This window comes from Enterobacter sp. PL_is379 (genome assembly GCF_055817355.1).
The window spans coordinates 56138-112362 of sequence record NZ_JBVPGT010000019.1 but is presented as its reverse complement, the minus strand read 5'-3'; the positions used below and the strand labels follow the sequence as shown (position 1 = coordinate 112362).

Sequence of the window (56225 nt, the reverse complement as noted above, 5' to 3'; positions counted from 1 at the left end):
TGATCACCCTCTGGCTGTGTAACTCGAAGCGGCTGAAGCGAGAATAAAAAAATGGCGGCCCGGAGGCCGCCTAACAACAGTCACAAGTTGGGTCAATACAATACGTCTAAAGTTGAGGGTTGCAGTGGCATAACAAAATGAAACTTAACCTTTCACACCGCCCGCCGTCAGGCCGTTGACCAGCCAGCGCTGCGCCAGCAGGAACACCACGGTAATCGGGATGGCGGAAAGTACGGCCGCCGCGGCAAAGTCACCCCACAGGTAGTTTTGCGGGTTGAGGTATTGCTGCATACCGACGGCCAGGGTGTAGCTGTTCACATCACGCAGTAACAGTGAGGCAACCGGTACTTCGGTGATGGCGGCGATAAACGACAGGATAAACACCACCGCCAGGATAGGCACCGACAGCGGCAGCAGTACCAGGCGGAACGCCTGCCACGGGGTTGCCCCATCCAGCGCCGCCGCTTCTTCCAGCGAGCCGTCGATGGTTTCGAAATAGCCTTTAATGGTCCATACATGCAGTGCGATACCGCCAAGATAGGCGAAGATAACGCCGCCATGGGTGTTCAGTCCGATAAACGGTACGTACTGGCCCAGACGGTCAAACAGGGCATACAACGCCACCAGCGACAGCACGGCCGGGAACATCTGGAAAATCAGCATCCCTTTCAGCAGCGTCGCTTTGCCCGGGAAACGCATACGAGCAAAGGCGTAAGCGCAGGTGGTGGACAGCGCCACGATACCGATCGCGGTAATACCTGCGATTTTCACCGAGTTCCACAGCCACAGCAGCACCGGGAACGGCGGCGGCGTGACGCGGCCATCCGCGTGCTCTACGCTGAAGCCCAGCGCGAGCTTCCAGTGCTCCCAGGAGATTTCGTCCGGGATCAGGCTCCCGGTAGCGAAGTTACCCGAACGCAGGGAGATGGCGATAACCATCAGCAGCGGGAACATGATCGCCGCGATGAAAATCAGCAGGCCTAAGTGCGTCGCCAGGAGGCGCAGCTTCTGAGATTTGGGTTGTACCATTGCCATGATCGATGCCCTCCTTAGTCAAATTTCATACGTGTGGCTTTCAGGTTCACAATCGCCAGTGCGCCTACCAGCAGGAAGATCAGGGTGGCAATCGCCGCCGCCAGACCGAAGTCCTGACCGCCGCCGCCTTCGAAGGCGATACGGTAGGTGTAGCTCACGAGCAGGTCGGTATAACCTGCCGGCGTCGTGGTGCCAAGGCGATCCGGACCACCGTTGGTCAACAGCTGAATCAGCACGAAGTTGTTAAAGTTAAAGGCGAAGCTGGCAATCATCAGCGGGGTGAGCGGCTTGATGAGCAGCGGCAGCGTAATCTTAAAGAAGTTCTGGAACGGGCCCGCGCCGTCCATCGCCGAGGCTTCGTACAGATCGTCCGGGATAGCCTTCAGCAGGCCCATGCACAGGATCATCATGTACGGATAGCCCAGCCAGGTATTGACGATGATGATCATCGAGCGGGCGGTGGTTGGGTCGCTGAACCAGGCCGGTTTGATGCCAAACAGCGCGCTCAGCATCATGTTGATTTCACCGAAGCTCTGGTTAAACAGCCCTTTGAAAATCAGAATCGAGATAAACGACGGCACGGCATACGGCAGAATCAGCAGCACGCGGTAGATCGCTTTGCCCTTTAGGGATTCCCACTGTACAAGACAGGCCAGCACCATACCCACGGCAACGGTCAGGATCACGGTCAGTACGGAGAAGACCACCGTCCAGACGAAGATGGCGAAGAACGGTTTCTGAATGCCTTCGTCGGTAAACACGCGGGTAAAGTTGTCCCAGCCGATGGTGACGGTGTAGCCCGGGCTGAGTTTGTCATCACCCCATTTGCCGTCGGCAGTAATGGACTGATAGAAACCAATGTCGTTGTTTGGACGATATTTTACGCCGCTCTGGTTATTGGTCAGCGTGCCGTCATCCGCCAGAGTATAGAGCGGCTGCGTGCCGGAGAACTGGCGCAGCGAGCTCATCGTCACTTTGCTTTCGTCTGGCAGCACGGCGGTGAGCTGGGTCAGCGCCTGACGGTTCTGGGTAATGACGCGCAGGTTGGCACGTTCACCTTCCGGCAGGGCCTGTGCCTCTTTTAAGGCCAGCTTCTGCTCGCCGCCAAATTTGAACGCGTCGGAGACATAGTATTTGCTGCTTGCTTCGTCAGTAAGCGCTAACTTCCACTCGTTTCCGGCAGGATACAGGCCGAAGTTGAAGGTTTTACCCGCCTGATATGAGCGGTCCAGAAGCACCTGCTGCGCGCGTTCCTGTGCAAGCTGGTTGGTGCTGCTGTAGTTGGTGAACGCGATGGCGATGGTGCAAATCAGCGGGAACAGGACAAACAGCCCCATCCCGGCCACGCCCGGGTAGACATAGCGCCAGGCATAGGCTTTACGATTAGCGAAAATATACAGGCCAGCAGAGCTTAAAATCAGCGTCATGATGGCGAACAGATATTCCCCTTGTACGTACATTAAAACAACAAGGTAACCCACCAGCAGGCACAGCAGACCGATCGCTGACCACTTCAGCGCGTCGCTTTGCCACCAGCGTTTCTTTTTAATGACATCCATGGGGTTCTTCCTCTACAACGGTGGAATCTTATCGTCAGGTGGCGCTGCGCTTACCTGACCTACGGATCGTGCCGTAGTCGTAGGGCGGGTAAGCGCACGCGCCACCCGCCGTTTTTCTGCTTACTTAGTAATACGACCCTGAGCATCTTTCAGCGCGGCATCGACAGTCTGACGACCGCTTGCAGCGTTGATAACCGCGGTACGGGTGGCGTACCAGAATGCGGCCATCTGTGGGATGTTCGGCATGATTTCGCCTTTCTGGGCGTTATCCATGGTGGCCGCGATACGTGGGTCTTTCGCCAGATGATCCTGGAAGGATTTCAGCGCGACGGCGCCCAGCGGTTTGTCCTTGTTCACTTTATCCAGACCCTGATCGGTCAGCAGGTAGTTTTCCAGGAACTCTTTCGCCAGCTCTTTGTTCGGGCTGGCAGCGTTGATGCCTGCGCTCAGCACGCCAACGAACGGTTTAGACGGCTTGCCTTTGAAGGTTGGCAGCAGCGTCACGCCGTAGTTGATTTTGCTCTTATCGATGTTGGTCCAGGCCCACGGACCGTTGATGGTCATCGCGGTTTCGCCTTTGTTGAACGCCGCTTCCGCGATGGAGTAGTCGGTATCCGCGTTCATGTGTTTGTTCTTGATCAGATCCACCAGGAAGGTCAGACCCGCTTTCGCGCCTGCGTTGTCCACGCCCACGTCTTTCACGTCATACTTGCCGTTTTCAAACTTGAACGCGTAACCGCCGTCGGCAGCAATCAGCGGCCAGGTGAAGTACGGCTCTTGCAGGTTGAACATCAGGGCGGATTTACCTTTCGCCTTCAGCTCTTTATCCAGTTTCGGGATCTCTTCCCAGGTCTTCGGCGGGTTAGGGACCAGGTCTTTGTTGTAAATCAGAGACAGGGCTTCAACCGCGATTGGGTAAGCGATCAGCTTGCCGTTATAGCGAACGGCGTCCCAGGTGAACGGGAACAGTTTGTCCTGGAAGGCTTTGTCTGGCGTCACTTCAGCCAGCAGGCCAGACTGCGCGTAACCCCCGAAACGGTCATGCGCCCAGAAGATGATGTCCGGGCCGTCGCCGGTTGCCGCAACCTGCGGGAATTTCTCTTCCAGTTTGTCCGGGTGCTCTACGGTCACTTTGATGCCGGTATCTTTCTCGAATTTTTTGCCCACTTCGGCCAGGCCGTTATAGCCCTTGTCGCCGTTAATCCAGATAACCAGTTTGCCTTCTTCAATTTTGGCGAGCGCCGGTGCGGAAATCATCATTGCTGCGAGGGCGGACAATGCGAAAACGCGTGCGCCAGTCTTGATATTCATAGCTGCCATCCTTTTTGGTGATGTCTCGTGGTATGACTTCAGTGGTTCAACGTGTCTCAGTCTCCTTATTTGACATCCTCTTTCCATCCTCCCAACCCCTACGCCCCACCCCCGGTTTGTGTGATCTCCGTTGCATAAATTTAAGTTATGAGTGCTGGCGCACATAAAAACCCACCGAATTTTGCAGGCGGCTTCACGAATTTTGCCTCAGCCCTCCCGCAGCGGTCGCAGAGCCTGCTCCCTCATCCTCCCGCCTCCTCCCCCATAAAAAAGGCGGGGGGTGGAGGATTCGGGAAAGTAATGGATACCCCATAGTGAACTTATCTTGAATGTTTCTGTCGGTGACAGGTTGTAACGAAGGGAGAAGGGCATGGCGAGCGTACAGCTGCGTAATGTAACGAAAGCCTGGGGTGACGTTGTGGTGTCGAAAGACATCAATCTGGACATCAACGAAGGCGAATTCGTGGTGTTTGTTGGCCCATCAGGCTGTGGTAAATCTACTCTGCTGCGTATGATTGCCGGTCTTGAAACCATCACCAGCGGCGACCTGCTGATCGGTGATACCCGAATGAACGACATCCCACCTGCCGAACGTGGCGTCGGTATGGTGTTCCAGTCTTATGCTCTCTATCCCCATCTTTCCGTTGCCGAGAACATGTCCTTTGGCCTGAAGCTGGCCGGCGCGAAGAAAGAGGTTATTAACCAGCGCGTGACGCAGGTGGCGGAAGTGTTACAGCTGGCGCACCTGCTGGAGCGTAAGCCGAAAGCGCTCTCCGGTGGCCAGCGTCAGCGTGTGGCGATTGGCCGTACCCTGGTGGCCGAACCGCGCGTGTTCCTGCTTGATGAACCTCTCTCTAACCTGGATGCCGCCCTGCGCGTCCAGATGCGTATCGAAATCTCCCGTCTGCACAAGCGTCTTGGCCGCACGATGATTTACGTCACCCACGATCAGGTCGAAGCGATGACCCTCGCCGACAAAATCGTGGTGCTGGATGCCGGTCGCGTGGCGCAGGTGGGCAAACCGCTGGAGCTGTATCACTACCCGGCAGACCGCTTTGTTGCGGGCTTTATTGGCTCGCCAAAGATGAACTTCCTGCCCGTCAAAGTGACCGCGACCGCGATTGAACAGGTACAGGTGGAGCTGCCAAACCGCCAGCAGGTCTGGCTGCCGGTCGACAGCGCCAACGTACAGGTCGGGGCAAACATGTCCCTCGGTATTCGTCCTGAGCACCTGCTGCCGAGCCACATCGCCGATGTGACCCTGGAAGGTGACGTTCAGGTCGTCGAACAGCTTGGTCACGAAACACAGATTCATATCCAGATCCCCGCCATCCGTCAGAACCTGGTCTACCGCCAGAACGACGTGGTGTTGGTAGAAGAGGGTGCCAGATTCGCTATCGGCTTGCCGCCAGAGCGTTGCCATCTGTTCCGTGAGGATGGCACTGCATGTCGTCGGTTGCACAAAGAGCCAGGCGTTTAAGCAATCCCAAAAGAAGACACGAAACCGACAGGTGAAGTGTTCAAAGAAAAGCAATGATCTCAGGAGATAGAATGATGATTACTCTGCGCAAACAAGTCCCTCTGGCAATCGCCGTTGCGGCAGGCATCCTGTCTGCCCAGGCAGGCGCCGTGGACTTTAAAGGTTATGCTCGTTCCGGCATTGGCTGGACCGGGAGTGGCGGTGCTCAGCAGTGCTTCCAGGCAACGGGTGCTCAAAGTAAATACCGTCTTGGTAACGAATGTGAAACCTATGCGGAATTGAAACTGGGTCAGGAAGTGTGGAAAGAAGGCGATAAGAGCTTCTATTTCGACACCAACGTCGCGTATTCCGTTGCGCAGCAGAATGACTGGGAAGCCACTGATCCGGCGTTCCGTGAAGCCAACGTGCAGGGTAAAAACCTGATTGAATGGCTGCCAGGTTCCACCATCTGGGCCGGTAAGCGCTTCTATCAGCGTCATGACGTTCACATGATCGACTTCTACTACTGGGATATTTCAGGTCCTGGTGCGGGTATCGAAAACATCGACCTGGGCTTCGGTAAGCTCTCTCTGGCAGCCAGCCGCTCTACTGAAGCTGGCGGTTCTTCAACCTTCGCCAGCAACAGCGTCCGTGACTACACCACCGACACAGCGAACGACGTGTTTGACGTGCGTTTAGCTCAGATGGAAGTCAACCCAGGCGGTACGCTGGAACTGGGTGTTGACTACGGTCACACCAACGTTAACGATAACTACTATCTGCAGCCAAAAGCATCGAAAGATGGTTGGATGTTCACCGCAGAACATACCCAGAGCATGCTGAAAGGCTATAACAAATTTGTTGTTCAGTATGCAACGGACTCCATGACCTCTCAGGGTAAAGGTCTGAACCAGGGTGCGAGCATTGGTCTTGGTAAGGACGATACCGACGGCAAACTCTACGGTTATGGCATCAACAACAACGGTAGCCTGCTGCGTATCCTCGACCACGGTGCAATTTCCCTGGCCGACAACTGGGATCTGATGTACGTCGGTATGTATCAGGATATCGACTGGGATAACAACAACGGCACCAAATGGTGGACCGTCGGCGTGCGTCCTATGTACAAATGGACGCCAATCATGAGTACCCTGCTGGAAGTGGGCTACGACAACGTCAAATCTCAGAAAACTGACGAAACCAACAACCAGTACAAAATCACACTGGCTCAACAGTGGCAGGCTGGCGACAGCATCTGGTCTCGTCCGGCAATCCGTGTCTTCGCAACCTACGCCAAGTGGGATGAGAAGTGGGGTTACGACACCTCCGGTAGCCCGATCTCTACAAGCTCCAACTACAACTCCAACTTCGGTATGCAGACTGCAGGCCTCGGCCGCGGTGACACTGATGAGTGGAGCTTCGGTGCCCAGATGGAAATCTGGTGGTAATTCGCAAGACCTGACGTAATGACCTGAAAGAGGGGCGCAAGCCCCTCTCTCCTTAGGGTACTGCGCGCTATTGCCTGGCCACCGCAGTCCTCACTGCTATCAGAGGTAATAACAATGAAAATGAAGAAAAGTCTCGTCGCGCTGTGCCTCTCTGCGGGGCTGCTGGCCAGTGTGCCGGCGCTGACATTCGCGGAAGTAAATTTTGTTCCTCAGAATACGACCACGGCGCCTTCAGTTCCGACGGCGGCGCTGCAGCAACTGACCTGGACACCGGTTGATCAATCCAAAACGCAATCCACCCAGCTTTCCACTGGTGGGCAGCAGCTGAATGTGCCCGGTATCACGGGGCCCGTAGCGGCTTATAGCGTCCCGGCCAATATCGGTGAGCTAACGTTAACGCTAACCAGCGAAGTGAATAAACAGACCAGCGTATTTGCGCCGAATGTGCTGATCCTCGATCAAAACATGACGCCATCTGCGTTCTTCCCGAGCGAGTATTTTACCTACCAGGAACCCGGCGTAATGAGTGCTGATCGCCTGCAAGGCGTGATGCGTCTGACCCCGGCTCTGGGTCAGCAAAAAATCTACGTGCTGGTATTTACTACCGATAAAGATTTGCAACAAACAACCACCTTAGTTGACCCTGCAAAAGCGTATGCGAAAGGTACCGGCAACGCGGTACCGGATATTCCTGATCCTATTGCCCGCCACGCAACGGATGGTCTGGTGAAGTTAAAAGTCTCCACCAATAGCGCTTCCAGCGTACTGGTTGGCCCACTGTTTGGCTCGTCTGGCCCGGGTCCGGTAACCGTTGGTAACACGGCCGCACCAGCCTATGCTGCGCCTGTCGCTGCTGCTCCAGTAACCGCGCCAGCCTCTGCCCCGACTCCAGCGAAACCATCCAAACCGGTACTGAACGACACCGAAGAGTACTTCAACAATGCCATTAAGCAGGCGGTGAAGCGCGGCGATGTCGATAAAGCGCTGAAACTGCTTGATGAAGCCGAACGTTTAGGTTCAACCACTGCCCGTTCCACCTTTATCAGCAGTGTAAAAGGCAAGGGGTAACCGTTTCCCCGCAGTGCTGATTTGTTAGTCGTTTGGTGCGCCTGAATGGGCGCACTTTTTTTCGTCTCCGCCAGGCTGTTGCACTCTTGTTGCGATCGTGATCGTTAAATAACGTTTGGCCCCCCTCAATCCGTGTTTCTGCGATACAATGCCATTACGTTATGTATCGGAGAGTCTGGCATGTCACACCCTGCGCTAACGCAACTGCGTGCGCTGCGCTATTTCGACCAAATACCTGCGCTTGAACCGCAGCAACTGGACTGGTTGCTGCTGGAAGATTCCATGACGAAACGTTTTGAGCAGCAGGGTAAAACGGTTACGGTGACCCTGATTCAGGAAGGGTTTGTCTCTGGCGATGAGATTGCCAGCGAGCTGCCGCTGCTGCCGCAAGAGCCACGTTACTGGCTGCGTGAAATTTTACTTTGTGCTGACGGTGAGCCGTGGCTTGCCGGGCGGACGGTGGTGCCCGAGTCCACCCTTTCCGGGCCCGAGCTGGCGCTGCAACGTCTGGGGAAAACGCCGCTGGGGCGTTACCTTTTCACCTCGTCTGAGCTTACCCGGGATTTTATTGAGATTGGTCGTGATGCCGAACTCTGGGGGCGTCGTTCCCGCCTTCGCCTGAGCGGTAAACCGTTAATTCTGACGGAGCTTTTTTTACCGGCATCACCGTTGTACTAAGAGGAAGAAAAAATGGAGTGGAGCCTGACGCAGAATAAGCTGCTGGCGTATCACCGCTTAATGCGTACCGATAAACCCATTGGCGCGTTACTGTTGCTGTGGCCGACCCTCTGGGCGCTGTGGCTCGCCACGCCTGGCGTGCCGCCGCTGTGGATCCTTGGCGTGTTCGTAGCCGGCGTCTGGCTGATGCGCGCGGCGGGCTGCGTGGTGAATGACTATGCCGATCGTAAATTCGACGGCCATGTAAAGCGTACTGCCGGTCGTCCGTTACCCAGCGGGCAGGTTACCGGGAAAGAAGCCCGCGTGCTGTTTATTGTTCTGGTGCTGCTCTCTTTCCTGCTGGTGTTAACCCTCAACACCATGACCATTCTGCTTTCCGTTGCGGCGCTGGCCCTGGCCTGGGTGTATCCGTTTATGAAGCGCTACACCCATCTGCCGCAGGTGGTGCTGGGGGCGGCGTTTGGCTGGTCGATTCCGATGGCGTTTGCGGCGGTTAGTGAGTCCTTACCGCTCAGCTGCTGGCTGATGTTCCTGGCGAATATTCTCTGGGCCGTGGCGTATGACACCCAGTACGCGATGGTTGACCGCGACGATGACCTGAAAATTGGCATCAAATCAACCGCCATCCTCTTTGGCCGTCAGGACAAGCTGATTATCGGTATCCTGCAGGTTGCGGTACTGGCGCTGATGGTGGCGATTGGTCGTCTGAACGGGCTGAACTGGGAGTTCTACTGGTCCGTGCTGGTGGCGGGACTGCTGTTTGCGTACCAGCAAAAGCTGATTGCGAAGCGCGAACGCGACGCCTGCTTCAAGGCGTTTATGAACAATAACTACGTCGGTCTGGTGCTGTTTTTAGGCCTGGCGATGAGCTACTTCATATAAAAAAAGCCGGGTGGCGGCTTCGCCTTACCCGGCCTACGATTTAGCAGGATATGTAGGCCCGGTAAGCGTCAGCGCCACCGGGCGTTTTTTTACCGGCGACGCAACAACCTGAGCGCGTTCGCCGTCACCAGCACCGTTGCCCCGGTATCCGCCAGTACCGCCAGCCACAGCCCGGTCATGCCAAGCAGCGTGGTCACCAGGAAAATCCCCTTCAACCCCAGCGCGATACCGATGTTCTGACGGATATTGGCCCGTGTCGCACGCGCCAGGCTAATCATCTGCGCCAGCCCGGTCAGGCGGTTGTGGGTCAGCGCCGCGTCAGCCGTTTCCAGCGCCACGTCGGTCCCGCTGCCCATCGCAATACCAATGGTGGACGCTTTCATCGCCGGAGCATCGTTAATCCCGTCACCGACCATCGCCAGCGGTGCGCGAGCGTTCAGCTCCGTTACCGCGCTGACCTTATCCGCAGGCAACAATCCGGCTTTAAACGCCAGCCCCAGCTCACCCGCAATTGCTGCCGCCGCGCGAGGGTTATCGCCGGTGAGAATCACGCCCTTCACGCCCAGCTGATGTAGCGCCACCACAGCTTCTTTTGCGTCATCGCGGAGGGTGTCGCGCAGCGCCAGCATCCCTTTTGCGACGCCGACCTGCAGGACGGTCACGACGGTTTGTCCGGCCTGTTCTAACGCCTCCACCTCTGGAGTAGAAGACTTGCCAGCCGCGACAATCAGTACCTTTTTACCGTCAACGGTGGCCTCAATCCCTGACCCGACCAGCGCCCGCTGGGCGGTTGCCGGAGGGATGTTCAGCCCGCGCGACTGCGCTTCACGCACAATCGCCTGCGCCAGCGGGTGAGTGGAACCCTGTTCAACGGCGGCGGCCAGGGTCAGCAGTTCATCTTCACTGATGTCCTGCGGATATACGCCGGTCACCTGCGGTTTGCCGACGGTCAGCGTACCGGTTTTATCGAACGCGATTTGCTGAACCTGGCTCAGCTGCTCCAGCGCCGCGCCGCCCTTAATCAGCGCCCCGCGACGTGCCGCCGCCGCCAGCCCGGAGGTAATGGCCGCCGGGGTGGAAATCACCAGCGCGCACGGACAGCCGATCAGCAATAGCGTCAGCCCTTTATAAATCCAGTCCTCCCACGGCGCGCCAAAGAACAGCGGTGGGACGACGGTAACCAGCAGAGCCACCAGCATAATGGCGGGCGTGTAGATCCGGCTGAAGCGGTCAATAAAGCGTTCGACCGGCGCGCGGCGCTCTTCGGCCTCTTCAATCAGCTTCAGGATACGGTCGATGGCGCTGTCGCCCGGCTCGGAAAGCACGGTGAGCTGTACCAGACGGTCGACGCTGGTGGCACCCGCAGGCACTTTTTCACCCGCCTCACGTTCAACCGGAATGGACTCGCCGGTCAGGGCGCTTTCATCGAAGCTCGCGGTGGCGGTAAGCAGCGCGCCGTCTGCAGGCAAGCGTCCGCCTGCCGCGACTTCAATCACGTCGCCCGGACGAAGGGTCGTGATGGCGACCGTTTCACGCGTGCCGTTTACCACGCGCGTGGCGGTTTCCGGCTTCAGCGCCATCAGCGCGCTGACCCCTTTACGCGCCCGGCTCGCTGCCCAGCCCTCAAGACGTTCGCCAATTAAGAACAGCAGCAGCACCATCGCCGCTTCTGCCGTTGCGCCAATAAACAGCGCCCCGATAGCCGCCACGCTCATCAGCGTTTCGATGGCAAACCAGCTGCCGCTTTTCATCAGGCGCAGCGCCTGACGGGCAATCGGGAACAGCCCGACCAGCGTGGTGGCGATAAACGCCAGGTTGCCGAACGGGTGGTTGAACTGTTCCAGCCCCCAGCTCAGGGCCATCATGATGATGAGGGTAATGAGCGGCAGGTTTTCTTGCAGGGAAGAGGCTTTTTCAGCGGGCGCCGTTTCGCTACGAAGGGTATAGCCCGCCTTGCTGACGGCGGCTTCCACCTGTTTGCTGACGTCTTTATCGGCGCTAACCAGCAGCTTTTCAGTGGCGAACAGTACCTGAACGTGACTCACGCCCGGCACTTGTTTGACGGCGTTTTCCACTTTGCGCGCACAGGCGGCGCAGTCCATGCCGTTAACGACCCAGCTGTAGCGGTTGCCGCTTTCAGGCAGCATTTCAGTTTGCGTTTTGCACGCGCCTTCGCAGCAGCAGTCGTCTTTCGACGGAACCGGGCTGAGCTTAAGTGCCGAGAATTGTGGAACTTTTTTAGATGTTTCTGGAGTCGACATGGCAGTCTCCGGTAATGATAATTTTCTCATTAACCGCAGCATACACTCTGGAGTCGACTCCAGAGTCAAGACTTATTTAAATATACAGCGAACGCACGATCAGGAAGTGCCCGGCAAAGTAGCAGGCGGCGGCAATCGCGTTATCCGCACGGAAGCGGCGACGATAGTGGCTGCCCAGCCACACGACATTCCCGATCAGCAGCAGCGCGGCACCGAAGAACGCGGACATCGCTGGAGCGGTCGGACGGAAGAACCACAGCTCGCCCGCCAGCCACACCATTACCAGGGTCATGGCGATAAACGTGCAGACCGGCAAACGCATCTCTTCCAGACGTGACCAGATCACCGCAATCAGCAGCGCGCCAATCACCAGCAGCACCAGCGGCAGCGGCCAGAAGAAAGAGAGCGTCATCTGGCTGGCGAAGTAAATGGTATACAGCAGGTGCGACAGGAAAAATGCCCCTACGGCATACAGCAGGCGCTGGCGCGGCAGCAGGGTCAGGGCGTCGCCAATCAGAGAGGCGCACAGCCCGGCGAGCACCAGATAGCTGACGGCGTTGAACATCGGCGCTTGCCAGGCCAGCAGCAACAGGAGCAACAGCGTGACCGGTTTAAACAGCCAGCGCTGCCAGGTGGGACCGCGGTACGACGCATCGACATAAAGCCATGCGGAAAAACAGACAGCGATAAATGACCAAAGCATATTAACTCCCTGTATCTGTTAAGTCTGAATAATCAGTTTCTGATCCAGTGTAGTGACGCGGGCGGGCGTTTGGCAATGGCGGGGAAGGCAGGGTATCCTGAATTCCGCATAATCTGATGGGATTGTAGAATGAGCAAGATGCCGCTGTTTTTCATTATCGTGGTGGCGATTATCGTCATTGCCGCCTCGTTCCGCTTCGTACAGCAGCGCCGCGAGAAGGCGGATAACGATGCCGCACCCCTGATGCAAAAGCGCGTGGTGGTGACCAACAAACGCGAGAAACCGCTCAATGACCGCCGCTCACGCCAGCAGCAGGTGACGCCTGCGGGCACAACAATGCGCTATGAAGCGAGCTTTAAGCCGGAAACGGGCGGCCTGGAGATGACCTTCCGCCTGGAGGCGCAGCAGTACCATCAGCTGACAGTGGGAGAGAAAGGAACGCTGAGCTACAAAGGGTCGCGATTTGAAGGGTTCAGTACGGAATAATGCACGAACGGTTCCCTCTCCCTGTGGGAGAGGGGTAGGGTGAGGGCATCAGCCCGCACCTTATTTCTTCGCCTGCGCCTTAAATTTCTTCATCCACACCAGCAGCTCAAATACGCCGAAGATAAACACGCGCAGCTGCTGCCAGCCCGTCATCTGCGGGCCGTCTTTCGGCAGGCCGTTTTTCAGCATCACCATCTGCAGGGCGTGCATAAACGACGTGAAAATCAGCGCGACGTTAACGAAAATGTTCATCGGGCGCGGGAACGGGTGCACCAGATTCAGAATCAAAAACGCCCAGACGCCCAGCATCAGCAAACGTCCCAGATTAATCAGTACCGGCATCGGATCCTCCTTGTGCCTGACGGTGATACAGACGATAAGCAACCTGACCCGCGACTTTTTCACGGTGCAGATCCCAGTGAGCGGGAACCGGCGGTAAACCGTTTTCCACTTCGCTTTCAACGTAAATTAGCGCGTCATCCGCCAGCCAGCCGTTTTGCTCCAGCAGGGATAGCGTCTCCTCCAGCAGCGCCTTACGGAACGGCGGGTCGACAAACACCACGTTATGCGGCGTGCCTTTCTGCGCAAGAAAACTCAGCGTGTTGGTGTTCACGACTTTGGCGTTGCCCGCCTTCAGCGTCGCCAGATTTTGCTGCAGCGTCTGCGCTACGCCGCGCTCCATCTCCAGCAGCGTGGCGCTGGCGGCATAGCGCGACAGCGCTTCCAGACCGAGCGCGCCGCTTCCGGCGAAGCAGTCCAGGCAGTGGGCGTCTACCATTGACGGGGCCAGCCAGTTAAACAGCGTCTCGCGCACGCGGTCGGTAGTAGGGCGTAAACCGGGGCTGTCCGGCACCGGTAATTTCCGGCCTCGCCACTGACCGCCGATAATACGAATTTGACCGGCCGGGGCGCGGTTGGGTTTCTTCATCTCAGGAAAGCTCTGTTAACAATTGGCCTGCGATTGCGGGCGGTGATGTCAATTAAGTAAAGTGTTAGACTATTTCATCATTTTTTTAGCTTCCATGTATATAGCGCCGCGAGGAGTGTAGTCGCAGATGGCAAAACAAAAAAAACGTGGCTTCTTTTCCTGGCTGGGCTTCGGTGAAAAAGAGCAAGAAACAGAACAGAAAACCGAAGAGCAACAAGCCGTTGAAGAGCAGTCACCGCCTGAAACGCCTGTAGAAACCGCCGCGGTAGTCGACGCGGAAGAAACGGCGCACAGCAAAGAAGAGGTTGAATCCTTTGCAGAAGAGGTGGTTGAGGTCACGGAACAGGTTCAGGAGAGCGAGAAGCCAGAACCGGTTGTCGTTGATGACATTACCGAAGCGCCGCAGGCCGTTATCGAGCATGAAGAGCTGCCGCTGCCGGAAGAGGTGAAAGCCGAAGAGGTGTCTGCCGAAGAGTGGCAGGCCGAAGCGGAAACCGTTGAAATCGTTGAGGCGGTGGAAGAAGAAGCGGCGCTCGAGCCAGAACTGACCGACGAAGAGCTTGAAGCCCAGGCGCTGGCGGCGGAAGCCGCTGAAGAAGCGGTCATCGTGGTGCCGGTGGAAGAAGAACCGGAAGAAGAGATCGTTCAGGAGCAGGAAAAACCGACCAAAGAAGGTTTCTTCGCCCGCCTGAAGCGCAGCCTGCTCAAAACCAAAGAAAACTTAGGTTCCGGATTTATCAGTCTGTTCCGCGGCAAGAAGATCGACGACGATCTCTTTGAAGAGCTGGAAGAACAGCTGCTGATTGCGGACGTCGGCGTGGAAACCACCCGTAAGATCATCGCCAATCTGACCGAAGGGGCGAGCCGCAAACAGCTGCGCGACGCCGAAGCGCTGTACGGCCTGCTGAAAGACGAGATGGGTGAAATTCTCGCAAAAGTTGACGAACCGCTTAATATTGAAGGCAAAACGCCATTTGTTATTCTGATGGTCGGCGTGAACGGCGTGGGTAAAACCACCACCATCGGCAAGCTGGCGCGTCAGTTCGAGCAGCAGGGCAAATCGGTGATGCTGGCGGCGGGCGACACCTTCCGTGCGGCGGCGGTTGAGCAGCTGCAGGTTTGGGGTCAGCGCAACAACATTCCGGTGATTGCCCAGCATACCGGCGCGGATTCCGCGTCCGTGATCTTCGACGCCATCCAGGCGGCGAAGGCGCGCAACGTGGACGTGCTGATTGCCGATACCGCAGGGCGTTTGCAGAACAAATCGCACCTGATGGAAGAGTTGAAGAAAATCGTTCGCGTCATGAAGAAGCTGGACGAAGACGCACCGCATGAAATTATGCTGACCATTGACGCCAGCACCGGACAGAACGCCATCAGTCAGGCGAAGCTGTTCACTGAAGCGGTAGGACTGACGGGGATCGCGCTGACCAAGCTGGACGGCACCGCGAAAGGCGGGGTGATCTTCTCCGTCGCTGACCAGTTCGGCATTCCTATCCGTTACATCGGTGTGGGCGAGCGTATTGAGGATTTACGTCCGTTTAAGGCGGACGACTTTATTGAGGCATTATTTGCCCGAGAGGACTAACAATGATTCGCTTTGAACACGTCAGCAAGGCCTATCTCGGTGGGAGACAAGCGCTGCAGGGGGTGACATTCCACCTGCAGCCGGGCGAGATGGCATTCCTGACCGGCCATTCCGGCGCGGGGAAAAGTACCCTGCTCAAGCTTATCTGTGGGATCGAGCGGCCAAGCGCCGGGAAAATCTTTTTCGGCGGGCATGAAATCAGCCGCCTGAAAAACCGCGAAGTGCCGTTCCTGCGTCGTCAGATCGGCATGATTTTCCAGGATCACCACCTGCTGATGGATCGCACCGTTTTCGATAACGTGGCCATTCCGCTGATTATTGCCGGCGCCAGCTATGACGATATCCGCCGTCGCGTCTCTGCGGCGCTGGATAAGGTCGGGCTGCTGGACAAAGCGAAGAACTTTCCGATCCAGCTCTCCGGCGGTGAACAGCAGCGCGTGGGCATCGCCCGCGCGGTGGTGAACAAGCCTGCCGTGCTGCTGGCGGATGAACCGACCGGTAACCTGGACGATGCCCTGTCAGAAGGGATTTTGCGTCTGTTTGAGGAATTCAACCGCGTAGGGGTCACCGTATTGATGGCGACGCACGATATCGGGCTCATTTCCCGTCGTTCGTACCGCATGCTGACCCTGAGCGACGGGCATTTGCACGGAGGCCACGGTGAACAAGCGTGATGCAATAAACCAGATTCGGCAGTTCGGGAACCGGTTTGACCGTTTCCGTAAGCCGCAGGGCGGTGGTGACGGCAATCGTAATGCGCCGAAGCGCCAGAATGCCGCGACAAAACCGGCCTCCCGTAAAACCAACGTGTTTAACGAACAGGTACGCTACGCTTTCCACGGCGCGCTGCAGGACCTGAAAAGCAAACCGCTGGCGACGTTCCTGACGGTGATGGTGATTGCCATCTCCCTGACGCTGCCAAGCGTCTGCTATATGGTCTATAAAAACGTCAACCAGGCGGCTTCACAGTATTATCCGTCCCCGCAGATCACGGTCTATCTGGATAAAGCGCTCGACGATAACGCCGCGGCGCAGGTGGTTGGGCAAATCCAGGCCGAGCAGGGCGTGGAGAAGGTCAACTATCTCTCACGTGAAGACGCGCTGGGCGAGTTCCGTAACTGGTCTGGCTTTGGCGGCGCGCTGGATATGCTCGAAGAGAACCCGCTGCCCGCCGTGGCGGTGGTGATCCCGAAGCTGGATTTCCAGGGGACCGATTCGCTTAACACGCTGCGCGATCGCATCACGCGCATTAAGGGCATTGATGAAGTGCGCATGGATGACAGCTGGTTTGCGCGTCTCTCAGCCCTGACCGGGCTGGTAGGACGCGTCGCGGCGATGATTGGCGTGCTGATGGTGGCGGCGGTCTTCCTCGTCATTGGTAACAGCGTACGCCTGAGCATCTTTGCCCGTCGCGATACCATCAACGTGCAGAAACTGATTGGTGCGACGGATGGCTTCATCCTCCGACCGTTCCTTTACGGTGGCGCACTGCTCGGTTTTTCCGGCGCATTTCTTTCACTGATATTGTCAGAAATTTTGGTGATGCGGCTTTCGTCTGCCGTGACTGAAGTGGCGCAGGTTTTCGGAACGAAGTTTAATATCAGCGGCTTAGGTTTCGATGAGTGCCTGTTACTGCTGCTGGTGTGCTCGATGATTGGGTGGGTGGCAGCCTGGCTGGCAACCGTTCAACATTTACGTCACTTTACTCCCGACTAATAAAAGCGTGATATAATCTTTCCCTGCACCGAGATGTTCGCTCTGCAGGGAAAGCGTCCCTGTTGTCTCTTCCCCTGTTATCATCTCCATGTCACATTTTGTGCGTAATTTATTCACCGTTGCACCTGGAACTTGTGGATAAAATCACTGTCTGATAAAAGAGTGAATGCTAATCTCGTTGCTCAAACGCTTTGGCATGGTTGTTGCCTGACGGGGACGACCTGGACCAGAAGAAACATTGAGAGGAATGAATGACCAAAGAAATGCAAACTTTAGCTTTAGCCCCTGTTGGTAACCTGGAATCTTATATCCGGGCTGCGAACACCTGGCCGATGTTAACGGCCGAGGAAGAAAAGGAGCTTGCTGAAAAGCTGCATTACCAGGGCGATCTGGAAGCAGCTAAGACGCTGATCCTGTCTCACCTGCGCTTTGTTGTTCACGTTGCTCGTAATTATGCGGGCTACGGCCTGCCGCAGGCGGACTTGATTCAGGAAGGTAACATCGGTCTGATGAAGGCTGTACGTCGCTTTAACCCGGAAGTGGGTGTGCGACTGGTCTCCTTCGCCGTGCACTGGATCAAAGCAGAAATTCACGAATACGTGCTGCGCAACTGGCGTATCGTGAAAGTCGCCACGACAAAAGCGCAGCGCAAACTGTTCTTTAACCTGCGTAAAACCAAGCAGCGTCTGGGCTGGTTCAATCAGGATGAAGTGGAAATGGTGGCGCGCGAGCTGGGCGTAACCAGCAAAGACGTGCGTGAGATGGAATCCCGTATGGCCGCGCAGGACATGACCTTTGATATGTCCTCAGACGACGACGCATCTGACAGCCAGCCGATGGCACCGGTTCTGTATCTGCAGGATAAAACCTCTAACTTTGCTGATGGCATCGAAGAGGATAACTGGGAAGATCAGGCCGCGAACAAGCTGACCCATGCGATGGAAGGCCTCGACGAACGTAGCCAGGATATTATCCGCGCCCGCTGGCTGGACGAAGACAACAAGTCCACGCTGCAGGAGCTGGCCGACCGCTACGGCGTCTCTGCGGAACGTGTCCGTCAGCTTGAAAAGAACGCCATGAAAAAACTTCGCGCCGCTATCGAAGCGTAATTTCCGCGAAGTACACCGAGAACCCTCGAATGCAAATTCGGGGGTTTTGTTTTTTTAGCGCCCGCTCTGGCGAATTCCCTCCCCCTGGCAAACACTTACTGATGCGCTAAGCAGGCGACTTTCTCAGGGGGACAGGGTGAAAAACAACGAACTGAACGACCGGCGTTTACAGGCGACGCCGCGCGGCATCGGCGTGATGTGTAACTTCTATGCCGATAAAGCTGAAAACGCCACGGTGTGGGACGTGGAAGGCAACGAGTACATCGACTTCGCCGCCGGTATCGCGGTGCTGAATACCGGCCATCGCCATCCCAAAGTCATTTCCGCCATCGAAAAACAACTCCACGCCTTTACCCATACGGCGTATCAGATCGTGCCGTATGAAGGCTATGTGGCGCTTGCCGAACGTATCAACGAACGCGTGCCCGTTGAAGGCCCTGCCAAAACGGCGTTCTTTTCAACGGGAGCAGAGGCGGTCGAAAACGCGGTCAAAATTGCCCGGGCGTACACCAAACGTCCCGGCCTTATTACTTTCGGCGGCGCGTTCCACGGCCGCACCTTTATGACCATGGCGCTGACCGGCAAGGTTGCGCCGTACAAGCTCGGCTTTGGGCCCTTCCCCGGCTCGGTGTATCACGCGCAGTATCCGAATGAACTGCACGGCGTCAGCACCGCTGAGGCGTTGAAAAGCCTGGAACGTATCTTTAAAGCGGATATTGCTCCTGACCAGGTCGCGGCGATCATTCTCGAACCGGTTCAGGGGGAGGGCGGTTTCAACATCGCTCCTGCTGATTTTATGCAGGCGCTGCGCGCCCTGTGCGATACCCACGGCATTCTGCTGATTGCCGACGAGGTGCAAAGCGGCTTCGCCCGCACCGGCAAGCTGTTCTCGATGGAACACCACTGCGTGAAACCGGATCTGATCACCATGGCGAAAAGCCTGGCGGGCGGGATGCCGCTCTCGGCGGTGTCGGGACGTGCTGAGGTGATGGATGCGCCCGCGCCGGGCGGGCTGGGTGGCACCTACGCAGGTAACCCGCTGGCGATTGCCGCGGCGCATGCCGTGCTCGACGTGATTGATGAGGAAGATCTCTGCACGCGCTCGGCGCATCTGGGCCATCACCTGGTGGAAGTGCTGAACAAAGCGAAGGAACACTGCCCGTATATCGCGGACATTCGCGCCCAGGGCTCAATGGTGGCGGTGGAGTTTAACGACCCGCAAACGGGCCAGCCTTCGCCGGAATTTACCCGCCAGGTGCAGGAGCGCGCGTTGCAGGAAGGGCTGCTTCTTCTGAGCTGCGGCGTGTACGGCAACGTCATTCGTTTCCTCTATCCGCTGACGATCCCTGAAGTGCAGTTCCGTAAAGCGCTGGACATTATCTCCGCCTCGCTGACACGTTAAAGCCACATGCCCGGCGAAAATCCCTGCCGGGCCTATCATATATTCATTTCAAATTAGCTATTCCAAAATCATAAAAATCGGGTATGTTTTAGCAGAGTATGCTGAAAAAGCGCGAACAGCACACCTATAACTGACATAAAGCGCTGCACAACAACATCACAACAATCGTAATAACCATAATAATGGGGAATCTCAGGATGAACATGAAGGGTAAAGCGTTACTGGCAGGATGTATCGCGTTGGCATTCAGCACCATGGCACAGGCAGACATCAAAGTGGCTGTGGTTGGCGCGATGTCCGGTCCGGTAGCACAGTACGGCGACCAGGAGTTTACCGGCGCTGAGCAGGCGGTTGCAGACATTAATGCTAAGGGCGGTATCAAGGGCGAAAAACTGCAGATCGTAAAATATGATGATGCCTGTGACCCGAAACAAGCGGTCGCGGTCGCGAACAAAGTGGTGAACGACGGGATCAAATACGTTATCGGTCACCTGTGCTCTTCCTCTACTCAGCCCGCGTCTGACATCTACGAAGACGAAGGTATCCTGATGATCACTCCGGCGGCGACCGCACCGGAGCTGACCGCGCGCGGCTATAAGCTGACCCTGCGCACCACCGGTCTGGACTCTGACCAGGGCCCAACCGCGGCGAAATACATCGTTGAAAAAGTGAAGCCGAAGCGCATTGCCATCGTTCATGACAAGCAGCAGTACGGTGAAGGTCTGGCGCGTTCAGTGCAGGACAACCTCAAGAAAGCCAATGCCGACGTGGTGTTCTTCGACGGGATCACCGCCGGTGAGAAAGACTTCTCCACCCTGGTGGCGCGTCTGAAGAAAGAGAATATCGACTTCGTTTACTACGGTGGCTACCACCCGGAAATGGGGCAGATCCTGCGCCAGGCGCGCGCTGCGGGCCTGAAAACCCAATTTATGGGTCCGGAAGGCGTGGCGAACGTTTCCCTGTCTAACATTGCAGGCGAATCAGCCGAAGGCCTGCTGGTGACCAAACCGAAGAACTACGACCAGGTGCCAGCGAACAAACCTATCGTAGATGCCATCAAGGCGAAGAAACAGGATCCAAGCGGCGCGTTCGTCTGGACCACCTATGCGGCGCTGCAATCTCTGCAGGCGGGCCTGAACCAGTCAGCCGAACCGGCTGAGATTGCCACCTGGCTGAAAGCGAACACGGTCCAGACCGTCATGGGGCCACTCTCCTGGGACGCGAAGGGCGACCTGAAGGGCTTCGAGTTCGGCGTGTTTGACTGGCATGCTAACGGGACTGCTACTGACGCCAAATAAACGCAAATGGCAACCGTAAGGTTGCCATTTTAGTGTTTGCACCCTCTCCCCGTGGGAGAGGGCCGGGGTGAGGGCATCAGGCCGCACCGCACAATTCACCCCAAACGCTTCTCCCAACCGCTCTCCTGCGCCGTAAACCCTAACGCCTGCATAAACGCCGCCATCACGCCGCGGTCTTCCACGCCGACGTCAGCCATCCACCATGAGGTCACGCTCGGGTTTTCGCGGATCACTTCTTCAATTAAATACTGTCCCACACCGCGACGACGGGTGACGTCACGTACGCGCAGCGAGTCCAGCGCCCCTTCTGTACCGCTCAGGGTGACGCGAACCGCTGCCAGCAGGCGCTCGTTAAAACGCGCGGCATAAATGCGGTGGGTCTCATCCACGCGTAGAGACGAAGGGGAATATTCCGGCCAGATCTTGCCCAGGTCGATATGATCCTGGTCGCTAAAGGTCACCAGACGCACGATAGTCAGTTTCATTAGCTACTTGTCCAAATCAGATTGAGTAGGGGCAGTGTACTCAATTTATTCACTCAGCGGCTTCCTCTTTTTATTCTCATTAACCAGGTGATTAGTTTTTTGGCAACGCGATGGGCAGTTTGAAAACACATGGATCGAAAAATAAGCAGAATTTTAACCTGAAGGGTAGTGATTTATTCGGCGCTTTGTACCGTTATTTTATGCTGCAAACTGCACTTTTATTTGTTTATCTCTGCCTGATTTCAGAATATTATCTTTGCTTAATCGCCTGAAAAATAGAGATTTTAGTCTGGTTTTTGACAAAAACCTGCGCTAAACCATTAAAGGCACTGGTAAAAATAGCGTTGTTCATTAAAAGTACAGAATGCTTTTTAACCATAATAAAACAAAATATAAACACGACATCACGAATGGGGATTCAGAGATGAAAAGGAACGCGAAGACGTTAATCGCGGGGATGGTCGCACTGTCGATCTCGCATGCCGCTATGGCGGAGGACATTAAAGTTGCGGTAGTGGGTGCGATGTCCGGCCCTGTTGCCCAATGGGGTGACATGGAGTTCAACGGTGCGCGCCAGGCCATCAAAGACATCAACGCTAAGGGCGGCATCAAAGGCGACAAGCTGGTGGGCGTGGAATATGACGACGCCTGCGATCCGAAACAGGCCGTCGCGGTCGCCAACAAAATCGTCAACGACGGTATCCAGTATGTGATCGGCCACCTGTGTTCATCCTCCACCCAGCCCGCGTCTGATATCTACGAAGACGAAGGCATCCTGATGATCACCCCCGGTGCGACCAACCCGGAACTGACCCAGCGCGGCTATCAGCACATTATGCGCACCGCGGGGCTGGACTCCTCTCAGGGGCCCACCGCCGCCAAATACATCCTTGAAACCGTCAAGCCGCAGCGTATCGCCATTATTCATGACAAGCAGCAGTACGGTGAAGGCCTGGCGCGCTCCGTTCAGGACGGCCTGAAAAAAGGCGGCGCGAACATCGTCTTCTTCGACGGCATTACCGCCGGTGAGAAAGACTTCTCCGCGCTGATCGCCCGTCTGCAAAAAGAGAATATCGATTTCGTTTACTACGGCGGCTACTACCCGGAGATGGGGCAGATGCTGCGTCAGGCGCGCGCCACCGGTCTGAAAACCCAGTTTATGGGGCCAGAGGGCGTGGGCAATGCCTCCCTGTCAAACATCGCCGGGGATTCTGCCGAAGGCATGCTGGTGACGATGCCAAAACGCTATGACCAGGATCCGGCCAACAAGGCTATCGTGGACGCGCTCAAGGCGCAGAAGAAAGATCCGAGTGGTCCGTACGTCTGGATCACCTATGCGGCCGTACAGTCTCTGGCCACCGCGCTGGATCGCTCCGGCAGCAAAGAACCGCTGGATCTGGTGAAAGATTTAAAAGCACACGGGGCGAACACCGTGATTGGGCCGCTGAACTGGGATGAGAAAGGCGATCTGAAGGGATTTGAGTTTGGTGTCTTTAAGTGGCACGCCGACGGTTCGTCCTCGGCCGCCAAATAATTATCCCACCGCCCGGACTGACGGGCGGGTATAAAAAGGTTTGCATATGTCCGAGCAGTTTCTCTATTTCCTGCAGCAGATGTTTAACGGCGTTACGCTGGGAAGCACCTACGCACTGATCGCCATCGGCTATACGATGGTTTACGGCATTATCGGCATGATCAACTTCGCCCACGGCGAGGTCTACATGATCGGTAGCTACGTCTCCTTTATGATTATTGCCGCCCTGATGATGATGGGCATCGACAGCAGCTGGCTGCTGGTCGCCGCCGGGTTTGTCGGCGCGATTGTGATTGCCAGCGCCTACGGCTGGAGCATTGAGCGCGTGGCCTACCGGCCGGTGCGCAGCTCCAAGCGCCTGATTGCGCTGATTTCCGCCATCGGGATGTCGATCTTCCTGCAAAACTACGTCAGCCTGACCGAAGGCTCGCGCGACGTGGCGCTGCCAAGCCTGTTTAACGGCCAGTGGATTGTGGGGGCCAGCGAAAACTTCGCGGCGTCTATCACCACCATGCAGCTGGTTATCTGGGTCGTGACCTTTATTGCGATGCTTGCCCTGACGCTGTTCATCCGCTACTCGCGGATGGGACGCGCCTGCCGCGCTTGCGCAGAAGATCTGAAGATGGCGAGCCTGCTCGGCATCAACACCGACCGCGTGATTGCCCTGACCTTCGTGATTGGCGCCGCGATGGCGGCGGTGGCGGGTGTCCTGCTCGGCCAGTTCTACGGCGTGATCAACCCGTACATCGGCTTTATGGCCGGGATGAAAGCCTTCACCGCGGCGGTACTGGGCGGTATCGGCAGTATTCCGGGCGCGATGATTGGCGGCCTGATCCTGGGCGTGGCGGAGGCGCTCTCCTCGGCGTATCTGAGCACGGAATATAAAGACGTGGTGTCGTTTGCCCTGCTGATTCTGGTTCTGCTGGTGATGCCTACCGGTATTCTGGGCCGTCCGGAGGTAGAGAAAGTATGAAACCGATGCATTTTGCAATGGCGCTGCTCTCTGCCGCCATGTTCTTCGTGCTGGCGGGCGTCTTTATGGGCGTCCAGCTAGGTCTGGACGGGACGAAGCTGGTGGTGGATACCGCCCCCGACATCCGCTGGCAGTGGGTGTTTATCGGCACCGCCGTGGTGTTCCTGTTCCAGCTGCTGCGTCCGCTGTTCCAGAAGTCGCTGAAAAACGTCTCCGGGCCGAAATTCGTTCTGCCGGCCATCGACGGGTCTACCGTTAAGCAGAAGCTGTTCCTCGTAGCGCTGCTGGTGGCCGCCGTGGCGTGGCCGTTTGTGGTGTCTCGCGGCACCGTGGATATCGCCACCTTGACCATGATCTACGTGATTCTCGGTCTCGGTCTGAACGTGGTGGTGGGGCTCTCCGGCCTGCTGGTGCTGGGCTACGGCGGCTTCTACGCCATCGGCGCCTACACCTTCGCGCTGCTGAACCACTATTACGGCCTCGGCTTCTGGACCTGCCTGCCGCTGGCGGGGCTGGTCTCTGCCGCTGCCGGCTTCCTGCTTGGCTTCCCGGTATTGCGCCTGCGCGGTGACTACCTGGCGATTGTGACCTTAGGCTTCGGCGAAATCGTCCGTATCCTGCTGCTTAACAACACCGAAGTGACCGGCGGCCCGAACGGCATCAGCCAGATCCCGAAACCAACCTTCTTCGGCCTGGAGTTCAGCCGTACCGCCCGCGAAGGCGGCTGGGACACCTTCAGTAACTTCTTCGGCGTGAAGTATGACCCGTCCGACCGCGTAATCTGGCTCTATCTGGTGGCGCTGCTGCTGGTGGTGATTACCCTGTTCGTGATTAACCGTCTGCTGCGCATGCCGCTGGGCCGCGCGTGGGAAGCGCTGCGTGAAGATGAGATCGCCTGCCGTTCCCTGGGCCTGAACCCGACCCGCATCAAGCTGACCGCGTTCACCATCAGCGCCGCGTTTGCCGGTTTCGCCGGGACGCTGTTTGCCGCCCGTCAGGGCTTTGTAAGCCCGGAATCGTTCACCTTTGCCGAATCCGCCTTTGTGCTGGCGATTGTGGTGCTGGGCGGTATGGGCTCGCAGTTCGCCGTTATCCTCGCGGCCATCCTGCTGGTGGTCTCGCGCGAGCTGATGCGCGACTTTAACGAATACAGCATGCTGATGCTGGGTGGTTTGATGGTGCTGATGATGATCTGGCGTCCACAGGGCTTGCTGCCGATGACTCGTCCACAGCTGAAGCTGAAACGCACTCAGGCGAAAGGAGAGCAGGCATGAGTCAGCCATTATTATCCGTTAACGGTCTGATGATGCGTTTTGGCGGCCTGCTGGCGGTCAACAATGTGTCACTGGATCTACACAAGAAAGAGATTGTCTCCCTGATTGGCCCGAACGGCGCGGGGAAAACCACGGTCTTTAACTGCCTGACCGGCTTCTACAAGCCGACGGGCGGCACCATCATGCTGCGCGACAAGCATCTTGAAGGGCTGCCGGGCCAGCAGATTGCCCGCATGGGCGTGGTGCGTACCTTCCAGCACGTGCGTCTGTTCCGCGAGATGACGGTGATTGAGAACCTGCTGGTCGCTCAGCATCAGCAGCTGAAAACCGGGCTGTTCTCCGGCCTGCTGAAAACCCCGGCCTTCCGCCGCGCGCAGGATGAAGCGCTTGACCGCGCGGCGACCTGGCTCGACCGAATTGGCCTGCTGCAGCACGCCAACCGTCAGGCGAGCAACCTGGCCTACGGCGACCAGCGTCGTCTGGAGATTGTGCGCTGCATGGTGACCCAGCCGGAGATCCTGATGCTCGACGAACCGGCGGCAGGGCTCAACCCGAAAGAGACCAAAGAGCTGGACGAGCTGATTGCCGAACTGCGCGATCACCACGACACTACCATTCTGCTGATCGAGCACGACATGAAGCTGGTGATGGGCATTTCGGACCGTATCTACGTGGTTAACCAGGGTACGCCGCTGGCAAACGGCACGCCGGAAGAGATCCGCAACAACCCGGACGTGATCCGCGCATACCTGGGTGAGGCATAAGATGGAAAAAGCGATGTTAACGTTCGACAAGGTCAACGCGCACTACGGCAAGATCCAGGCGCTGCACGACGTCAGCCTGCACATCAATCAGGGTGAAATCGTGACCCTGATTGGCGCCAACGGCGCGGGTAAAACTACGCTGCTCGGCACCCTGTGCGGCGACCCGCGCGCCACCAGCGGGCGGATCGTGTTTGATGGTAAAGATATTACCGACTGGCAGACCGCCAGAATCATGCGTGAAGCGGTGGCGATTGTTCCGGAAGGGCGCCGGGTCTTCTCCCGCATGACGGTGGAAGAGAACCTGGCAATGGGCGGGTTCTTCGCCCACCGCGATGAATACCAGACCCGCATCAAGTGGGTCTATGAGCTCTTCCCGCGCCTGTGGGAGCGCCGCATTCAGCGTGCGGGCACCATGTCCGGCGGTGAACAGCAGATGCTGGCGATAGGCCGCGCGCTGATGAGCCAGCCGCGTCTCCTGCTGCTGGACGAACCGTCGCTCGGTCTTGCGCCGATCATCATCCAGCAAATCTTCGACACCATTGAGCAGCTGCGCAAAGAGGGGATGACCATCTTCCTCGTCGAGCAGAATGCCAACCAGGCGCTGAAGCTGGCTGACCGTGGCTACGTGCTGGAGAACGGCCGCGTGGTGCTGGAAGACACCGGCGACGCGCTGCTGGCGAACGAAGCGGTGCGGAGCGCGTATCTGGGCGGATAGGTAAAAGCAAAAAGGCAACGCAAGTTGCCTTTTTTAGTGTTTTCTCCCTCTCCCTGTGGGAGAGGGCCGGGGTCAGGGCACCAGACCGCACCCAACCATCCAACCCCCTTCACACAACCATCATCCCCCTGACGCCTGGCTGTCACTTATCTGTAAACAAACAGTTATTTTTCTGTAATTCGAGCATGTCATGTTACCTCGCGAGCATAAAACGCGTGATATCGCGCATCCGGTACAATAAGAGAGATGACAATGACATCGTTACGACACACAGCTTTGGGTCTGGCACTGGGTCTGGCTTTTGCGACGAACGCAATGGCTGTCACCACCATTCCGTTCTGGCATTCAATGGAAGGGGAGTTGGGTAAAGAAGTTGACTCCCTGGCGCAACGTTTCAACGATACCCATCCGGATTACAAAATTGTGCCGGTGTACAAAGGCAACTATGAGCAGAGCCTGAGCGCGGGCATCGCCGCCTTCCGTACCGGCAACGCGCCTGCACTGTTACAGGTTTATGAAGTGGGTACCGCCACTATGATGGCCTCCAAAGCCATCAAGCCGGTCTATGAAGTGTTCAAAGAAGCGGGTATCAACTTCGATGAATCCCAGTTCGTGCCGACCGTAGCGGGTTACTACACCGATTCCAAAACCGGCCATCTGCTGTCCCAGCCGTTTAACAGCTCTACGCCGGTGCTCTACTACAACAAAGACGCCTTCAAAAAAGCCGGTTTAGACCCGGAGCAGCCGCCAAAAACCTGGCAGGACCTGGCGGAGTACACCACGAAGCTGAAAGCGGCGGGGATGAAGTGCGGCTACGCCAGCGGCTGGCAGGGCTGGATCCAGATTGAAAACTTCAGCGCCTGGCACGGCCTGCCGGTGGCGACCAAAAACAACGGCTTCGACGGCACCGATGCGGTACTGGAGTTCAACAAGCCGGAGCAGGTGAAGCACATCGCGCTGCTTGCCGACCTGAACAAGAAGGGCGACTTCAGCTACTTCGGGCGTAAAGACGAATCCACCGAGAAGTTCTACAACGGCGACTGCGCCATTACCACCGCCTCGTCCGGCTCGCTGGCGGATATCCGTCACTACGCCAAATTCAACTATGGCGTGGGCATGATGCCGTATGACGCTGACGTGAAGGGCGCGCCGCAGAACGCCATTATCGGCGGGGCGAGCCTGTGGGTCATGCAGGGTAAAGACAAGGGCACCTATAAAGGCGTGGCCGAGTTCCTCGACTTCCTGGCCAAGCCTGAAAACGCCGCCGAGTGGCACCAGAAGACCGGTTACCTGCCGATCACCAAAGCCGCGTATGACCTGACCCGCGAGCAGGGCTTCTACAGCAAGAACCCAGGCGCGGACATCGCGACGCGCCAGATGCTGAACAAGCCGCCGTTGCCGTTCACTAAAGGCCTGCGCCTGGGCAACATGCCGCAGATCCGCACCATCGTGGATGAGGAGCTGGAAAGCGTGTGGACCGGGAAGAAAACGCCACAGCAGGCGCTGGACTCTGCGGTAGAGCGCGGGAATCAGCTGCTGCGCCGCTTTGAGCAGTCGACCAAATCGTAATCTGTGATTCGCCCGGTGGCGCTTCGCTTACTGGGCCTACGACGTGCCCCATGTAGGCCGGGTAAGGCGTAGCCGCCACCCGGCATTGTTCAGGAACCCAATCTCCATGTCATCATCCCGTCCGGTGTTCCGTTCCCGCTGGCTGCCGTACCTGTTGGTCGCGCCTCAGCTGGTCATCACCGTTATCTTCTTTATCTGGCCTGCGGGCGAAGCGCTGTGGTACTCGGTACAAAGCGTCGATCCGTTCGGGCTCTCCAGCCAGTTTGTTGGCCTGGATAACTTTACCGCGCTGTTCCATGATAGCTACTACCTGGACGCCTTCTGGACGACGATGAAGTTCAGCGCGCTGGTCACCGTCAGCGGTCTTGTCGCCTCGCTGTTTTTCGCCGCGCTGGTGGATTACGTGGTGCGCGGCAGCCGCCTGTATCAGACCCTGATGCTGCTGCCTTATGCCGTGGCACCCGCCGTCGCCGCCGTACTGTGGATTTTCCTGTTTAACCCCGGCCGCGGGTTGATTACCCATTTCCTGGCAGAGTTCGGCTACGACTGGAACCACGCCCAGAACAGCGGTCAGGCGATGTTCCTGGTGGTGTTCGCCTCGGTGTGGAAGCAGATCAGCTATAACTTCCTGTTCTTCTTTGCCGCGCTGCAGTCCATCCCGCGCTCGCTGGTGGAAGCCGCGGCAATTGACGGAGCAGGGCCTATTCGTCGCTTCTTCAGGCTGTCGCTGCCGCTGATCGCCCCGGTGAGTTTCTTCCTGCTGGTGGTTAACCTCGTGTACGCCTTCTTCGACACCTTCCCGGTGATCGACGCGGCGACCGCGGGCGGCCCGGTGCAGGCGACAACGACGCTTATCTATAAGATCTACCGCGAAGGCTTCGCCGGGCTGGATCTCTCCGCTTCTGCCGCGCAGTCCGTCGTGCTGATGTTCCTCGTCATCATCCTCACGGTGGTGCAGTTCCGCTATGTTGAAAGTAAGGTGCGCTACCAATGATTGAGAACCGTCGCGGGCTGACGATTTTCAGCCATACCATGCTGATTTTAGGGATCATCGTCATCCTGTTTCCGCTGTACGTGGCCTTTGTCGCCGCCACGCTGGACACCAAAGCGGTGTTCGACACGCCGATGACGCTGATCCCAGGCACGCATCTTTTCGAGAATATGAGGACCATCTGGACCCAGGGCGTGGGCGCCAACAGCGCGCCGTTCTGGCTGATGATGCTCAACAGCTTCATCATGGCGTTCGGCATTACGGTCGGCAAAATTACGGTGTCGATGCTCTCGGCCTTCGCCATCGTCTGGTTCCGCTTTCCGCTGCGTAACCTGTTTTTCTGGATGATTTTTATTACCCTGATGCTGCCGGTAGAGGTGCGTATCTTCCCGACGGTGGAAGTGATCGCCAACCTGAAGATGCTCGACAGCTACGCGGGCTTAACCCTGCCGCTGATGGCCTCGGCGACCGCCACCTTCCTGTTCCGCCAGTTCTTTATGACCCTGCCGGACGAGCTGATTGAAGCGGCGCGCATCGACGGCGCGTCGCCGATGCGCTTCTTCCGCGATATCGTGCTGCCGCTGTCGAAAACTAACCTTGCGGCGCTGTTTGTGATCACCTTTATCTACGGCTGGAACCAGTACCTGTGGCCGCTGCTGATTATTCAGGACGTCAACCTCGGCACCGCCGTGGCGGGCATCAAAGGCATGATCGCCACCGGCGAAGGCACCACCCTCTGGAACCAGGTGATGGCGGCGATGCTGCTTACCCTTATCCCACCCGTAGTCATTGTTTTAGCCATGCAGCGCGCGTTTGTCCGCGGCCTGGTCGATAGCGAGAAATAAGATGGCAGGTTTAAAACTTCAGGCAGTAACCAAAAGCTGGGACGGCAAAACCCAGGTGATTCAGCCGCTGACGCTCGACGTGGCGGACGGGGAGTTTATCGTGATGGTCGGCCCGTCCGGCTGCGGCAAATCCACGCTGCTGCGCATGGTGGCGGGGCTGGAGCGTGTGACCTCCGGGGATATCTGGATTGACCGCCAGCGCGTCACCGAGATGGAGCCGAAAGACCGCGGCATCGCGATGGTGTTCCAGAACTACGCTCTCTATCCGCACATGAGCGTGGAAGAGAACATGGCCTGGGGGCTGAAAATCCGCGGCATGGGCAAAGGCCATATCGACGAGCGCGTGAAGGAGGCCGCCCGCATTCTGGAACTCGACGGCCTGCTTAAGCGCCGCCCGCGAGAGCTCTCCGGCGGACAGCGCCAGCGCGTGGCGATGGGGCGCGCCATCGTGCGCGATCCGGCGGTATTCCTGTTCGACGAGCCGCTCTCTAATCTCGACGCCAAGCTGCGCGTGCAGATGCGTCTTGAGTTACAGCAGCTGCACCGTCGTCTGAAAACCACCTCCCTGTACGTGACCCACGATCAGGTCGAAGCCATGACGCTCGCCCAGCGCGTGATGGTGATGAACAAAGGCGTTGCCGAGCAGATTGGTACCCCGGTGGAAGTGTACGAGAAACCGGCTACCCGCTTTGTGGCGAGCTTTATCGGCAGCCCGGCGATGAACCTGCTGGAAGGGCGCATCAGCAGCGCGGGCTCGCACTTTGAGCTGGAAAGCGGGATGGCATTGCCGATCAACTGGTACTATCGTGGCTACGCCGGGCGTAAGATGACGCTCGGTATCCGCCCGGAACATATCGGTTTAACCTCTCAGGCGGAAGGCGGCGTGCCGCTGGTGATGGACACGCTGGAGATGTTGGGTGCAGATAACCTGGCGCACGGGCGCTGGGGCGAGCAAAAAATGGTGGTGCGTCTGGCACATCAGGAGCGCCCTAAAGCCGGCAGCACGCTGTGGCTCCACCTGCCGGAAAATCACCTGCACTTATTTGACGGTGAAACAGGACAACGAGTATGAGCAACTGGCCTTATCCCCACGTCGTCGCCCACCGGGGCGGCGGTAAGCTGGCGCCGGAAAACACGCTGGCGGCGATTGACGTTGGCGCGCGCTACGGTCACACGATGATCGAGTTCGACGCCAAGCTGTCGAAAGACGGCGAGATTTTCCTGCTGCATGACGATAACCTCGAGCGCACCAGCAACGGCTGGGGCGTCGCGGGCGAACTGCCGTGGCGCGACCTGCTGAAGGTAGACGCCGGAAGCTGGTACAGCGGTGAATTCAAAGGCGAACCGCTGCCGCTGCTGGCGGAAGTGGCGGATCGCTGTCGCCAGCACGGCATGATGGCCAATATCGAAATCAAACCGACCATCGGCACCGGGCCGCTTACGGGCAAAGTGATTGCTCTGGCCGCGCGCGAGCTGTGGGAAGGGATGACCGCGCCGCTGCTGTCATCATTTGAAATTGACGCACTGGAAGCGGCACAGGCGGCCGTACCGGAGCTGCCTCGCGGGCTGCTGCTCGACGAGTGGCGCGAGGACTGGCGCGAGCTGACGACGCGCTTAGCCTGTGTCTCTATCCATCTTAATCACAGGCTGCTGGATGAGACGCGGGTGAAGATGCTGAAAGACGCGGGTCTGCATATTCTGGTCTACACGGTTAACAAACCCCAGCGTGCAGCCGAACTGCTGCGCTGGGGCGTGGACAGCATCTGTACCGATGCAATCGACCTGATAGGCCCGGACTTTAGTTCTGCGGATTAAGCATACTGCCATTCGACTGCGGCGGCAGCATATGCTGCTGTCCGCTGCCTGACGACGTCATTCCCCCTAACATCCCGCCGTTTTTATTCGGCAGCGGCTGCTCGCGCACCTGCCCCTGCTGCACGCGCTGGGTGTTGGCGTTCATCTGATTTTGCAGGCTTTGCTGCTGCATCTGGGTCTGCGTTCTCAGTTGCTGATTAAGCATCCCTTTCTGCTGCTGTTGCTGGCTCATCATCTCGGTCTGCATACGCTGCTGGCTCGGGATGACATAGCCCTGCTGGTTCGGGTTGTTCATGGTGTTGAGTGGCTGTGCGAGCGCGGCAAACGGGATCAGCGCCGTAAGAATCATCAAGCGTTTCATTGTCATTTCCTCCTCTTGAGGTCTCTCTTAAGTTTACCCTGATTTCACCATGACGATGATTTTTTAGGAGTTGTGAACCAGGCTTAAGCGGGGAATATGGATCCCTTCACCTGGAGAACAACAATCATGAAACCAACGTTTTTGCGCTGGGTCGCCATCGCCGCGCTGATGGCAGGCGGTACATTTAGCGTGGCGGCCAACCCGCCCGCGGCGCCTCCGGTCTCTTACGGCGTGGAGGAAGATGTTTTTCATCCCGTGCGGGCAACCCATGGCATGGTAGCGTCCGTGGATGCGCTGGCAACAAAAGTGGGCGTCGATATTCTCAGGCAGGGCGGTAACGCGGTGGATGCCGCGGTCGCCGTCGGCTATGCGCTGGCGGTAACGCATCCGCAGGCGGGGAACCTGGGTGGCGGCGGCTTTATGATGCTGCGCACCAAAGACGGCAAAACGACGGCCATCGACTTCCGCGAGATGGCGCCTGCTCAGGCGTCTCGCGATATGTTCCTCGACGATCAGGGCAACCCTGACAGCAAAAAATCCCTGACCTCGCATCTCGCGACCGGCACGCCGGGCACCGTCGCGGGCTTCTCGCTGGCGCTGGAAAAATACGGCACCCTGCCGCTGAACAAGGTAGTGCAGCCTGCCATCAAGCTGGCGCGGGACGGCTTTGTGGTAAACGATGCGCTGGCGGACGATCTCAAAACCTACGGCAGCGAAGTCATTCCGAATCATGAAAACAGCAAAGCGATCTTCTGGAAAGACGGCGAGCCGCTGAAGAAGGGCGATAAGCTGGTGCAGAAGAACCTCGCTAAAAGCCTGGAGCTGATTGCAGAGCACGGTCCGGACGCCTTCTACAAAGGAGCGATTGCCGACCAGATTGCACAAGAGATGCAGAAGAACGGCGGGCTCATCACCAAAGCGGATCTGGCGGAATACAAGGCGGTGGAGCGCGAGCCGATTAGCGGCACCTACCGCGGGTACGAGGTCTTCTCCATGCCGCCGCCGTCTTCCGGTGGGATCCACATCGTGCAGATCCTCAATATTCTCGAAAACTTCGATATGCACAAGTTCGGCTTCGGCAGTGCGGATGCCATGCAGGTGATGGCGGAAGCGGAAAAACGCGCCTATGCCGACCGCTCGGAATATCTCGGCGATCCGGACTTCGTGAAGGTGCCGTGGCAGGCGCTGACCAACAAAGCCTATGCCAAATCCATTGCCGATCAGATCGACATCAACAAGGCTAAGCCGTCGAGCGAGATCCGCCCCGGCAAGCTGGCGCCGTATGAAAGCAACCAGACCACTCACTTCTCGGTGATGGATAAAGACGGTAACGCGGTGGCGGTGACCTATACGCTCAACACCACCTTCGGCACCGGAATTGTGGCGGGCAACAGCGGCATTCTGCTGAACAACGAGATGGATGACTTCTCTGCCAAACCGGGCGTGCCGAACGTCTACGGGCTGGTCGGCGGCGATGCGAATGCGGTAGGGCCGAAGAAACGTCCGCTGTCGTCCATGTCGCCCACCATCGTGGTGAAAGACGGGAAAACCTGGCTGGTAACCGGCAGCCCAGGCGGCAGCCGGATTATCACCACCGTGCTACAAATGGTGGTGAACAGCATCGACTTTGGGATGAATGTCGCCGAAGCCACCAACGCCCCGCGTTTCCATCACCAGTGGCTGCCGGACGAGCTGCGCGTGGAGAAGGGCTTTAGCCCGGACACCATTAAACTGCTTGAGCAGCGTGGGCAGAAGGTGGCGGTGAAAGAGGCGATGGGCAGCACGCAGAGCATTATGGTGGGGCCGGACGGGGCGCTGTTTGGCGCATCGGACCCGCGTTCAGTGGATGATTTGTCGGCGGGGTATTAATTATTCCCCTCACCCTAACCCTCTCCCCATAGGGGAGAGGGGATCGCACGGTGCGGTCTTTTCTCCCTCGCCCTATGGGGAGAGGAGAAAGTGTCACTTCATTCTCGCCATATAATACGCATCCACATACTCGCCGTTGCGCAGGGCAAATTTCTTGCCGGTGCCTTCGATTTCGAAACCAAACTTCCGGTACAGCGCCAGAGCGGCAGGATTATCGGCAAACACCGTTAATTCAATCCGTTCAATACGCATCCAGTTATCGCAAAGGTTTATCATCTCGCGCATTAACGCACTGCCCACGCCGCGCCCCTGTGCATGCGCCGCAACGCTGATACCGAATGTGGCCACATGGCTGCGTCGCGGGCTGGCTTCCACCTGAAGCATCAGATCGCCAACAAGTTGTTCATCAATGCAGGCGACAAGGCGTTTTTGGCCGGGTTTTGCGATAAGACGTTCTTGCCAGTGCTCAAGGGAAGGATGAGGTAGCTGTAGCGTGTCGTGATACACCCCCGGATGCATATAGTTCTGGCGTAAGGCTTCAGCATCTTTCGGTTCCGCATGGCGTATCACTATCTCACTCATTCCTTGTTCCTCAGTCAGTTAAACGTCCCTTCCAACATCAATGACTTTAAAATTTGAGTCAACCGCTAATTTTTGCAAAAAGTATTGGACAAGTGCGAATGAGAATGATTATTATTGCTTTGCGTTCAGGAAGACCTCTACGGGAACCTGAAAGCACGACATTGCTCACATTGCTTCCAGTATTACTTTAGCCAGCTTTTAGCTGGCTTTTTTTTTGTTATGGTTAGACTCAGTAACCTTCCAAAAGGACTGAGCTATGACACTACATTGCGCATTTATTGGATTTGGTAAAAGTACGACCCGCTATCACCTGCCGTATGTTCTCACCCGTAAAGACAGCTGGCATGTGGCCCATATCTACCGCCGCCGTGCGAAGCCGGAAGAGCAATTCCCGCAGTATTCCCACATCCACTTCACCAGCGATCTCGATGAGGTACTGGGCGACCCGCAGGTTAAACTTGTTATCGTCTGCACCCATGCGGACAGCCATTTTGAGTATGCGAAACGCGCGCTCGAAGCGGGTAAAAACGTGCTGGTGGAAAAGCCGTTCACCCCGACTATCACCGAAGCGAAAGAGCTGTTCGCGCTGTCGAAAAGCAAAAGCCTGACCGTTACGCCGTATCAGAACCGTCGCTTTGACAGCTGCTTCCTGACGGCGAAAAAAGCGATTGAAAGCGGCAAGCTGGGCGACATCGTGGAAATAGAAAGCCACTTCGATTACTACCGTCCGGTAGCGGAAACTCAGCCCGGCCTGCCGCAGGACGGCTCGTTCTATGGTCTGGGCGTGCACACCATGGACCAGATCATCTCCCTGTTTGGCCGACCGGACCACGTGACGTATGACATCCGCAGCCTGCGTAATAAAGCCAACCCGGACGATACTTTTGAAGCACAGCTGTTCTACGGCGACCTGAAAGCCATCGTCAAAACCAGCCATCTGGTGAAGATCGACTACCCGAAATTTATCGTTCACGGCACCCGAGGCTCGTTCATTAAGTACGGTATTGACCAGCAGGAGACCAGCCTGAAGGCTAACATCATGCCGGGCGAACCGGGTTTTGCGGCGGATGATTCCGTGGGCGTCCTGGAGTACGTGAACGATGAGGGCGTAACGGTCAGGGAGGAGCTGAAACCGGAAACTGGCGACTATGGTCGCGTCTACGATGCGCTCTATGAAACCCTCATATCCGGCGCGCCGAATTACGTCAAGGAATCTGACGTTCTGACCAACCTCGAAATCCTTGAACGGGCCTTCGAACAGGCTTCTCCTGCCACGGTAACCCTCGCAAAATAAGCAAAAACGGCTCCTCTGCGCTTGTTCATAATTTTTGAACAGAGGAGTCAATTTTCACCCTCTATGATCCCAGGCGGTTTGCGTCCACACTTACTCCATCGAAACGAACTGAGGGTGAAAACAATGATCTACTTACGCAAAGCAAACGAACGTGGTCACGCGAATCATGGCTGGCTGGACTCATGGCATTCATTCTCGTTTGCCGACTACTACGACCCGAACTTCATGGGCTTCTCCGCACTGCGCGTGATTAACGACGACGTGATTGATGCAGGCCAGGGCTTCGGTACCCACCCGCACAAAGACATGGAAATCCTGACCTATGTGCTGGAAGGGGCGGTTGAGCACCAGGACAGCATGGGCAACAAAGAGCAGGTTCCGGCGGGCGAGTTCCAGATTATGAGCGCGGGTACCGGGGTGCGTCACTCCGAGTACAACCCGAGCAAAACGGAAAAACTGCACCTGTATCAAATCTGGATCATTCCAGAAGAGACCGGCATCACGCCGCGCTACGAGCAGCGCCGCTTCGACGCGAAACAGGGCAAACAGCTGGTGCTGTCCCCGGATGCGCGTGAAGGTTCCCTGAAAGTGCATCAGGATATGGAGCTGTACCGCTGGGCGCTGGCGAAAGACGAACAGTCTGTCCATCAGATTGCCGCTAACCGCCGCGTCTGGATCCAGGTGGTGAAAGGTGAAGTGTCCATCAACGGCACTAAAGCAACCACCGCCGATGGTCTGGCCATCTGGGATGAGCAGGCGCTCTCCGTGCATGCCGACAGCGAAAGCGAAATTCTGCTGTTTGACCTGCCGCCGGTGTAATAAAACATAAATAAATACCCATCCTTCCCTTTGACAGGGGAAGGATGGGCTTTGTCCGTGATAAACTGAGCAAATCTCTCACTTCAAGATTTCTCAGGACGATGAAAAAGAAACGCCCCGTACTTCAGGATGTCGCCGATCGCGTCGGTGTGACCAAAATGACGGTCAGCCGTTTTTTACGTAACCCGGAACAGGTTTCCGTGGCGTTACGTGGCAAGATTGCCGCTGCCCTTGATGAACTGGGTTATATCCCCAACCGCGCACCCGATATTCTCTCCAATGCGACCAGCCGTGCGGTGGGCGTCCTGCTTCCATCCCTGACCAACCAGGTTTTCGCCGAAGTACTGCGGGGAATTGAAAGCGTCACCGATGCTTTTGGCTACCAGACCATGCTCGCTCACTATGGGTACAAGCCGGAACTGGAAGAGGAACGTCTTGAGTCGATGCTTTCCTGGAACATTGACGGCCTGATTTTAACCGAACGTACCCACACTGCCCGCACGCTCAAAATGATCGAAGTGGCGGGTATCCCTGTGGTGGAGCTGATGGACAGCCAGTCGCCGTGTCTCGATATTGCCGTTGGGTTCGATAACTTCGAAGCGGCGCGCCAGATGACGGCGGCCATCATCGCCCGTGGGCATCGTCATATCGCCTATCTGGGTGCGCGTCTTGATGAACGTACTATCATCAAACAGAAGGGATACGAGCAGGCGATGCTCGACGCAAACTTAACCCCGTACAGCGTGATGGTGGAGCAGTCCTCTTCCTATACGTCGGGTATTGAGCTGATGCGTCAGGCGCGACGCGAGTATCCGCAACTGGACGGTATTTTCTGTACCAACGATGACCTGGCGGTTGGCGCGGCGTTTGAGTGTCAGCGTCTGGGGCTAAAGATCCCTGATGATATGGCGATCGCCGGTTTCCACGGCCACGACATTGGCCAGGTGATGGAGCCGCGTCTGGCGAGCGTCCTGACCCCGCGTGAACGTATGGGCCGTATTGGCGCAGAACGCCTGCTGGCGCGCATTCGTGGTGAGGCAGTTACCCCGAAAATGTTAGATTTAGGTTTCACCTTGTCACCGGGTGGATCTATTTGAACTGACAAATTTGAAGTAGCTCACACTTATTCACTTCGCGCACGTTTGGATATTGCTTCTCTTTTGCCCCGGCAGGACAATGTTACCGATAACTGTTACCCGTAACAATTGACTGAGGGACACCCTTTGAGCACGACTAATCACTATCACCACGTCTACGTCCTGATGGGCGTTTCCGGTAGCGGGAAATCAGCCGTAGCCAGCGAAGTGGCGCATCAACTCCAGGCTGCGTTCCTTGATGGCGACTTCCTCCATCCGCGCAGCAACATCATGAAAATGGCCTCCGGCGAGCCGCTGAACGATGACGACCGCAAACCGTGGTTGCAGGCGCTGAATGACGCCGCGTTCGCTATGCAGCGTACCAATAAAGTCTCCCTGATCGTCTGCTCTGCGCTGAAAAAAACCTACCGCGACCTGCTGCGCGACGGTAACCCGAACCTCTCTTTCATCTACCTGAAAGGGGATTTCGAGGTGATTGAAAGCCGTCTGAAGGCGCGTAAAGGTCACTTCTTCAAAACCCAGATGCTGGTGACGCAGTTCGAAGCGCTGCAGGAGCCGGGTGAAGACGAGAAAGACGTCTTAGTGGTTGATATCGATCAGCCACTGGAGGGTGTTGTTGCCAGCACCATCGAGGTCATTAATAAAAGGCAGTAAGTTTTGAGTACATTAACGCTAGTTTTGACAGCAGTGGGTTCCGTGTTGCTGCTGCTGTTTTTAGTGATGAAGGCGCGTATGCACGCTTTTGTTGCTTTGATGGTGGTTTCTATAGGTGCAGGTCTCTTTTCCGGTATGCCGCTCGACAAGATCGCCGCGACGATGGAAAAAGGGATGGGCGGTACGCTGGGCTTCCTGGCGATTGTGGTGGCCCTTGGCGCGATGTTTGGCAAGATTTTGCACGAGACGGGCGCGGTCGACCAGATTGCCGTAAAAATGCTGAAATCCTTCGGCCACAGCCGCGCGCACTACGCGATTGGCCTGGCGGGCCTGATTTGCGCGCTGCCGCTGTTCTTTGAAGTGGCCGTTGTGCTGCTGATAAGCGTCGCGTTCTCCATGGCGCGCCATACCGGCACAAACCTCGTGAAGCTGGTTATTCCACTGTTTGCGGGCGTGGCGGCGGCCGCGGCGTTTCTGCTGCCTGGGCCTGCGCCGATGCTGCTGGCGTCCCAGATGCACGCTGACTTTGGCTGGATGATCCTGATTGGCCTGTGCGCGGCAATCCCGGGAATGATTATTGCCGGTCCGCTGTGGGGCAACTTCATCAGCCGTTACGTTGAGCTGCATATTCCGGATGACATCACCGAGCCGCACCTGGGCGAGGGCAAAATGCCGTCCTTCGGCTTCAGCCTGTCGCTGATCCTGCTCCCGCTGGTGCTGGTGGGTCTGAAAACCATCGCCGCGCGCTTTGTGCCGGTGGGTTCCAGCGCCTATGAATGGTTTGAGTTCATTGGTCACCCGTTCACGGCGATCCTGGTGGCCTGTCTGGTGGCGATTTACGGCCTGGCGATGCGTCAGGGAATGCCAAAAGACCGGGTGATGGAGATCTGCGGTGCCGCGCTGCAGCCTGCGGGGATTATCCTGCTGGTGATCGGTGCCGGCGGCGTGTTCAAGCAGGTACTGGTGGATTCCGGCGTGGGCCCGGCTCTGGGCGAAGCGCTGACCGGGATGGGCCTGCCGATTGCGGTAACCTGTTTCGTATTGGCTGCGGCGGTACGTATCATCCAGGGTTCCGCAACCGTGGCGTGTTTAACCGCCGTGGGTCTGGTGATGCCGGTGATTGAACAGCTGAACTATTCCGGTGCGCAGATGGCCGCGCTGTCTATCTGTATCGCGGGCGGTTCGATTGTGGTCTCTCACGTTAACGACGCGGGCTTCTGGCTGTTCGGTAAATTTACCGGTGCCACCGAAGCGCAAACCCTGAAAACCTGGACGCTGATGGAAACCATCCTCGGTACGACGGGGGCAATTGTCGGGATGATTGCCTTTACGCTGCTCAGCTGAGGGCGGTGATTTAACAAGGCAAAAAATAAGGCCCGGTAGCGTCAGCGCTTACCGGGCCTTTTTATTATCCAGGGCGTCAGGCCGGGCCATAACCCGGCATTGCGTTACTCGCCCTGTGTGGCGCTCTCAATCGTCAAACGCACGTCCGAGGTAATCAGCTCTGCCAGCATCTGGTATACCTTCAGCGTCTCTTCCGGCTCTGCATCACCCGTATCGCTGATGAAGCCTTCATCGCGCAGCGTCAGGACCAGGGAACTGAAGACCGCTTTGTCGAAGAATTCAGGGGCGTTAATGCCGTGCAGAACGGACAGGCGCTGGGCCAGCGTCCGGCTCTCTTTCTCCAGCGTACCGCGGTTGATAGACGGGTTCGCGCTCAGCAGCCAGAACGTGATGGCGTAGCGCTGCAGCGTTTCGCGCGCACCGGCCGCCAGCAGCTGCAGGGTGCGGGAGCGTGACGGGTTGATGTGCAGCTCGTCGTTCGTGACGGTGATCAGCCCCTGACGACGTAATTCTTCCGTCAGTTTATCCAGCTCGCCCGCCAGCTCATCCTTGCTCCAGCGCAGGAAAAGCTCCGCTTTCAGCATCGGATAGAGCGTCTCAACGTGACGCAAGAGTTCCTGACGCGAAATACGGCGATGCTGGGTGATGATAGCCGCCATGAGCGACGGCAGCATCAGCATATGGGTGATGTTGTTTCGGTAGTAGGTCATCAGCACTGCCTGCTCGCGCGGCAGAATGATGATGTCGCCGATCGTGTCCTTTTCGACTTCAAACTTGTTCATCTGCAGCGCGTGATCGATAAGCTCACTGGCGGTCGCAGAAGGCACGGTTGAATCAACGGAATACGGCACGTTGCGCATCATATCCAGATAGCAATCCAGCTGCTCCGTGAGCTGTTCACGGGTCAGCGAGCGCTGACGCGAAGCCAGAAGCGCCGTACAGCACAGGTTCATGGCGTTAGCCGCACCGGCGTTGTTAATGCGCACCATCAGCTCGGACGCGATGCCGTTGACCGTTGGCGTCAGCCAGGCTGGACGAATCGCTTCGATAGGATCGATGGACTCGCGCCACTCGGGAACGTGATGGTTCAGGTACGTCATCAACGGCATCGGTTCGCCGAAGTTCACGTAGCCCTGACCGAGATTACGCAGCTTGCTCAGGCCGCGCAGCATCTGCGGCAGGCTCTCTTTCTCTTTGGTTGCACCACGCAGCTCTTTCGCGTACGTGCCCACTTCCATCACGTGCTCGTAGCCGATGTAGATAGGCACCAGCGTGATTGGACGGGTTCCTCCGCGCAGCATCGCCTGAATGGTCATCGACAGCGTGCCGGTTTTCGGATCGAGAAGACGTCCGGTACGGGAACGACCGCCCTCCACGAAGTACTCCACGGAATAGCCGCGGCTGAACAGTTCGCCCAGATACTCGCGGAACACGGTGGAGTAGAGCTTGTTGCCCTTGAAGGTACGACGGATAAAGAATGCGCCCAGGCGACGGAAAATCGGACCTGCTGGCCAGAAATTCAGGTTGATACCGGCTGCAATGTGCGGTGGTACCAGCCCCTGATGATAGAGCACGTAGGAAAGAAGCAGGTAGTCCATATGGCTGCGGTGGCAGGGAACATAGACAATCTCATGGCCATCATGCGCCAACTGACGTACACGCTCGGCGTTATGAACGTTGATGCCCTGGTAGAGACGGTTCCAGGTAAAGCCGAGAATACGATCGGACAGGCGAATCATCTCGTAAGAGAAGTTCGCTGCAATCTCTTCCATCAGCGCAATGGCGTTCTGCTGGGCTTTCTCATGCGATATTTTCTTGCTGCGCGCTTCGTCTTCGACGGCGCGGGCAATCGCTTTGGAGGCCAGCAGCTTGTTGAACAGATCCTGACGCGCCGGGAGACGCGGCCCAACGGCAGCAAGGCGCTGGCGGGCGAAGTGCATACGCGCCACGCGCGCCAGTTTTTGCGCGATGATCTTGTCGGTGCCGTGTTCGTCCGCCATGCGACGCAGCGAAACGGAAGGGGAGAAACGCACAAAGCTGTCGCGCCCCAGCCAGGAGACCGCAAAGAACTTCTGGATGCCGTTAAGCATGCGCAGCGGCGGGTTCTCTTCACCTTTTTCACGGCCCGGACGACGACCAAACATCACCGATACCGGCACCATCTGCACATCCAGATCGGGGTTGCTGCGGTGCAGGTCGAGATAGTCATGGAACAGCTTGATGGACTCTTCTTTTGGCGTGTAGTAGGTAAACACGCGCGGTCCACCGTGAATGAACACATAGCGCGGCAGCAGCGTCCCGTCAACTTCCAGCGGTTCAAGCGGGTCAGGTAAGTCATGCGCCAGACACTGGGCGCGAAGCGTCAGTAAGTCTGCCTTCGAGTTATAAGGCAAAACGTACATAATAGGACGTGACGTATCGAGCCCCAATTCCAGCGCGGGTTCTGCTGGGATAGACTTGCTTTTTACCAGGATGCTTAATGGTAAATTAAGTAATTTGTAGTAAATTCGTGGCCAGCCGGACATAAACGATGTAAAGCCTCTGGTTAATAATGCAATTGCGGCGCAAGGATAACAGAAAGCGCGCAAAATTTCTGTTGTTACCCGTCATACTTCAGGCTGTAGCGAAACGCGCTACAGTTCCTGTTACTGACGCTTTTTTTCATAAAAGGTTCTTTTAATGGCCAATAATACCACTGGGTTAACACGTATCATCAAAGCCGCCGGCTATTCATGGAAAGGTTTCCGTGCCGCGTGGATCAACGAAGCCGCCTTTCGCCAGGAGGGCGTCGCCGCTATCATCGCGGTGATCGTCGCCTGTTACCTTGATGTTGATGCTATTACCCGCGTACTTCTTATCGGTTCCGTGCTTCTGGTGATGATAGTGGAAATTCTTAATAGCGCTATTGAGGCCGTGGTTGATCGCATTGGTTCAGATTTCCATGAACTTTCTGGCCGTGCAAAAGACATGGGCTCTGCTGCCGTGTTGCTGGCGATTATCACTGCCGCTATCACCTGGGTCACGCTGCTTTGGTCACATTTCCGATGAGCCTCGAGGAATAATTAAGTCCCTGGTTTTTTGTGCAGTTTTTGGTTCCAAAATCGCCTTTGACTGTATATACTCACAGCATAACTGTATATACACCCAGGGGGCGGAATGAAAGCGTTAACGACCAGGCAGCAAGAGGTGTTTGATCTCATCCGGGATCATATCGGCCAGACGGGTATGCCACCCACGCGTGCGGAAATCGCGCAGCGTCTGGGCTTCCGTTCTCCGAATGCTGCCGAAGAACACCTGAAAGCGCTGGCGCGTAAGGGCGTGATTGAGATTGTTTCGGGCGCGTCACGTGGTATCCGCCTGCTGGTGGAAGAAGAGACGGGCATTCCGCTGGTGGGGCGTGTTGCTGCCGGTGAGCCTTTACTGGCACAGCAGCATATTGAAGGCCATTACCAGGTCGATCCAGCCATGTTCAAACCGAGCGCTGATTTCCTGCTGCGCGTCAGCGGTATGTCGATGAAAGACATCGGTATTCTTGACGGCGATCTGCTTGCGGTGCACAAAACGCAGGATGTGCGTAACGGCCAGGTGGTGGTCGCGCGCATTGACGACGAAGTGACCGTCAAGCGTCTGAAAAAACAGGGGAACACCGTTCAGCTACTGCCTGAAAACAACGAGTTCTCCCCGATTGTGGTCGATCTGCGCGAACACAACTTCTCTATCGAAGGACTGGCGGTTGGGGTCATTCGCAACGGCGAATGGCTGTAACCTCTTCCTGACAGGCTATGGTGCCGCTGTAGCCTGCTTCATTCTCCACACCCGGTATTTTTCATGTCACTGCTGACGGCATCCGATAAGGCATTGTGGCGTCTTGCTCTGCCGATGATTTTCTCCAATATTACCGTACCCCTGCTGGGTCTGGTCGATACTGCCGTTATTGGCCATCTTGATTCGCCTGTTTATCTTGGCGGCGTGGCGATTGGTGCGACGGCAACCAGCTTCCTGTTTATGCTGCTGCTCTTTTTGCGCATGAGCACCACCGGCCTTACCGCACAGGCGTATGGCGCGAAAGATCCGCTGCGTCTGGCGCGCGCGCTGGTCCAGCCGCTGATCCTCGCGCTTGGCGCGGGTGCGTTAATCGTTTTATTGCGTGCGCCCCTGATCGACCTTGCGCTCCATGTTGTTGGCGGCAGCGAGGCGGTATTAGAGCAGGCGCGACGTTTCCTTGAAATCCGCTGGCTCAGCGCGCCCGCGTCACTGGCTAACCTGGTTCTGCTGGGGTGGCTATTGGGCGTGCAGTACGCCCGTGCACCCGTGATTTTGCTGGTGGTGGGTAACCTGCTCAATATCGTTTTGGATGTCTGGCTGGTCATGGGTCTGCATATGAACGTGCAGGGCGCGGCGCTGGCGACGGCGATTGCCGAGTACGGAACCTTTATCATTGGCCTGTGGATGGTCTGGCGCGTGCTGGCGATGCGCGGCATCTCCCTGGCGCTGCTCAAAACCGCATGGCGCGGCAATATCCGTAAGCTGCTGGCGCTTAACCGAGACATCATGCTGCGCTCGCTGCTGCTTCAGCTCTGCTTCGGAGCGCTGACGGTCTTCGGGGCTCGACTGGGGCCAGAAATCGTTGCGGTCAACGCGGTATTGATGACGCTACTGACCTTTACCGCCTACGCGCTGGACGGTTTTGCCTATGCGGTAGAAGCGCATTCCGGGCAGGCGTACGGTGCGCGCGAAAGCGGGCAGCTTCGGGACGTCTGGCGGGCAGCCTGCCGTCAGTCGGGACTGGTGGCGCTGGCGTTTGGCCTGGTTTACGCCTGCTTTGGTGAGCAGATCGTTGCATTGCTTACGTCTCTTCCTGCGCTGCGCGAGCTGGCGAGCCACTATCTCATCTGGCAAGTCGTCTTACCGGTGGTTGGCGTCTGGTGTTATCTGCTGGACGGCATGTTTATTGGTGCGACGCGCGGAGCGGAAATGCGCAACAGCATGGCTGTCGCGGCTGCAGGGTTTGGTCTGACGCTGCTGACGCTCCCCTGGCTGGGTAATCACGGTTTGTGGCTGGCCCTGGCCGTTTTCCTCTCGCTGCGAGGGTTGTCGCTGGCGTTTATCTGGCACCGCCACTGGCAAAACAATACCTGGTTCTCTTCACGTCACGATATATCGTGACGGTTAAAGATTCCGAATATGAAACCAACTGCCGAATCCTTAACTACAATAATTATCACGTCCAGCAGAAAAGAACGTAACGGACGTTACGACCCGACGCTTAACTTAAGAGGACACGATGATGAATAAAGACGAAATCGGCGGCAACTGGAAGCAGTTCAAAGGTAAAGCGAAAGAAAAGTGGGGTAAGCTGACGGATGACGATATGACCGTCATTGAAGGTAAACGCGATCAGCTTGTCGGTAAAATTCAGGAACGTTACGGCTACGCGAAAGATCAGGCGGAAAACGAAGTCAAAGACTGGGAAACCCGTAACGACTACCGCTGGTAACGTTGAATAACCCACAGGGCGGCTCTAAGCCGCCTTTTCTTTTGCCGTTAACGCGGCTTTTTCTTCACAAGAATTGAGTGGTCGTGCTGGCACGCGTCCTGATGACGACAGGCTTCCACCTCCACGCACGCGGAACAGAGCCCGTGCGCCTCAATCACGTTATGACGCAGGGCAAACCCCATTTTCGCTGCCAGCGTATGCATAATGTCTTCCACGCCTTCCGCAGCCTCTTCTTTCACCACGCCGCAGCGGTCACAGATAAACATCGCCGATGTGTGGGTGGGCTGATCGAACAGATGGCACAGCACATAGCTGTTGGTGGATTCCACCTTGTGCACGAACCCTTGTTCAAGCAGGAAATCCAGGGCGCGATAAACCGTTGGCGGCTTTGCCTGCGGCTCGCTTTCGCGGAGAAGATCGAGCAGATCGTAGGCGCTGATGGCACCCTGCTGCAGGCTCATCAGACGTAATACTTCAAGGCGCTGCGGAGTCAGGCGCACATTGCGTTGCGCGCACAGCTTTTCGGCCTGCGCTAACAGCTCTTTTGTGGACTTATCCATGTAGCACCCCGGATGTTATAGGACGGAAAACCCCCACTTTATCATGTTCTGGTAAAAACACCGAGATCCGCCAGTCTGTGCTATACCTGACCCATTACAAACCGGGAAATAAACAATGAAAAAACCTGACTGTATTCGGCACTGGCGCGACGTAGAAGGTGCGGATGATTCGACCTATCCAGATAGCGATGAGCTTTTTTCTATCGGCGCCCCGTTGGCTCGTAAGCTTGGGCTCAGGCGCATTGGTATCCATCATGAGCGTTTGCCGCCCGGGCGCAGAACGTCCTATCCGCATGCTGAAAGCGATGAAGAAGAGTTCATTTATGTGCTCGAAGGTTATCCAGAAGCGTGGATAAATGGCTATCTATGGAAACTTGAACCTGGCGACAGCGTGGGATTTCCTGCCGGAACCGGTATCTGCCACACATTTATCAACAACACGGAGGAAGAGGTGCGGTTGCTGGTCGTAGGCGAGGCCAACAAGAAGCACAATCGCATCTACTATCCACTCAACCCCGTGTATGCCGCTACCCGTGAGGATCGCTGGGTAGACCACCCACCCCAGTTTTTTGGACCGCATGATGGAAAACCTGGGAAAAAATAATTTCCTCATCTATAAATATTGAGGGCCGTCACAAAATATAACAGGCCGTAAGGGAGTTTTACTTAGGGACAGAAATAGCGGGTCTTTTACTACTTATTCACAGCAATAGTTCGTTCCTGTTTGGGTGATAACAGACAGGGGTTATTTCATAACAGACTATAACGGGCATACTGTGAAAAAAAATTTTAAATTTTCGGTGGTTAGCATTGCTGTCTCCTTGTTTATGGCAAATCAGGCGGGAGCAGCCAATACCTGGACAGAATCACGGAGTGACGCCATGGGCGGGACGGGCGTTGCCTCCGGGAGCTATGGCAGTGGGGCGTTAATTAACCCGGCGCTGCTGGCAAAGGCAAAACCAGACGATGATGTGACGGTCATCTTGCCAGCCGTTGGGGTGCAGGTGACGGATGAAGACAATCTTCAGGACGAGATTGATACCATCAACGACAAAATTAATCACTACAAGGACGTGGTTGATGACCTCACGCCAAGGGAGATTATCACTAATCCGTTAGGTTCCATTAATCAATTCCAGGACGCGGCCAAAGATCTCGCCGATGAGCTGGACTATCTCAAAGGCAAAACCGCACGCGCGACGGCAGGAGCAGGGCTTGCGGTGAGTATCCCTAACGATGTGCTTTCCGTGGCCTTTATGGCGAAAGGCTATGCTCATGGCCGGGTTAGCTCGTCTATCGATCAGCAAGATATTGATTATCTGCGCGGTATTCAAAGAAGCAAAGTGGTGGCTGCCGGTGTTGCCCTGGACGCTGCGCTGAACGGCACGGATCAGATCACTAAAAACCTCAACTCAACAGCGTCTGGCCGGGCGGCGATTGTGTCTGACTACGGCGTTGCCGTTGCCCGTCAGTTTGACCTCGGCGGCGTCCCGGTTTCCGTAGGCGTGACGCCAAAACTGCAAAAAACCTGGGTCTATAACTACACCACCTCAATCTACGATTACGACAGTAACAAGTGGAACGACAGCCGCTACCGCACAGACGATACGGGCTTTAACGTCGATGCCGGTATTGCGGCTGATTTCGGCGAGAACTGGACGGTCGGCGTGAGTGGCCAAAACCTGATGTCGCGCGATATCGACACCAAAGATATCCGTATCCGCAACGGGCGGACGGGAGAAGTGGTGAGCTATAAAGATACCTACCAGATCCGTCCGCTGGTGACCGCCGGAGCCGCCTGGCACAACGATCTGGTGACGCTGACCGCCGATGGCGATTTGACGGAAACCAAAGGATTTAAGAGCGAAGATACGTCGCAGTATGTTGGCGTGGGTGCCGAGGTGACGCCGCTCAGCTGGCTGGCGGTGCGTGCGGGTTATCGCGCGGACGTGAAGGGTAACGACAGCAATGTCTTTACCGGCGGTGTCGGTTTCGCGCCGTTCAGTACCGTTCATGTCGACCTGATGGGCCTGTACGGTGAAGACGAAACCTGGGGTGCAGGGGCTCAACTGAGCATGACGTTCTAAAGTCCACCGGAGGCGCTGCGCCTCCGGCTTTTCTTTGTGCTATAGTAGCGCCCCTTTTCCACCAGATGCTTAAAACTTCGCCATGTCGTCAGAATCACAGACCGCTTTCCCTGCACACCGTTTCTCCATTGCGCCGATGCTCGATTGGACGGACAGACACTGCCGCTATTTCCTGCGCCAGCTCTCCCGCCATACGCTGCTGTACACCGAAATGGTGACTACGGGCGCAATCATCCACGGGAAGGGCGATTACCTGGCCTATAGCGAAGAAGAGCATCCGGTTGCCCTGCAGCTGGGCGGCAGCGATCCGGCCGCGCTGGCGCAGTGCGCGAAGCTGGCGGAAGCGCGCGGCTACGACGAGATCAACCTGAACGTTGGCTGTCCGTCCGACCGCGTGCAAAACGGCATGTTCGGTGCCTGCCTGATGGGGAATGCCCAGCTTGTGGCGGACTGTATTAAGGCGATGCGTGACGTCGTTTCCATTCCGGTGACGGTCAAAACCCGTATCGGCATTGACGACCAGGACAGCTACGAATTCCTGTGCGACTTCATCAATACGGTCTCCGGAAAGGGCGAGTGCGAGACGTTCATCATCCACGCGCGAAAAGCCTGGCTCTCCGGCCTGAGCCCCAAAGAGAACCGTGAGATCCCGCCGCTGGACTATCCGCGCGTGTATCAGCTGAAGCGTGACTTCCCGCACCTGACCATGTCCATTAACGGCGGCATCAAGTCGCTGGAAGAGGCCAAAGCGCACCTTGAACATATGGATGGGGTGATGGTTGGGCGCGAGGCGTATCAGAACCCGGGCATTCTGGCGACGGTCGATCGCGAAATCTTTGGCATCGAAGGCGCAGACACCGATCCGGTTGCCGTCGTGCGTGCGATGTATCCTTACATTGAGCGCGAGCTGAGCAACGGTACGTATCTCGGCCATATCACCCGCCATATGCTTGGGCTGTTCCAGGGCATTCCGGGCGCGCGTCAGTGGCGTCGCTACCTGAGCGAAAACGCACATAAAGCCGGCGCCGATATTGAGGTGCTGGAACATGCGCTGCGCCTGGTGGCAGACAAGCGATAACTTTCGCTAAAAGTTCGTCAAATTCACCACGCCCTGCGAATTCTCGCGGGGCGTTTTGCTTTAATAACAACAGGTTAATACTGGCATGATTCTTGTAATGTTTACTGCATTACTCGGGAACTCGTGGGAAAGCACCATGCTGGAACTACTTTTTGTGATTGGCTTTTTTGTCATGCTGTTAGCGACAGGCGTTTCGCTGCTCGGCATTCTGGCGGCTATCGTGGTGGCGACGGTGGTCATGTTTATTGGCGGACTGTTTGCCCTGACGATCAAACTGCTGCCGTGGCTACTGCTGGCCATCGCGGTCGTGTGGGTGATTCGGGCGATTAAAGCGCCAAAAGTGCCCAGTTATCAGCGCAATAACCGCTTCCGTTACTAAGGTATTGAGGGGTTCGTCACATACTTGTAACTTTTCCGGCAGTATGGCTTAGAACAGAATAGGATTTACTTATCGAATCTGTCACTATGACTGCCGATAACGAATTCATCGAGCTGTACCCTACATACAGCCGAACTAAAAAAAGAAAGGGCTTCCCACGGGAAGCCCAATTTCTTTTTGGGGCTCAGGGAATCAACAAACTCGACCCCTGCGTCGCCCGGCTCTCCAGCACCTCATGCGCGCGCTGCGCATCGGTTAGCGGGTATTTCTGCGCCTCTGCCACATCCACCTTAATGACGCCGCTGGCGATCAGCGAGAACAGCTCGTTGCTGGCTTCCTCAAGTTCTTCCCGGTTGGTGATGTATCCTTGCAGGGAAGGGCGAGTCACATACAGAGAACCTTTCTGGTTCAGGATGCCCAGGTTAACGCCGGTCACCGCGCCTGACGCATTCCCGAAGCTTACCATCAGACCACGGCGCTGCAGGCAGTCCAGCGAGGCTTCCCAGGTGTCTTTCCCTACCGAGTCATACACCACGCGCACTTTTTTGCCGCTGGTGATCTCCTTCAGCCGCTCAACAATACTCTCTTCACGGTAGTTAATCACCTGCCAGGCGCCCGCCTGCAGCGCGCGCTGCGCTTTTTGTGCATTTCCGACGGTGCCGATCAGCTTCGCGCCCAGTGCTTTTGCCCACTGACAGGCGATGAGCCCGACGCCACCCGCTGCGGCATGAAACAGGAACTGCTCGTCGGGTTTAATTTCATAGGTTTTGCGCAGCAGGTAGTAAACGGTTAAACCTTTCAGGAACGAGGCTGCTGCCTGCTCAAAGGAGATGGCGTTAGGCAGCAGGGCGGCTTTATCCGCCGGAACGTTGTGGACGGAGCTGTAAGCGCCTAGCGCAGACTGCGCATACACCACGCGGTCGCCCTCTTTAATATGCTTGACCGCGCTGCCCACTTTGACGACGACACCGGCGGCCTCGGTGCCCAGTCCGCTCGGCATCGACGGAGGCGGGTAGAGCCCGCCGCGAATATAGGTGTCGATATAGTTTATGCCGATGGCTTTGTTTTCAACCTGCACTTCGTTTTCGCCAGGCGCGGTGGGGGTGAACTCCACCGCTTTCAGTACGTCTGGCCCACCGTGTTTCTGGAATTCAATGCGCGTTGCCATGCTCCCTCCGTAAGAAAAATATGGTAATCTTTCGACCCACTCTTTATCTCGGTAACTCCATTCACTATGGCAGGAAACAAACCCTTCAACAAACAGACTGAACCTCGCGAGCGTGATTTCCAGGTCGCAGGGTTAAAAGTCCCGCCGCACTCGATTGAAGCGGAACAGTCGGTGTTGGGCGGTTTAATGCTGGATAACGAACGCTGGGACGACGTCGCCGAGCGCGTTGTGGCGGAAGATTTCTATACCCGCCCGCACCGCCACATCTTTACCGAAATGGCGCGTCTGCAGGAGTCGGGTAGCCCGATCGACCTGATCACGCTCGCGGAATCGCTGGAGCGTCTTGGTCAGCTTGACAGCTGCGGCGGGTTTGCCTATCTGGCGGAACTGTCAAAAAACACGCCTAGTGCGGCGAACATCAGCGCTTATGCCGATATCGTGCGCGAACGTGCCGTCGTTCGCGAGATGATCTCGGTGGCGAATGAGATCGCCGAAGCTGGTTTTGATCCGCAGGGCCGCACCAGCGAAGACCTGCTCGACCTCGCTGAGTCACGCGTCTTTAAAATCGCCGAAAGCCGCGCCAATAAAGACGAAGGCCCAAAAAACATCGCCGATGTTCTCGACGCCACCGTTGCCCGTATCGAACAGCTGTTCCAGCAGCCGCACGATGGCGTCACCGGCGTGAACACAGGCTATGACGATTTGAACAAGAAAACCGCCGGCCTGCAGCCGTCGGATTTGATTATCGTCGCCGCGCGTCCGTCGATGGGTAAAACCACTTTTGCGATGAACCTCGTCGAAAACGCGGCGATGTTGCAGGATAAACCGGTACTGATCTTCAGTCTTGAGATGCCCTCCGAGCAGATCATGATGCGTTCACTGGCATCGCTGTCGCGCGTGGATCAGACCCGCATCCGTACCGGTCAGCTCGACGATGAGGACTGGGCGCGCATCTCCGGCACCATGGGCATTCTGCTGGAAAAGCGTAACATCTATATCGATGACTCCTCCGGCCTGACGCCGACGGAAGTTCGCTCCCGCGCGCGCCGTATCGCCCGTGAACACGGCGGTATCGGCCTTATCATGATCGACTACCTTCAGCTGATGCGCGTCCCGTCGCTCTCCGACAACCGTACGCTGGAAATTGCCGAAATTTCCCGCTCGCTCAAGGCGTTAGCCAAAGAGCTGCACGTGCCGGTCGTTGCGCTGTCGCAGCTGAACCGCTCCCTGGAACAACGTGCCGACAAGCGTCCGGTCAACTCCGACCTGCGTGAATCCGGCTCCATCGAGCAGGATGCCGACTTAATCATGTTCATCTACCGTGATGAGGTTTATCACGAGAACAGCGACCTGAAAGGGATCGCCGAAATTATTATTGGTAAACAACGTAACGGCCCGATCGGGACGGTGCGTCTGACCTTTAACGGACAGTGGTCGCGTTTCGACAACTATGCCGGTCCTCAATATGATGATGAGTAATTTCTAAGGAATTCAAATGCAAGCGGCAACTGTTGTCATTAACCGCCGCGCTCTGCGACACAACCTGCAACGTCTGCGTGAACTGGCACCCGCCAGCAAGCTCGTTGCAGTCGTGAAAGCGAACGCTTACGGACACGGTCTTCTTGAGACCGCGCGAACGCTCCCCGATGCCGACGCCTTTGGCGTCGCCCGTCTTGAAGAAGCCCTTCGCCTGCGCGCGGGGGGGATTACCCAACCGATTCTGCTCCTCGAAGGCTTTTTCGAAGCCACAGATTTGCCGACCATTGCTGACCAGCATCTGCATACGGCAGTGCACAACGAAGAACAGCTGGCCGCACTTGAAACCGCCGAGCTGAGCGAGCCGGTGACCGTGTGGATGAAGCTCGACACGGGCATGCACCGTCTGGGCGTGCGTCCGGAGAGCGCCGAAGCGTTCTATCAGCGTTTATGCCGGTGCAAAAACGTGCGCCAGCCGGTGAATATCGTCAGCCACTTCGCCCGTGCCGATGAGCCCGAGTGCGGTGCGACCGAGCGGCAGCTGGATATCTTTAATACCTTCTGCGAAGGCAAGCCGGGGATGCGCTCGATTGCGGCATCCGGCGGTATTCTGCTGTGGCCGCAGTCGCATTTCGACTGGGCGCGACCGGGCATCATTCTCTACGGCGTGTCGCCGCTGGAGAACAAACCCTGGGGGCCGGACTTTGGCTTCCGGCCGGTTATGTCGCTGGTCTCTAACCTGATTGCCGTGCGAGACCATAAAGCGGGGGAGCCGGTGGGCTACGGCGGTACCTGGACCAGCGAGCGTGATACCCGTCTTGGCGTGGTGGCGATGGGCTATGGTGATGGCTATCCCCGCGCAGCTCCAACGGGTACGCCGGTTCTGGTCAACGGTCGCGAAGTGAAGATTGTCGGTCGCGTGGCCATGGATATGATTTGTGTTGATCTGGGGCCTGAAGCCCAGGATAAGCCTGGTGATGATGTTGTGATGTGGGGGGAAGGGCTGCCTGTTGAACGCATTGCTGAAATCACGAAAGTAAGTGCTTACGAACTTATCACGCGTCTGACCTCGCGGGTAGCGATGAAGTACATTGATTGAACCGCCAATGGAGTGAGGTTTTTATCCTCGCTCCAACTTTATTAACATCCTCTCGACCTTCTCCCACTTCCGGTTTATTGTTGAAATCCCTGCCTCATCGAATTCCGGAGAATCATCGCGTGTTTCAGAAAGTTGACGCCTATGCCGGCGACCCAATTCTCTCCTTAATGGAGCGTTTCAAAGAAGATCCTCGCAGCGACAAGGTGAACCTTAGCATCGGTTTGTATTACAACCACGAGGGTTTTATTCCTCAGCTGCAGGCCGTTGCCGAAGCCGAAGCGCGTCTGAACGCGGTTCCACACGGCGCGTCGCTCTATCTGCCGATGGAAGGGTTAAATACCTACCGCAGCACCATTGCGCCGCTGCTTTTTGGTGCCGATCACGCGGTGCTCGCGCAAAAACGCGTGGCGACCATCCAGACGCTGGGCGGCTCGGGGGCGCTGAAAGTGGGTGCAGACTTCCTGAAAAAATACTTCCCGGATTCAGGCGTGTGGGTCAGTGACCCGACGTGGGAAAACCACGTTGCGATCTTCGAGGGCGCAGGCTTCAAAGTGGCGACCTATCCATGGTTTGACAGCGAAACTAACGGCGTGCGCGTTGAAGCGCTGCTGGAAAAACTGAACACCCTGCCGGAGCGCAGCATTGTGCTGCTGCATCCGTGCTGCCATAACCCGACCGGTGCGGATCTCACCAATGCCCAGTGGGATGCGGTGATCGAGGTACTGAAGGCTCGCAACCTGATCCCGTTCCTCGATATTGCCTACCAGGGCTTTGGCGCGGGCATGGAAGAAGATGCCTATGCCATCCGCGCCGCTGCCAGCGCCGGGCTGCCTGTTCTGGTGAGTAACTCCTTCTCTAAAATCTTCTCCCTGTACGGTGAACGCGTTGGCGGTCTGTCCGTGGTGTGTGAAGACGCCGAAGCGGCAGGTCGCGTGCTCGGCCAGCTTAAGGCGACGGTGCGCCGCATTTACTCCAGCCCGCCGAACTTTGGTGCGCAGGTGGTGGCGACGGTTCTCGGTGACGAAAAGCTAAAAGCGTCCTGGCTTGCGGAAGTGGAAGCGATGCGCCAGCGCATTCAGACGATGCGTCAGGAGCTGGTTAACGTCCTGAAAGAGGCCGTGCCGGGACATAACTTCGACTATCTGCTCAAGCAGCGCGGGATGTTCAGCTATACCGGACTGAGTGCGGCCCAGGTCGATCGTCTGCGCGAAGAATTCGGCGTCTACCTGATCGCCAGCGGCCGTATGTGCGTGGCGGGCCTGAATGCCAGCAACGTTCATCGCGTGGCGCAGGCGTTTGCTGCTGTAATGTAAGTACTCACCAACTCACCCTCTCCCCGTGGGAGAGGGTCGGGGTGAGGGCATCAGGCCGCACAAAAACGTTGCCCGGCCTTTTGTGATCGTCTTCTTTTTATTCCGCTTCATAAGCAAAAACTCCTTCCCTTCACCTCCCGCTGGGGTTATGGTCGGATAGTTTTTTGACCATCCGCTCAAATTAAAACGATAACAAACTGAATATTCAGGGGAAAATATGCGCAAGATCACACTGGCGCTCAGCGCCGCCTGCTTATTGTTCTCGCTTAATAGCGCCGTCGTCGCGCGAGCTTCTGCCCCGACGCCGCTTTACACCGGCACCACCGCCGCCATTCTTGCCGAGCAGGCACCCATTCACTGGGTTTCCGTGGCCCAAATCGAAAACAGCCTGATGGGCCGTGCGCCAATGGCCGTGGGTTTTGACATTGACGATACCGTGCTGTTCTCAAGCCCCGGCTTCTGGCGCGGTAAGAAAACGTATTCACCCGACAGCGAAGCGTATCTGAAGAACCCGGAATTCTGGGAAAAAATGAACAACGGCTGGGACGAATTCAGCATCCCGAAAGAGGTTGCCCGTGCGCTTATTGCCATGCACGTGAAGCGCGGTGACAGCATTTATTTTGTAACCGGCCGCAGTCAGACCAAAACGGAAACCGTCTCTAAAACGCTGCAGGATGATTTCCAGATCCCGGCGACCAGCATGAACCCGGTCATTTTTGCGGGTGACAAAGAGGGGCAAAACACCAAAACCCAGTGGCTGGAAAAGAAAAACATCAAAGTGTTTTATGGCGATTCGGATAACGACATTACCGCCGCACAGGATGTGGGTGCCAGAGGGATCAGGGTGTTACGCGCGTCTAACTCAACCTATCGCCCGCTGCCGATGGCCGGAAAGTTTGGCGAAGAGGTGATCGTCAACTCGGAGTATTGAGCCCCTGGCAGCGAGTTTGACTCTTTTTTAATCAAATCTCGCTGCTGCGGGTTTTACCTTTCGTCTTCTTGCTGCACACTTAGAAAGATTCATCTTTCATCACGGAGCAGCCTATGTGGTACCAACAGACCCTGACCTTAAGCGCGAAGCCACGCGGATTTCACCTGGTGACGGATGAAGTCATCGGGCAACTCCGCGACCTGTCGCACGTCAGAACGGGTTTGCTGCATCTGCTGCTTCAGCACACGTCCGCCTCTCTGACGCTGAATGAAAATTGCGATCCCACCGTCCGGTCCGACATGGAACACCATTTTCTGAAGAGCGTCCCGGACAACGCGCCTTACGAGCATGACTATGAGGGGGCGGACGATATGCCTTCGCATATTAAATCCTCTTTGCTGGGCGTATCGCTGATGCTGCCGGTCCACAACGGGCGGCTGCTGTTGGGAACGTGGCAGGGGATCTGGCTGGGTGAGCATCGTATTCACGGTGGTTCGCGTAAAATTATCGCCACGCTACAAGGGGAATAAAGATGACAATTTCGGAGATACTTCAGTACTGCATGAGCAAGCCCGGCGCGGAGCAGAGCGTCCACAGCGACTGGAAAGCCACGCAGATTAAGGTAGGTGATGTGCTGTTTGCGATGGTGAAAGAGGTAGAAGGCCGTCCGGCGGCGTCGCTGAAAACCAGCCCTGAACTGGCGGATTTGCTGCGTCAGCAG

The 56225-nt window shown here is 56.8% G+C and carries 56 protein-coding genes (2 of these 56 running past the window's edge); 43 read left to right on the top strand and 13 right to left on the bottom strand.

Going from position 1 to position 56225, the window contains the following annotated elements:
- Positions 1 to 47, top strand: the 3' end of a protein-coding gene (psiE, locus tag AC0TOY_RS02515; RefSeq protein ID WP_000202963.1) for a phosphate-starvation-inducible protein PsiE. It extends 364 nt beyond the left edge of the window; the window shows 47 of its 411 coding nt (coding positions 365-411); the start codon falls outside the window, past its left edge; its stop codon occupies positions 45 to 47.
- A 97-nt stretch (positions 48 to 144) separates the two neighbouring features.
- Here the strand turns inward: psiE and malG are convergent, their stop codons facing one another.
- From malG to malE, 3 genes are all read right to left on the bottom strand, one after another.
- Positions 145 to 1035 carry a maltose ABC transporter permease MalG gene (gene malG, locus AC0TOY_RS02510; protein ID WP_023310002.1) on the bottom strand — a complete coding sequence of 297 codons (891 nt, stop codon included), beginning with the start codon at positions 1033 to 1035 and terminating at the stop codon, positions 145 to 147.
- 14 nt (positions 1036 to 1049) lie between these two features.
- On the bottom strand, positions 1050 to 2594 hold the full coding sequence (malF, locus tag AC0TOY_RS02505; RefSeq protein WP_029740622.1) for a maltose ABC transporter permease MalF: 1545 nt from the start codon (positions 2592 to 2594) through the stop codon (positions 1050 to 1052).
- 120 nt (positions 2595 to 2714) lie between these two features.
- A complete protein-coding gene (malE, locus tag AC0TOY_RS02500) occupies positions 2715 to 3905 on the bottom strand; it encodes a maltose/maltodextrin ABC transporter substrate-binding protein MalE (RefSeq protein WP_473721453.1) in 1191 nt (396 codons plus the stop codon).
- A 370-nt stretch (positions 3906 to 4275) separates the two neighbouring features.
- Between malE and malK the strand changes: the two genes are divergently transcribed.
- From malK to ubiA, 5 genes are all read left to right on the top strand, one after another.
- Complete coding sequence (gene malK / locus AC0TOY_RS02495) at positions 4276 to 5385, top strand: maltose/maltodextrin ABC transporter ATP-binding protein MalK (protein ID WP_032650555.1); 1110 nt, start codon at positions 4276 to 4278, stop codon at positions 5383 to 5385.
- A gap of 71 nt (positions 5386 to 5456) precedes the next feature.
- The gene (locus tag AC0TOY_RS02490; protein ID WP_211138223.1) at positions 5457 to 6812 is read left to right on the top strand and encodes a maltoporin; all 1356 of its coding nucleotides are present in this window, start codon (positions 5457 to 5459) and stop codon (positions 6810 to 6812) included.
- Positions 6813 to 6926: 114 nt separating this feature from the next.
- Complete coding sequence (malM, locus tag AC0TOY_RS02485; RefSeq protein WP_473721452.1) at positions 6927 to 7880, top strand: maltose operon protein MalM; 954 nt, start codon at positions 6927 to 6929, stop codon at positions 7878 to 7880.
- Between the two features lie 180 nt (positions 7881 to 8060).
- Complete coding sequence (ubiC, locus tag AC0TOY_RS02480; protein ID WP_024906684.1) at positions 8061 to 8558, top strand: chorismate lyase; 498 nt, start codon at positions 8061 to 8063, stop codon at positions 8556 to 8558.
- Positions 8559 to 8570: 12 nt separating this feature from the next.
- Entirely contained in the window at positions 8571 to 9440 is an 870-nt protein-coding gene (gene ubiA / locus AC0TOY_RS02475) for a 4-hydroxybenzoate octaprenyltransferase (protein ID WP_024906685.1), read from the top strand.
- Between the two features lie 89 nt (positions 9441 to 9529).
- Here the strand turns inward: ubiA and zntA are convergent, their stop codons facing one another.
- Together zntA and AC0TOY_RS02465 are read right to left on the bottom strand one after the other, a co-directional pair.
- A complete protein-coding gene (gene zntA / locus AC0TOY_RS02470; RefSeq protein WP_473721451.1) occupies positions 9530 to 11701 on the bottom strand; it encodes a Zn(II)/Cd(II)/Pb(II) translocating P-type ATPase ZntA in 2172 nt (723 codons plus the stop codon).
- 76 nt (positions 11702 to 11777) lie between these two features.
- Positions 11778 to 12404 (bottom strand): lysoplasmalogenase, encoded by a 627-nt coding sequence (locus AC0TOY_RS02465; RefSeq protein WP_024906687.1) that lies wholly within the window; start codon positions 12402 to 12404, stop codon positions 11778 to 11780.
- A gap of 129 nt (positions 12405 to 12533) precedes the next feature.
- Between AC0TOY_RS02465 and AC0TOY_RS02460 the strand changes: the two genes are divergently transcribed.
- A complete protein-coding gene (locus AC0TOY_RS02460) occupies positions 12534 to 12890 on the top strand; it encodes a DUF2500 domain-containing protein (RefSeq protein WP_061716152.1) in 357 nt (118 codons plus the stop codon).
- A gap of 60 nt (positions 12891 to 12950) precedes the next feature.
- On the opposite strand, the gene AC0TOY_RS02455 is transcribed toward AC0TOY_RS02460, so the two are convergent.
- Both AC0TOY_RS02455 and rsmD read right to left on the bottom strand, forming a co-directional pair.
- Entirely contained in the window at positions 12951 to 13232 is a 282-nt protein-coding gene (locus AC0TOY_RS02455; RefSeq protein ID WP_090420791.1) for a DUF1145 family protein, read from the bottom strand.
- Positions 13216 to 13818 (bottom strand): 16S rRNA (guanine(966)-N(2))-methyltransferase, encoded by a 603-nt coding sequence (gene rsmD, locus AC0TOY_RS02450; RefSeq protein WP_048990594.1) that lies wholly within the window; start codon positions 13816 to 13818, stop codon positions 13216 to 13218. Before rsmD ends, AC0TOY_RS02455 begins: the two co-directional genes overlap by 17 nt.
- A gap of 127 nt (positions 13819 to 13945) precedes the next feature.
- On the opposite strand from rsmD, the gene ftsY reads away from it, so the two are divergent.
- From ftsY to livJ, 6 genes are all read left to right on the top strand, one after another.
- Positions 13946 to 15406 carry a signal recognition particle-docking protein FtsY gene (ftsY, locus tag AC0TOY_RS02445; protein ID WP_148770054.1) on the top strand — a complete coding sequence of 487 codons (1461 nt, stop codon included), beginning with the start codon at positions 13946 to 13948 and terminating at the stop codon, positions 15404 to 15406.
- Between the two features lie 2 nt (positions 15407 to 15408).
- On the top strand, positions 15409 to 16080 hold the full coding sequence (ftsE, locus tag AC0TOY_RS02440) for a cell division ATP-binding protein FtsE (protein WP_023310016.1): 672 nt from the start codon (positions 15409 to 15411) through the stop codon (positions 16078 to 16080).
- The gene (ftsX, locus tag AC0TOY_RS02435) at positions 16067 to 17122 is read left to right on the top strand and encodes a permease-like cell division protein FtsX (RefSeq protein WP_473721450.1); all 1056 of its coding nucleotides are present in this window, start codon (positions 16067 to 16069) and stop codon (positions 17120 to 17122) included. Before ftsE ends, ftsX begins: the two co-directional genes overlap by 14 nt.
- A gap of 251 nt (positions 17123 to 17373) precedes the next feature.
- Positions 17374 to 18231, top strand: a complete 858-nt coding sequence (gene rpoH / locus AC0TOY_RS02430) for an RNA polymerase sigma factor RpoH (protein WP_024906692.1) — start codon at positions 17374 to 17376, stop codon at positions 18229 to 18231.
- A gap of 136 nt (positions 18232 to 18367) precedes the next feature.
- The gene (locus AC0TOY_RS02425; RefSeq protein ID WP_267215732.1) at positions 18368 to 19633 is read left to right on the top strand and encodes a 4-aminobutyrate--2-oxoglutarate transaminase; all 1266 of its coding nucleotides are present in this window, start codon (positions 18368 to 18370) and stop codon (positions 19631 to 19633) included.
- A gap of 197 nt (positions 19634 to 19830) precedes the next feature.
- Entirely contained in the window at positions 19831 to 20931 is a 1101-nt protein-coding gene (gene livJ, locus AC0TOY_RS02420; RefSeq protein ID WP_024906694.1) for a branched chain amino acid ABC transporter substrate-binding protein LivJ, read from the top strand.
- Between the two features lie 95 nt (positions 20932 to 21026).
- Here the strand turns inward: livJ and panM are convergent, their stop codons facing one another.
- On the bottom strand, positions 21027 to 21416 hold the full coding sequence (panM, locus tag AC0TOY_RS02415; RefSeq protein ID WP_024906695.1) for an aspartate 1-decarboxylase autocleavage activator PanM: 390 nt from the start codon (positions 21414 to 21416) through the stop codon (positions 21027 to 21029).
- Positions 21417 to 21840: 424 nt separating this feature from the next.
- Here panM and livK point away from each other — a divergent pair, with 424 nt between their 5' ends.
- The 10 genes from livK (at position 21841) to ugpQ (ending at position 31896) form a co-directional block, all read left to right on the top strand.
- The gene (gene livK / locus AC0TOY_RS02410; RefSeq protein ID WP_024906696.1) at positions 21841 to 22950 is read left to right on the top strand and encodes a high-affinity branched-chain amino acid ABC transporter substrate-binding protein LivK; all 1110 of its coding nucleotides are present in this window, start codon (positions 21841 to 21843) and stop codon (positions 22948 to 22950) included.
- A gap of 46 nt (positions 22951 to 22996) precedes the next feature.
- Complete coding sequence (gene livH / locus AC0TOY_RS02405) at positions 22997 to 23923, top strand: high-affinity branched-chain amino acid ABC transporter permease LivH (protein WP_008500099.1); 927 nt, start codon at positions 22997 to 22999, stop codon at positions 23921 to 23923.
- Positions 23920 to 25197 carry a high-affinity branched-chain amino acid ABC transporter permease LivM gene (locus AC0TOY_RS02400; RefSeq protein ID WP_024906697.1) on the top strand — a complete coding sequence of 426 codons (1278 nt, stop codon included), beginning with the start codon at positions 23920 to 23922 and terminating at the stop codon, positions 25195 to 25197. The genes livH and AC0TOY_RS02400 overlap by 4 nt, the downstream gene beginning before the upstream one ends.
- Entirely contained in the window at positions 25194 to 25961 is a 768-nt protein-coding gene (gene livG, locus AC0TOY_RS02395) for a high-affinity branched-chain amino acid ABC transporter ATP-binding protein LivG (RefSeq protein ID WP_024906698.1), read from the top strand. Before AC0TOY_RS02400 ends, livG begins: the two co-directional genes overlap by 4 nt.
- 1 nt (position 25962) lies before the next feature.
- Entirely contained in the window at positions 25963 to 26676 is a 714-nt protein-coding gene (gene livF, locus AC0TOY_RS02390; protein WP_008500102.1) for a high-affinity branched-chain amino acid ABC transporter ATP-binding protein LivF, read from the top strand.
- 252 nt (positions 26677 to 26928) lie between these two features.
- A complete protein-coding gene (gene ugpB / locus AC0TOY_RS02385; RefSeq protein ID WP_148770050.1) occupies positions 26929 to 28245 on the top strand; it encodes a sn-glycerol-3-phosphate ABC transporter substrate-binding protein UgpB in 1317 nt (438 codons plus the stop codon).
- 106 nt (positions 28246 to 28351) lie between these two features.
- Positions 28352 to 29239 (top strand): sn-glycerol-3-phosphate ABC transporter permease UgpA, encoded by an 888-nt coding sequence (ugpA, locus tag AC0TOY_RS02380; protein WP_045328892.1) that lies wholly within the window; start codon positions 28352 to 28354, stop codon positions 29237 to 29239.
- Positions 29236 to 30081, top strand: coding sequence for a sn-glycerol-3-phosphate ABC transporter permease UgpE (ugpE, locus tag AC0TOY_RS02375; protein WP_048989807.1), 846 nt, complete (start codon positions 29236 to 29238; stop codon positions 30079 to 30081). Before ugpA ends, ugpE begins: the two co-directional genes overlap by 4 nt.
- A gap of 1 nt (position 30082) precedes the next feature.
- Positions 30083 to 31153 carry a sn-glycerol-3-phosphate import ATP-binding protein UgpC gene (locus AC0TOY_RS02370; RefSeq protein WP_149367215.1) on the top strand — a complete coding sequence of 357 codons (1071 nt, stop codon included), beginning with the start codon at positions 30083 to 30085 and terminating at the stop codon, positions 31151 to 31153.
- Positions 31150 to 31896, top strand: a complete 747-nt coding sequence (ugpQ, locus tag AC0TOY_RS02365; protein WP_473721449.1) for a glycerophosphodiester phosphodiesterase — start codon at positions 31150 to 31152, stop codon at positions 31894 to 31896. Before AC0TOY_RS02370 ends, ugpQ begins: the two co-directional genes overlap by 4 nt.
- On the opposite strand, the gene AC0TOY_RS02360 is transcribed toward ugpQ, so the two are convergent.
- Positions 31880 to 32257, bottom strand: coding sequence for a DUF2756 family protein (locus tag AC0TOY_RS02360; protein WP_023326493.1), 378 nt, complete (start codon positions 32255 to 32257; stop codon positions 31880 to 31882). The two genes, ugpQ and AC0TOY_RS02360, sit on opposite strands and share 17 nt — an antisense overlap.
- A 126-nt stretch (positions 32258 to 32383) precedes the next feature.
- Here AC0TOY_RS02360 and ggt point away from each other — a divergent pair, with 126 nt between their 5' ends.
- On the top strand, positions 32384 to 34126 hold the full coding sequence (gene ggt, locus AC0TOY_RS02355) for a gamma-glutamyltransferase (protein ID WP_473721448.1): 1743 nt from the start codon (positions 32384 to 32386) through the stop codon (positions 34124 to 34126).
- A gap of 93 nt (positions 34127 to 34219) precedes the next feature.
- Here the strand turns inward: ggt and yhhY are convergent, their stop codons facing one another.
- Entirely contained in the window at positions 34220 to 34708 is a 489-nt protein-coding gene (gene yhhY / locus AC0TOY_RS02350; RefSeq protein ID WP_061716141.1) for an N-acetyltransferase, read from the bottom strand.
- Positions 34709 to 34964: 256 nt separating this feature from the next.
- Here yhhY and AC0TOY_RS02345 point away from each other — a divergent pair, with 256 nt between their 5' ends.
- The 5 genes from AC0TOY_RS02345 to gntU all read left to right on the top strand — a co-directional run bounded on the left by AC0TOY_RS02345 (position 34965) and on the right by gntU (position 39916).
- On the top strand, positions 34965 to 36002 hold the full coding sequence (locus tag AC0TOY_RS02345; RefSeq protein ID WP_473721447.1) for an oxidoreductase: 1038 nt from the start codon (positions 34965 to 34967) through the stop codon (positions 36000 to 36002).
- A 123-nt stretch (positions 36003 to 36125) separates the two neighbouring features.
- The gene (locus tag AC0TOY_RS02340; RefSeq protein WP_000639796.1) at positions 36126 to 36821 is read left to right on the top strand and encodes a pirin family protein; all 696 of its coding nucleotides are present in this window, start codon (positions 36126 to 36128) and stop codon (positions 36819 to 36821) included.
- A gap of 101 nt (positions 36822 to 36922) precedes the next feature.
- Positions 36923 to 37918, top strand: a complete 996-nt coding sequence (gntR, locus tag AC0TOY_RS02335; protein ID WP_024906706.1) for a gluconate operon transcriptional repressor GntR — start codon at positions 36923 to 36925, stop codon at positions 37916 to 37918.
- 126 nt (positions 37919 to 38044) lie between these two features.
- Complete coding sequence (gene gntK / locus AC0TOY_RS02330; protein ID WP_473721446.1) at positions 38045 to 38572, top strand: gluconokinase; 528 nt, start codon at positions 38045 to 38047, stop codon at positions 38570 to 38572.
- A 3-nt stretch (positions 38573 to 38575) separates the two neighbouring features.
- Positions 38576 to 39916 (top strand): gluconate transporter, encoded by a 1341-nt coding sequence (gntU, locus tag AC0TOY_RS02325; RefSeq protein ID WP_010436459.1) that lies wholly within the window; start codon positions 38576 to 38578, stop codon positions 39914 to 39916.
- Positions 39917 to 40020: 104 nt separating this feature from the next.
- Here gntU and plsB read toward each other — a convergent pair whose 3' ends face one another.
- A complete protein-coding gene (gene plsB / locus AC0TOY_RS02320) occupies positions 40021 to 42441 on the bottom strand; it encodes a glycerol-3-phosphate 1-O-acyltransferase PlsB (protein ID WP_024906708.1) in 2421 nt (806 codons plus the stop codon).
- Positions 42442 to 42595: 154 nt separating this feature from the next.
- Between plsB and AC0TOY_RS02315 the strand changes: the two genes are divergently transcribed.
- The 4 genes from AC0TOY_RS02315 (at position 42596) to AC0TOY_RS02300 (ending at position 45413) form a co-directional block, all read left to right on the top strand.
- On the top strand, positions 42596 to 42964 hold the full coding sequence (locus AC0TOY_RS02315) for a diacylglycerol kinase (protein WP_032650593.1): 369 nt from the start codon (positions 42596 to 42598) through the stop codon (positions 42962 to 42964).
- Between the two features lie 108 nt (positions 42965 to 43072).
- Complete coding sequence (lexA, locus tag AC0TOY_RS02310) at positions 43073 to 43681, top strand: transcriptional repressor LexA (protein WP_024906710.1); 609 nt, start codon at positions 43073 to 43075, stop codon at positions 43679 to 43681.
- Positions 43682 to 43744: 63 nt separating this feature from the next.
- Positions 43745 to 45082: an MATE family efflux transporter DinF gene (dinF, locus tag AC0TOY_RS02305; protein WP_473721445.1), complete on the top strand. Its 1338-nt coding sequence runs from the start codon at positions 43745 to 43747 to the stop codon at positions 45080 to 45082.
- Between the two features lie 121 nt (positions 45083 to 45203).
- Positions 45204 to 45413 carry a CsbD family protein gene (locus AC0TOY_RS02300; protein ID WP_024906712.1) on the top strand — a complete coding sequence of 70 codons (210 nt, stop codon included), beginning with the start codon at positions 45204 to 45206 and terminating at the stop codon, positions 45411 to 45413.
- A gap of 47 nt (positions 45414 to 45460) precedes the next feature.
- Here the strand turns inward: AC0TOY_RS02300 and zur are convergent, their stop codons facing one another.
- A complete protein-coding gene (gene zur / locus AC0TOY_RS02295; protein WP_008503369.1) occupies positions 45461 to 45973 on the bottom strand; it encodes a zinc uptake transcriptional repressor Zur in 513 nt (170 codons plus the stop codon).
- Between the two features lie 115 nt (positions 45974 to 46088).
- Between zur and AC0TOY_RS02290 the strand changes: the two genes are divergently transcribed.
- The 4 genes from AC0TOY_RS02290 to pspG all read left to right on the top strand — a co-directional run bounded on the left by AC0TOY_RS02290 (position 46089) and on the right by pspG (position 49517).
- Complete coding sequence (locus AC0TOY_RS02290) at positions 46089 to 46577, top strand: cupin domain-containing protein (protein WP_024906713.1); 489 nt, start codon at positions 46089 to 46091, stop codon at positions 46575 to 46577.
- Between the two features lie 172 nt (positions 46578 to 46749).
- On the top strand, positions 46750 to 48060 hold the full coding sequence (locus AC0TOY_RS02285; protein ID WP_473721444.1) for a conjugal transfer protein TraF: 1311 nt from the start codon (positions 46750 to 46752) through the stop codon (positions 48058 to 48060).
- An 82-nt stretch (positions 48061 to 48142) separates the two neighbouring features.
- A complete protein-coding gene (gene dusA / locus AC0TOY_RS02280; protein WP_048989822.1) occupies positions 48143 to 49138 on the top strand; it encodes a tRNA dihydrouridine(20/20a) synthase DusA in 996 nt (331 codons plus the stop codon).
- 136 nt (positions 49139 to 49274) lie between these two features.
- On the top strand, positions 49275 to 49517 hold the full coding sequence (gene pspG, locus AC0TOY_RS02275; protein ID WP_023310044.1) for an envelope stress response protein PspG: 243 nt from the start codon (positions 49275 to 49277) through the stop codon (positions 49515 to 49517).
- 184 nt (positions 49518 to 49701) lie between these two features.
- Here the strand turns inward: pspG and AC0TOY_RS02270 are convergent, their stop codons facing one another.
- The gene (locus AC0TOY_RS02270; RefSeq protein WP_267217716.1) at positions 49702 to 50685 is read right to left on the bottom strand and encodes a quinone oxidoreductase; all 984 of its coding nucleotides are present in this window, start codon (positions 50683 to 50685) and stop codon (positions 49702 to 49704) included.
- Between the two features lie 66 nt (positions 50686 to 50751).
- Between AC0TOY_RS02270 and dnaB the strand changes: the two genes are divergently transcribed.
- The 6 genes from dnaB to AC0TOY_RS02240 all read left to right on the top strand — a co-directional run.
- Positions 50752 to 52164, top strand: a complete 1413-nt coding sequence (dnaB, locus tag AC0TOY_RS02265; RefSeq protein ID WP_023310046.1) for a replicative DNA helicase — start codon at positions 50752 to 50754, stop codon at positions 52162 to 52164.
- Positions 52165 to 52180: 16 nt separating this feature from the next.
- A complete protein-coding gene (gene alr, locus AC0TOY_RS02260; RefSeq protein ID WP_290094302.1) occupies positions 52181 to 53260 on the top strand; it encodes an alanine racemase in 1080 nt (359 codons plus the stop codon).
- 119 nt (positions 53261 to 53379) lie between these two features.
- Positions 53380 to 54573: an aromatic amino acid transaminase gene (gene tyrB / locus AC0TOY_RS02255; RefSeq protein ID WP_024906719.1), complete on the top strand. Its 1194-nt coding sequence runs from the start codon at positions 53380 to 53382 to the stop codon at positions 54571 to 54573.
- A gap of 217 nt (positions 54574 to 54790) precedes the next feature.
- Positions 54791 to 55504 carry an acid phosphatase AphA gene (aphA, locus tag AC0TOY_RS02250; RefSeq protein ID WP_024906720.1) on the top strand — a complete coding sequence of 238 codons (714 nt, stop codon included), beginning with the start codon at positions 54791 to 54793 and terminating at the stop codon, positions 55502 to 55504.
- Between the two features lie 113 nt (positions 55505 to 55617).
- Positions 55618 to 56034 carry a secondary thiamine-phosphate synthase enzyme YjbQ gene (locus AC0TOY_RS02245; RefSeq protein WP_157188483.1) on the top strand — a complete coding sequence of 139 codons (417 nt, stop codon included), beginning with the start codon at positions 55618 to 55620 and terminating at the stop codon, positions 56032 to 56034.
- Positions 56035 to 56036: 2 nt separating this feature from the next.
- Positions 56037 to 56225 carry the 5' portion of an MmcQ/YjbR family DNA-binding protein gene (locus tag AC0TOY_RS02240; RefSeq protein ID WP_023310053.1) on the top strand. 165 nt of this gene lie beyond the right edge of the window, so the window shows 189 of its 354 coding nt (coding positions 1-189); it begins with the start codon at positions 56037 to 56039; its stop codon lies off the right edge, out of view.

Excerpts from the sequence above, each read along its gene's own strand:
- malG (WP_023310002.1), bottom strand. The coding sequence starts at position 1,035 with ATGGCAATGGTACAACCCAAATCTCAGAAGCTGCGCCTCCTGGCGACG.
- malF (WP_029740622.1), bottom strand. The coding sequence starts at position 2,594 with ATGGATGTCATTAAAAAGAAACGCTGGTGGCAAAGCGACGCGCTGAAG.
- malE (WP_473721453.1), bottom strand. The coding sequence starts at position 3,905 with ATGAATATCAAGACTGGCGCACGCGTTTTCGCATTGTCCGCCCTCGCA.
- malK (WP_032650555.1), top strand. The coding sequence starts at position 4,276 with ATGGCGAGCGTACAGCTGCGTAATGTAACGAAAGCCTGGGGTGACGTT.
- AC0TOY_RS02490 (WP_211138223.1), top strand. The coding sequence starts at position 5,457 with ATGATGATTACTCTGCGCAAACAAGTCCCTCTGGCAATCGCCGTTGCG.
- malM (WP_473721452.1), top strand. The coding sequence starts at position 6,927 with ATGAAAATGAAGAAAAGTCTCGTCGCGCTGTGCCTCTCTGCGGGGCTG.
- ubiC (WP_024906684.1), top strand. The coding sequence starts at position 8,061 with ATGTCACACCCTGCGCTAACGCAACTGCGTGCGCTGCGCTATTTCGAC.
- ubiA (WP_024906685.1), top strand. The coding sequence starts at position 8,571 with ATGGAGTGGAGCCTGACGCAGAATAAGCTGCTGGCGTATCACCGCTTA.
- zntA (WP_473721451.1), bottom strand. The coding sequence starts at position 11,701 with ATGTCGACTCCAGAAACATCTAAAAAAGTTCCACAATTCTCGGCACTT.
- AC0TOY_RS02465 (WP_024906687.1), bottom strand. The coding sequence starts at position 12,404 with ATGCTTTGGTCATTTATCGCTGTCTGTTTTTCCGCATGGCTTTATGTC.
- AC0TOY_RS02460 (WP_061716152.1), top strand. The coding sequence starts at position 12,534 with ATGAGCAAGATGCCGCTGTTTTTCATTATCGTGGTGGCGATTATCGTC.
- AC0TOY_RS02455 (WP_090420791.1), bottom strand. The coding sequence starts at position 13,232 with ATGCCGGTACTGATTAATCTGGGACGTTTGCTGATGCTGGGCGTCTGG.
- rsmD (WP_048990594.1), bottom strand. The coding sequence starts at position 13,818 with ATGAAGAAACCCAACCGCGCCCCGGCCGGTCAAATTCGTATTATCGGC.
- ftsY (WP_148770054.1), top strand. The coding sequence starts at position 13,946 with ATGGCAAAACAAAAAAAACGTGGCTTCTTTTCCTGGCTGGGCTTCGGT.
- ftsE (WP_023310016.1), top strand. The coding sequence starts at position 15,409 with ATGATTCGCTTTGAACACGTCAGCAAGGCCTATCTCGGTGGGAGACAA.
- rpoH (WP_024906692.1), top strand. The coding sequence starts at position 17,374 with ATGACCAAAGAAATGCAAACTTTAGCTTTAGCCCCTGTTGGTAACCTG.
- livJ (WP_024906694.1), top strand. The coding sequence starts at position 19,831 with ATGAACATGAAGGGTAAAGCGTTACTGGCAGGATGTATCGCGTTGGCA.
- panM (WP_024906695.1), bottom strand. The coding sequence starts at position 21,416 with ATGAAACTGACTATCGTGCGTCTGGTGACCTTTAGCGACCAGGATCAT.
- livK (WP_024906696.1), top strand. The coding sequence starts at position 21,841 with ATGAAAAGGAACGCGAAGACGTTAATCGCGGGGATGGTCGCACTGTCG.
- livH (WP_008500099.1), top strand. The coding sequence starts at position 22,997 with ATGTCCGAGCAGTTTCTCTATTTCCTGCAGCAGATGTTTAACGGCGTT.
- AC0TOY_RS02400 (WP_024906697.1), top strand. The coding sequence starts at position 23,920 with ATGAAACCGATGCATTTTGCAATGGCGCTGCTCTCTGCCGCCATGTTC.
- livG (WP_024906698.1), top strand. The coding sequence starts at position 25,194 with ATGAGTCAGCCATTATTATCCGTTAACGGTCTGATGATGCGTTTTGGC.
- livF (WP_008500102.1), top strand. The coding sequence starts at position 25,963 with ATGGAAAAAGCGATGTTAACGTTCGACAAGGTCAACGCGCACTACGGC.
- ugpB (WP_148770050.1), top strand. The coding sequence starts at position 26,929 with ATGACATCGTTACGACACACAGCTTTGGGTCTGGCACTGGGTCTGGCT.
- ugpA (WP_045328892.1), top strand. The coding sequence starts at position 28,352 with ATGTCATCATCCCGTCCGGTGTTCCGTTCCCGCTGGCTGCCGTACCTG.
- ugpE (WP_048989807.1), top strand. The coding sequence starts at position 29,236 with ATGATTGAGAACCGTCGCGGGCTGACGATTTTCAGCCATACCATGCTG.
- AC0TOY_RS02370 (WP_149367215.1), top strand. The coding sequence starts at position 30,083 with ATGGCAGGTTTAAAACTTCAGGCAGTAACCAAAAGCTGGGACGGCAAA.
- ugpQ (WP_473721449.1), top strand. The coding sequence starts at position 31,150 with ATGAGCAACTGGCCTTATCCCCACGTCGTCGCCCACCGGGGCGGCGGT.
- AC0TOY_RS02360 (WP_023326493.1), bottom strand. The coding sequence starts at position 32,257 with ATGAAACGCTTGATGATTCTTACGGCGCTGATCCCGTTTGCCGCGCTC.
- ggt (WP_473721448.1), top strand. The coding sequence starts at position 32,384 with ATGAAACCAACGTTTTTGCGCTGGGTCGCCATCGCCGCGCTGATGGCA.
- yhhY (WP_061716141.1), bottom strand. The coding sequence starts at position 34,708 with ATGAGTGAGATAGTGATACGCCATGCGGAACCGAAAGATGCTGAAGCC.
- AC0TOY_RS02345 (WP_473721447.1), top strand. The coding sequence starts at position 34,965 with ATGACACTACATTGCGCATTTATTGGATTTGGTAAAAGTACGACCCGC.
- AC0TOY_RS02340 (WP_000639796.1), top strand. The coding sequence starts at position 36,126 with ATGATCTACTTACGCAAAGCAAACGAACGTGGTCACGCGAATCATGGC.
- gntR (WP_024906706.1), top strand. The coding sequence starts at position 36,923 with ATGAAAAAGAAACGCCCCGTACTTCAGGATGTCGCCGATCGCGTCGGT.
- plsB (WP_024906708.1), bottom strand. The coding sequence starts at position 42,441 with ATGTCCGGCTGGCCACGAATTTACTACAAATTACTTAATTTACCATTA.
- AC0TOY_RS02315 (WP_032650593.1), top strand. The coding sequence starts at position 42,596 with ATGGCCAATAATACCACTGGGTTAACACGTATCATCAAAGCCGCCGGC.
- lexA (WP_024906710.1), top strand. The coding sequence starts at position 43,073 with ATGAAAGCGTTAACGACCAGGCAGCAAGAGGTGTTTGATCTCATCCGG.
- dinF (WP_473721445.1), top strand. The coding sequence starts at position 43,745 with ATGTCACTGCTGACGGCATCCGATAAGGCATTGTGGCGTCTTGCTCTG.
- AC0TOY_RS02300 (WP_024906712.1), top strand. The coding sequence starts at position 45,204 with ATGAATAAAGACGAAATCGGCGGCAACTGGAAGCAGTTCAAAGGTAAA.
- zur (WP_008503369.1), bottom strand. The coding sequence starts at position 45,973 with ATGGATAAGTCCACAAAAGAGCTGTTAGCGCAGGCCGAAAAGCTGTGC.
- AC0TOY_RS02290 (WP_024906713.1), top strand. The coding sequence starts at position 46,089 with ATGAAAAAACCTGACTGTATTCGGCACTGGCGCGACGTAGAAGGTGCG.
- dusA (WP_048989822.1), top strand. The coding sequence starts at position 48,143 with ATGTCGTCAGAATCACAGACCGCTTTCCCTGCACACCGTTTCTCCATT.
- pspG (WP_023310044.1), top strand. The coding sequence starts at position 49,275 with ATGCTGGAACTACTTTTTGTGATTGGCTTTTTTGTCATGCTGTTAGCG.
- AC0TOY_RS02270 (WP_267217716.1), bottom strand. The coding sequence starts at position 50,685 with ATGGCAACGCGCATTGAATTCCAGAAACACGGTGGGCCAGACGTACTG.
- dnaB (WP_023310046.1), top strand. The coding sequence starts at position 50,752 with ATGGCAGGAAACAAACCCTTCAACAAACAGACTGAACCTCGCGAGCGT.
- alr (WP_290094302.1), top strand. The coding sequence starts at position 52,181 with ATGCAAGCGGCAACTGTTGTCATTAACCGCCGCGCTCTGCGACACAAC.
- aphA (WP_024906720.1), top strand. The coding sequence starts at position 54,791 with ATGCGCAAGATCACACTGGCGCTCAGCGCCGCCTGCTTATTGTTCTCG.
- AC0TOY_RS02245 (WP_157188483.1), top strand. The coding sequence starts at position 55,618 with ATGTGGTACCAACAGACCCTGACCTTAAGCGCGAAGCCACGCGGATTT.